Genomic DNA, 57,671 nt, shown 5'->3' with positions numbered 1-57,671 from the left:
CCTTACAAACCAGGAACTAGAAGAGAGTCGCAGCCGTATCGAGGCGATTAATGTGGAGCTAGAGCAACGGGTGCAGGAACGCACTGCCCAACTGGAAGCGTCTAATCGCACTAAAGACGAATTATTGATGCGTGAACAAATAATTCGGGCAGACGCAGAAGCAGCAAACCGTGCCAAGGATGAGTTTCTCTCGATTCTTTCTCATGAACTCAGAACTCCTCTCAACGCGATCTTAGGGTGGTCAACGATGTTACGGCAGAAAAACCTGAGTGAGGATAAGGTGGCGCGGGCTTTGGAGACGATCGAGCGAAACGCCAAATCTCAAGCCCAGCTCATCGAAGACATCCTCGATGTTTCTCGCATCATCACCGGTAAACTGCGCCTCCGAGTCCGTCCTGTCAACCTCGTGCCGGTGATTGAATCGGCGATTGAGTCTGTACACTTAGCTGCTGAGGCAAAGTCAATTCGCCTGCACAGCGTGCTCGATTCTGAAGCTGGCCCGCTCTTGGGTGATGCCGATAGGTTGCAGCAAGTTGTGTGGAATCTACTTTCTAACGCCCTCAAATTTACGCCTAAAGACGGGCGAGTCCAGATCAGTTTGCAGCGGGTTAATTCCCATGTTGAAATTACTGTCAGCGACACTGGATCAGGCATCAGCTCGGACTTTCTACCGTATGTCTTCGATCGCTTCAGCCAGCACGACAGCACAACCACTCGCAGTTATGGGGGGTTGGGTTTAGGGTTAGCCATTGTGCGTCAATTAGTTGAATTACATGGCGGGACTGTAACGGTAGTGAGTCCAGGGATAGGACAGGGGACGACCTTTATAGTTCAACTGCCCGTGATGATTATCCATCTACCACCGAGCGATCCAGAGCCATTAAACTCGCTCGTCGAGGCGAATGGGAGGGTTGAGGGGTCGCCGACCCTTGAAGGCTTACAAATCTTAGTGGTAGAGGACGAGGCTGACGCGCTAGAGTTGCTGAGCACAATTCTGGAAAAGTATGGTGCTGATGTCATGGCTGTGGCTTCGGTCAAGGAGGCCTTGACCATTATCGAAACCGCAACCGATCACAGCCCCGATGTTTTAGTGAGCGATATTGGGATGCCGGATGAAGATGGCTACTCCCTGATCCGCAAGTTGCGTCAACTTGAAGCGCAGCGGGGCGGTAGGCTACCCGCGATCGCCCTGACGGCTTATGCCCGGAATGACGATCGTCAGCAGGCACTATTAGCAGGTTTTCAGATGCATTTGACCAAACCCGTAGATGCTGCCGAGTTAGTGGCGGTGGTGGCCAGCCTCACTGGACGTACAAGCACGTGCTAAGGAATGAAAAATAAATAACTTAAAGAATTACTCAGGTTGGGGTACGGCTCGATAATTCCATTTGGGCAAATATTCGTCAAAAACCTGGGGGGGTAACAACCAGCCCCAAACCCATACTTTGTAATGATTGAGCCAATGTGTGCTAAAAAAAGAGGATCTCCTGAAGTTATGGTTATAAGTTTATATAATCAGAAAAGCAAGCTAATACGCGATTCCTAAAATTATTAAAATTAGAAAAACCATACCCTAGCCGCATTATCAACTTAATCCGATTGTTGATTCCTGACATGACTCCACTTGTGGTGCGAGCAAGAAAGTAGTTGCAAATACCCTCACAATGATTTTCAATTGTTGATGCAGATTATCTAAAAAATACTTGTGCATGATTTAGCCATTATTTGATTTTGGGCGTTGCTTAATCAGGGTATGAAAAAAAATAAGTTAAAAATCCCCAAGCTTTGTCAATACTGGTTTCTATGACTGGCATATTTAGCCTTTCATACCGTAAATCAGCAACGCCTGATTTTGTTCTGCTTTTTGGCCATTAAATTAGTCTCATATATTTCTATAAATTTTTCTTTCATCTCATACGCCATTCTCAAAAATTCTGATTTCCCTAGTGTCAATTATAATTGATCAATCTGCTCTGGATTCAAATTTACTCGATTACTTAATAATAAAATTGACTTTGCTTATCTGTTATTCCGGCTGCTCTACGTAACTTATTTAAGCCTTTATTAACTACTTTTATTACATAAAAACGATCCATAATAACTTTGGCATTTGGGAATACTTTTTTGATGACTTTAGGGAATCCTACCCACATATCAACACTCACTTAATAGACCTCTTGCAAAATAATTTTATGATATAATGAAAAGTTTTGCTGAGAGTTGATTGAATCCCAACTCCTAACTTATTTTCACTCTGGTCTTGCTATAAACAGGATAAAATGCTAGAAAGTTCTGTGGTCGTTACACAATAAGTAAATCATGAAAAATCAATCTTATCTAAATTTGAAACCCGAGCAATTTCAACGTAGATTTGGTATCAATATTCAAACCCTAAAAGCAATGGTTAACGCCTTAGAACACTTCCGGCTAGAAAATCCTAAAGACAGAAGAGGACGTCGCACCATTCTAACTCTCGAAGAACAGGTCTTAGTCGCCTTGGAATATTGGCGAGAATATCGAACATATTTTCATATTGGGACAAGTTGGGGAGTATCTGAATCAACCCGAAGCCGAATTGTAACTGATATCGAATCAACTTTAATGAAAACGGGAAAGTTCCGTATTCCGGGAAAAAAGGCATTACTCAAAGACTCTGATTATCCAGAAGTCGTGGTGATGGATGTCACAGAAACAGCTATTGAACGACCTAAAAAAAAACAGAAGAGATATTACTCAGGCAAGAAGAAATGTCATACTCTCAAAACTCAATTGGTAATTAATCAAGAGACAAGAGAAATTATTTGCACTGCTTTTGGACCAGGGCATTGCCACGATTTTAACTTGTTTAAAAAAAGTAAAATACATTTTCATCCCGAAACAAATAGCTTACAAGATAGTGGCTATCAAGGGATAAAGGATTATCACCCCAATAGTTATATCCCTAGAAAAAAACCTAAAAATGGGAAACTTTCTCGAATAGAAAAAGACTACAATCGAGTTCTAGCACAGGAGCGAATTGTGGTTGAACACGTTAATCGGAGTCTCAAAATTTTTAAAATATTGTCGAGTCGTTATCGGAATCGCCGTCGCCGTTATGGTCTGCGTTGTAATTTGTTGTCAGCAATTTACAATTATGAGTTAGCTTTAGGGGATTAAATTTAAAACCTCTAATTATAACATATATCTTTTTTGCAAGAGGTCTAATATAGGAGATAGCTCTAGTTTGTATGATAAAGACCGGATAATCACCTCTCTTGTTTATTCAAAAGTCAGTTTTGTTTAGAAGCCGTGAGCAATTGTGTTCCCCAATATCAACATTTAATTTTTTTGATCCAGGTAAGTGCGATCATTTTTTACATTTTCACAATGTACTGAGAGTCGTAAATGGGATTTTTCATAAGCTCAAAGTGAATCTATTTTGAATAAAAATTACAAGTAATTTCCTCCGTTTGGAGGAAGAACCGCAATTCAGGAGGGCAATTCTGGCAAAGTCGCTCTATCTGGGGTGAAATTTGATGTCTATATGTATAAAATGCGCGTAGATATGGTTAATAACTCTTTTGATAATTATTTGGGAACCGCGATTATCGGGGGCTAAATCGGATGCGATGAGAGACGGGAGATGGAAGAGGGGAGATTGACTCGGAAGATTAATCCTGGGCTAAAAACATTTATCTCTGGTGGAACGGGCAGGAGGCTTGCCCAGGGATAACAGTGCCTGATATCAGTTATAACTGAATCTCAGGTACTGTTATCAATCAGACCCAATCAACCTGGTAACAGCGACGAAAAATCTCAGATATCAGGTCGATCGCGCAGCAAGAAACCAAGTGGATGACGCCAAGAGTGTAAGATGTCAGTCATCATGAATACTTTCTGTTGGCGATTGCCCGACGGCACCCAAAATTAAAAATTATGCCAGCCAATTGCTGATTCTGCTGGCTTCATGTTATAGTGGTTTTCCAAGAATTAAATTCGGTGGCGTAGTTTGTTGGTGTTTATTTACAAGCGTCTCTCCGAATCTAAATCTCTGCACCCTAATGATTCTGGAGATTTTATGTCGATTTACGTGGGTAATCTTTCATATGAGGTAACATCAGATGACCTCAGCGAAGTATTTGCCGAGTACGGTACTGTAAGCCGCGTCCAAGTGCCAATGGATCGGGAAACAGGCAGGATGCGGGGTTTTGCTTTTGTGGAAATGGCAAGCGAGGCAGAAGAAGCAGCAGCCATCGCAGCTCTAGACGGTGCTGAGTGGATGGGCCGCGACTTGAAAGTCAACAAAGCCAAACCTCGCGAAAACAACAACAACAGACGCTCCTCGGGCGGCGGCGGTGGCTGGGGCGACAACGATCGCTCTTCACGACGCTACTAAGCTTTGACACTGAAAATTTGAGTTTTGGTAGTTGACGGCAGGTGCGGATGCTGCTTTTTTTTCGGGTTGTTCGATCAACCCCTCAAATAAAACTCCCAAACCTCTAAATCAGTTTTGCCCCCTCCAAGGAGGGGGCTTTGTTTTTGGCGAAAAATCCCGCGAGATACGTCTGCGGTGCCGTTCCCACTCTAGTTCGTGATTCAGTCCCTCTTAACTGCTTTTTTTAAGAGGCTGTCGGGATTTCCCGGCTCGACTCCTGTAAACTATCAAACTAGAATTAAGCAGCAAGAAAAGTTAGAATAACGGCAAAACTGAATATTGCCCAGAACAGCCAAACTATCTTTACCGAAGATTAGTCGAGAAAACCAGCCGAATATCAGCCAATATCTTGATTTTGCCTCAATAAAGATGTCCAAGGTCTACAGCACGGCGGAACTCATTAAAATCCTCGAAGAAGAGCGCCAAGCCTGCTTGCATGGGCGGCGTCTCAATTTGACTGAAACTCCTGCTACAGGCAACCCCGTGATTGACCGCTTTCTCAAATCTGAGGGAGTTCAGAAGTTTACTGCTTATCAAAATTTTAAGGCAGCCGTGCACGAATACCAGCGGGAACATCAAGTTTCTGGGATTGTCTGGCGGGAAATGGCGGTTAAAGGCAATACTCTACGGTATCCGGCAGTGGATGACGAATTAATAGCTCTACCGGTTGATTTGATTACGTTGAAGGCAGCTAAGATTGCTATGTTGGAATTCTGGCAGCAGGTAACTGCCGGGATGGATTTGTATTTAAGCATTAACAGCGGGAAGGATTTTCGCTCGATCGAGCCGGTTGATGTAGAGGCTATAGCCCAGCGCACAGAATGGGCCAGTCTCTCGAAGTGGGAAAAGTTGGATTTCCTAGAAATTTTGTTGCAGTTGGGCTGGGGGAAGCCGGAGGAAGCTTATTATAAGCGGGGATGGCCGACATCGGGCAGCGAGTACATTCACGCCGTAAAACCCGGACAGCGGCCAATTTGTTAATTAGTCAGTAGTCAGTAGTCATAGTGCTGTCCCCGCTCGCGAACGTTATTAGTCAGTAGTCAGCAGTCAGTAGTCAGTAGTTACTGATTATTGGGAGATATTCAAAACAAATAACAATTGGCAATTGGCAATTGGCAATTGGCAACTGCCAACTGTCAACTGTCAACTGTCAACTGACATCTGACAAAGCATCAAGCCAAACCACTGATTTGGATCAGTCCAAACCTGCAAAGGCATTAAACCACGCTGCGAAAGTTCTTTTTTTACAGTATTGAGATTAAACTTGCGCGATATTTCGCTGCGGATAGTTTCTCCCGCTGCAAATTCAACCGTTAAATTGAGAGAACGCAACTGCACTGTTTGCGTTTTTTTACTTTTTAAGTGCATTTCAATTTGACATTGCTCTTGATTGTAAAAAGCCCAATGCTCGAACTGTGCTAAATCAAAATTTCCCTCAAATTTTCGATTTAAATGCCGCAGCATATTCAAGTTAAATGCTGCCGTTACTCCTTGACTGTCATCGTATGCAGGCTCTAAAATATCCTTAGATTTGTCCAAGTCAATTCCCAGCAAAAAATACTCTCCCGGCTGCAATGCACCGACAATTTGCGAGAAGAACAAATCACATTCTTGAGCGTTGAGATTGCCGAGGGTACTGCCGAGAAAACAAATCATTCGGGTTGGCAACGGCGACGGTGCAATTTTAGCTAAGGCTAATTCGTATGTGCTGACAAGTCCGTGAATCTGGAGCGACGGATAATCGGCCAACAGTTGACAAGCGCTGCTTTCTAAGATAGTAGGACTGATGTCGATCGGCAAATAATGCAGGGGATATTCCAGTTGACTGTAAGCATCAAGGAGAATCCGAGTTTTAGTGGAACTGCCGCTGCCGAGTTCGACGATTTCGCAGGGGCCCGTTAAATTGGCGATCGCCCCCGCGCACCCCTGCAAAATGGCCGTCTCAGTGCGCGTCAAGTAGTATTCCGGCAACTGGCAAATCAACTCAAACAGCTTCGAGCCGCGATCGTCGTAGAAATACTTTGGAGGCAGGGATTTGGGGGTTTGAGTCAACCCGCTAACTACATCGCTGCCAGCATTGATTTCTGCGGGTGTCAGTGCTGCAGCGCTCACCAGTCGCTCTAAGTGCAGCCGGTTTTCCTTCGTTAAGGCTGAGTTTGTCGTGTCGGACAGTCTTGGGGATTTCATCATAAAAATGGGTAGAAACCCCGTGCTTTTAGCACGGCTTTACATTTAATTTGAATCCCCTCGCGGGGTGGAGGGGTATGGTTGCCCCTCCCGTGAGGTATGGTTGCCTCAAACTCCCATTTCTGGGGTAAAGTTAGCTTCGCTAATGTTTAGTGAGCTTGTTAAGCTAGCAACACTGTCTCAGTGGCCTTAAGACTGTTTAGTTGCAAGCGATAGAGCGGAAAACTAGCTTCGCATTCTCCGGTATCGTGACCCAAAAAACGTAGTCAGTAAAGACTTAAGCTGGTCAGGATGGCTTGTTAGATTTCTCTTTCAAGCCTCATGCCTTTAGGCTGAGGTTCCTGACAAAGTAATTTTTAGATGCACATACGGGTATAGCACGAAGCCGCGCTGCCAAATATCGAGCTCAAGTCAGATTTTTCATGCCACTCTCCGTTCTGTATTGTCTCACCCGATGGCGATCGCATCCACAATTAAAACTTAAAATTTATCCACAAAATTTATTTAATACTTAACCAAACTTGTTTTCTTTGAGCTTGTTACATGGAAAAAAGTTGGGCATTTCACAAACAAATTTTGTCCCCAATTCTCTCTCCAGTCATTTATCTGATGTTCGTCAAATAAGCTTTATAATGCGAGTATTAAGGAATTTGTTCATCTGAAAAGTCTAATGAATAAATTCCTCACTCTGAACAAATTTGATGGTAATTATAATTACCTAGCAAACTACTTAGCGCAGCGAAAACCAGCAATAATTTGCCGCACGCCCGGATAGTACCAATTCCGAAAACTTGATCGCAGTGCCTGCGGAAAAGTCGCCCAACTCCCGCCTTTCAAAACCCGGTGTTCTCCATCAAAATAAACTTGAGAATATCCCCTGTAAGGATAACTTTCAAATCCCGGATAGGCGTCAAAGGTTGAAGCAGTCCACTCCCAAACATTGCCTAACATATCGCAGCAGCCGATCGCGCTTGCTCCTTTGGGAAAGGCATCAACTGGCGAGGTATTGGCAATATTATTGCCGTGATTGCACAGGCTGCCGTTTGGCTGTTCCTCTCCCCAAGGATAGATGCGATATGTTTGATTTGTGGTATCCCAACTCGCAGCTTTTTCCCATTCGGCTTCCGATGGCAAACGCTTGCCGATAAAGTTGCAGTAAGCTTCGGCTTCGTACCAACTGACACCGCAAACAGGATGGTTGTTGAAAGCTGGATTTTCTGACCAGTACAGCGGTCGATCGACTTTAGCAGATTGCAGCCATTTCCAGCCGTCCGCTGACCACCAATCAGGGTTTTGATAGCCGCCGGATTCCATGAAATCTCGGTATTGACCGCAAGTGACCGGATAGCGATCGATCGAGTATGCTTCTAAATAACATAGGTGGCGCGATCGCTCGTTATCCAAAGCCTCAGCAGCATCGCTTCCCAGGTAAAATTCCCCGCCCGGAATTTCAATCGCCTGGGAATCGGTAATTTGTAATTGGTAATCGGTAATTGGTAATCGGTAATTGGTAATTAATCTTCCTTCCTCATTCCCTCTTCCTTCTTCCTTCTTCCCTCTTCCTTCTTCCTTCTTCCTTTGCATTTGCAACACGAAAGCAACAGTTTCGCAGTGCTGGCTTTCGTGCTGAATAATAAACCGCCAGAGACGTTCTTGCTCGTCGATCGGCGCGACTTCCAAATAATCTAACACCTTTTTTCTCACCGCGTCCAGATATAATTCAACTTCAGGTAACGCGGGCAGAAAAACCCGTTGTTTTTTCGGCAAAATATCAGCAGCAAACAGTTGGTGATACTGAGGAAAGACAGGTTCCAACCCAGCACATCGCTGCAACAGCCACAAATCTTCAGTATAAGCAATGTGACCTAAGTGCCAGCCAACCGGACTGAAATCAGGATGAGCTTGGCGACAAAAAGTATCATAATCGATGTCTGCAAATAGCTTGAAAGTGCCGCGGCGACACTGCTGCAAATCGCGATAAATTGCCTCTCTACAAGATTGGATAGATTTCGATATCACGCTCTACTCCGGTACTGATAATGCTCTGGACTGGACACTCGTGCCAATTGCCAGCAAATAAAGGTTCAGAAGCAATGATGACAGAATTGGGGAAATTTAAATCGTCTCGTAGCCAATAGAGGGAAGGAGGGGTTTTTTGGGAAGCAAAGCGAGAGGCAACGAGCTGGTGTCCGTCGCTGACAATGATATTAGCTGAAAATTCTACTTGGTGAAAGTTTGCTAGCTCTGCCACAGTTTTCAGCGAGTTTTGCAAAGCAGCTTCTAGAGTCATATTGGCGGCTGTCAATTCATTGACAAACAAGCCGAAAATATGTTCTGAATCTGTAGTGCCGTTAATTGATTGATAAACGGTATCGCTGAGTCGATCGCGAATTGGTCTGTAAAGAGTTTGCCGAAAATTCTTCACGAAGCCGTTGTGTACGAACAGCAGGCGATCGTTCTGAAACGGCTGACAGTTGCTCAAATCTACAGCTTGTCCAGAAGTTGCACTGCGAACGTATCCGATCGCGCATCCAGATTCAACGTATCGACTGATACTCGGAAGGTTAATGTCGCTCCAAATTGGCTGTACATTTTTATAAGTAAACGGGTCAGTATCTAGGTGCGGGTGATACCAACCAATACCAAAACCGTCAGCATTGAGTACGCCAGAAGTCATTTCGCGGGGCTCGTAACTCTGCACAATTAGGGAATGTTCCGGCTTGTACAGAATAGCATCGAGTAAAATCGGCTCCCCGAGGTAGCCAAGCAAACGGCACATAAAATTTTTGCAGCAAATTGATTAGCATTGTAGGCCATTAACCAAAAAATTGCCCGATCGCCCATCTTCAGCGCTGGGAACAAGGTTTTTTGTAGCGCGCTGCCAGCATCGCAGTACAAACGATACAGTTAAGGTAGAACCCCTACAGCACAAGGAGACTCTTGAATGTTCCTCGACGAACTCATCCCAATGGCGAAAGAATTGATCGAACAGCCCATCGCCTTCGCGGGCGGATTTTTATCTGGCCTGCTTCGACTCAACCTTCACGAAGATCCCGTTAAAAGCTGGATCGACGAGCAAGCTGGTTCAACTTCCTACACTACTCCCCCAGCCGAACCCACCAACGGTAAAAGCACGGGGCCTCAGTCAATCTCGATCGACTAAGGAAAAGCAGTAACATCCTCCCAACGCCAAACTGATTACAGTTATGGCGTGGGCTTCCAAACTTCACAGTTTGGCTTTTCGCGTTTTTCCCTTACGGGATTTCCACACTTGGCTAGACTGAATTTCTCAGTCCCCGCTACTAAGTCTGCACAGACACTTTCGATTCCCGTATAGCCTTTCTCAGATAGATAAAGTACAATAACAGCAGTGTGTAAACCAGTTACAAGTATTTTTCTGAGAAAGTTGACAAAATGCAAAGTCGATCCCATTTCCTAATTATTGATAATTTGTTGTGTTGATAAAACTGAAATTATTTTTAAGTTTTGACCCTAATTTTTTAAGCTTATGGTAGATTAGGCAAAGGGGGCGACAAGTATATTACTTTCGCCCTTTTTCTTGATTACTTATTTTGCCCCTTTGTATGACCATTGTCTATCACTACCAAAGCATTTTTCCATAATTTAGGTAGTTGCCATAGCCTAAAAGTATCAAGCTTAATTGTATCATGTTCCTTGTCAAATGAACTTATATTAGAACTTTATTAAAAAAAGTTACATATAGTGTTTATGAAAACTTATCAAACACGTTCGTTAGTTTTTTTTCTCGCTATTGAACCTTTTAATGATAGAGTTAATAAGGAAGTTATTCAAGAGTGGGAGCATTTTTATTTTAAAGGGGTTTATGAAAACGAATTCAGCATGATGACAACCAAAAAGCTACCGTAACTGCGTCGTCACTCAGAATCGATAGCCACTTTCAGGCTCAGGAGTTAATCATCAATTAATTACTAATTTAAAACTGTAAAAGCTCCACCGTAAAATCCTAATAGGTACTTCATCTACCTAATAAAAGCTATAATATACAAGATATGTTCATGATTGCAGCGAGGATAACTGTAGTAGAAGGAAGCAGAAATAGTATGTTGAGAAAAATGAATTTACAAACTAGACTGATCAGCGCCTTTCTGATGATGGGAATTTTAGTATTTTTAGTGGCTTGGGTAGGATGGATCTCAACATCTAATCTGAGTCAACACATAGAGACTATCGGTAAAAACAACTTACCGAGTATTGAAGCATTATTGAAAATTAACGAGGGACAAACCCAAATTGAGTCATCCGAGAGAGCGTTAATTAATCCGGCACTCAGTCAAGCAGAAAGGCAAGATGCCTTAAACAGAATGGACAAGGCTTGGCAGCAGATTAAAGAGGGGTTTAAAGCATACGAACTCCTTCCTCGTACCTCAGAGGAAGACGCACTATATCAACAAATGCTGAAGTATTGGGAGGAATGGCAGCAGGAAGATCAAGAACTCCTGCGAATTAATCAAGAATTTGAGAAAGTGGGAATTTTGAATCCTTTGGGCTTGCAGCTAAGCCTAATTAATCAAGGTAAAAGTAATTCGCCCGAAATGGCAAGAGCCAAGACAGCGAGTAACCTTTTGAATAAACTTAGTCAGCAAGCTAAGGTGATTCGCATTAAATTTATAAATTCAGAAAAAGCAACTTTAGTAGTAGTTGAATCCAATCGAGAGCAAGCGGATGACGCTTATCAAACCGCCCAAAATGATAGTAGGAAGACTCAAGTAGCTGTATTCTTGGGGATGACAGTTGGACCGCTAGTAGCGATTATTTTAGGAATAGCTTTAAGCATAGCGATCGCCAAACCTTTAGATAAAGCGCTGAAAGGTATTATTAATATGATTGTCAGTTCTTCTACCGAGATCGCTGCTACCATTGAGCAACAGGAACGTATTGCTGTACAACAAGCTGCTTCTGTTAATCAAACAACTACCACAATGGATGAATTGGGCGCATCATCAAGGCAATCAGCTATGCAAGCCGAATCAGCTCTTGAAAATGCCAGTAATGTCTTAAATATGGCGGCAGAAGGCAGTAAAGGAGTGCATAAAACCCAGCAGGGAATGTTGAGTTTGACGGAAAAAGTCGGAGCGATCGCCGATCAAGTTTTAAATTTGAGCCAGCAAACCAATCAGATTGCTAATATTACCAATTTAGTCAGCGATTTGGCTAATCAAACTAATATGCTGGCGATTAACGCTACAGTGGAAGCAGTACGCACCGGAGAACAAGGAAAGGGGTTTGGGGTGGTGGCGACGGAAATTCGCAGACTGGCAGATCAAAGCAAAAAATCGTCGGATCAGATTAGTGATTTGATAAACGGTATTAAAAATTCCATTAATAAAACAGTGATGGTAACAGATGAGGGCAAGAAAACTTTAGATAATAGCCTGAAATTGACTGAAGGTACGGCGGACAATTTTAACAAGGTTGCTAATGCAATTAACAGTGTTGTTGTCAGCAGTCAGCAAATTTATCTGAATACCAAACAGCAGGCGATCGCTATTGAGCAAGTGGTAGATGCGATGAATGTTCTGAATAAAGGAGCAGCGGAAACAGCCAGCGGTATTACCCAAGGTCGAATTGGCACTCAAACACTTAACAAAGCGGCTTTAAATCTCAAATCCTTAGTTTAATTGAGAAAAGAAAGTAAGATCCTAAACTGGGGATGAAGGAGATGGGGAGAAAATTTTCCCAATTCCCCATTTCCCATTTCCCATTCTCAATTTTGCCAAAGGATTGAAGGCGAGATTTCCCCGTCTATGAAAGGGCTGGGGAGATGTGAAGTAAGTTTCCTCAAAGGGCTGTCTAGATGTGTATAACAATTCTCAAGTGAGTGAGGTAGAGATTTAGATTTTAAATTAAAGAATTGAAGTAGTGGGGAATTGGTAATTAACTGGCAAGTATCTCACGAAAGTTGAGAACCGCTATATCAACGCTCGTGGCCCAGAGCAACCTAATATATTATACCTTGTTAGTCGCTATGTTTCCGAAGATGCTTGGTGATTCGTCGCCCACCCATAAGTGATCTGATTAAAATCAAGTATTGTTCTGGGGTGGGGTTCCTCGCGACGCCAAAACTCATCTCCTCACTCGCCCTGCGGATGAGTGAGGAGATGAGTGTTGATTAAGCTAACTATTGCAACCAGTACCAAGGGTTGGTCAATCGATTTTAGATTTTAGATTTTAGATTTTAGAATTGAAGCATTGACCCCACGGATAAATTCGGGGGGCAAGTTTCTCGGATACAGGTTTTTTATTTATCCACGCATAAATCAGGGGGCTTGTATCCTGGATGCTTTCGGTGAGTGCGGCAAACCCTTTTAGTCAGAGTCGATCGCCCAGTTGTATGCTAGATAGCACTTGACAGTTAAATTAAAAGGTTATTATGTATAGCACAACAAGTTCAGTTCGATCGACATGACTATCTACATTGGAAATCTGTCTTACCGCGCCACCGAAGAAGACCTGAAAGCAGTATTTGCAGAATACGGCACAGTCAAGCGAGTTGTCTTGCCTACCGACAGGGAAACCGGTCGGATGCGCGGTTTTGCATTTGTTGAGATGATGGAGGATGCCCAAGAAGACGCTGCAATTGCCGAATTAGACGGTGCAGAGTGGATGGGGCGCCCCTTGCGAGTGAACAAAGCTAAACCGAAAGAAGAGGGAAATCGAGGCGCAGGTATCAATAGAAACGACGGATATTAGTCCGCGATGCGGCGGTTGACATCCTCTCGGAACCCACCTGATGCACCAGTGCGCCACTAGCGCCGAATTGCAAGCAACAGTTGATTTTGGGGATGAAATGTCAAATCCGCTGCACAAAAACGTCGATTCTTTAGGGGCTACACTTGATTCATAACTTTTTGAGAAAGACAGAATTTATGCACGCTAGTCTAGAAAGCCGATTTCTTCCCGGATACCTCGCTGCTCAAGCCAAGATTTATTAGAATAAACCGGGTTGATGAGCGTTAATCTTAGAAAGAGTAAACTCGCCCTTTTTCATCAATATAAACTGACCGGTCTTGCCTAGTGCGGGGGTCTGATCTGGTGATGCGAATCGTCAAAATGTTTGTCTGCGAGTCAACGTTATAGTCGTATTTCAAAGTTGTGGTTCCTCCGGTGGCATTAATTGGAATATTGGCAATGTCGCCGGTGCGATTGCTGATGCGAACACTGATGTTTCTGCTGGCTCCGACTGGCAAGGATGACAAGCTGCCACCTGATTCACCGTATTCTAGGTTTAATCCAGTTTCATTTAACAGTCTTAGGGTAATGTTGCGAGTATTGTCAACCTGCGCTTGAGGTTGCCAGAATCCTGGTTTTTTGCCACCGTCAGTTGCAGGTTGAGATAATGCTGGGTGAGGATGCAGAAATGCTAGGGCGGCAAGTATTGCTGCGGTTGCAATAATTTTTGATTTCACGGTTTTTACCTCCGGGTCAAGAATTGGTGATATTTCTATCCTAGCTTTAAAATCGGATGTTAGTGGAAGGAAGAAGGAAGTTCGGCAACGGATTATTTAACGGATGTAACGGATGTAACGGATGTCAGTCCGATGTCCGTCGGAAGAAGGAAGAAGGAAGAAGGAAGAAGGAAGAAGCAATAAAAGGAATAAAAGCAAGGGTTTGAGAAATTAAGAATTTCCTAACCGTCAGGGCGGTTGCTATATAATTAGAAACCGGGCTTCTGTAGTTGTTAATATTCCTGGACGCACGGGTTGTCTAGAAACCCGATTTCTGAGCGGGTGGATGCTTGCCAAAGCTATGATTTAGAGTAGAAACCGGATTTCTGAGGTATAGTGCATCCGGGATTGGTTAATTGTTAATTATCGATCGAGCGGCTTCTAGCAACAGGCGCTGTTCGGCGCGGACGATCGCCCTGCTAGTTTGTTCTGCAGCATCGACATTGACCGAAATAGACGAAATTCCCCACCGCACGAAGGATTCAACTGTATCGGGATACAATGCGGGAGCGTCGCCGCAGATTGAGCAAGGAATGCCCGCGGCCCGGGCCTGTTTGATTAATTGTTCGATCGCCCTCATCACGGCTCGATCTCGCCCGTTGAAAGCACCTGCTACCTGGTCGGAGTGGCGGTGAATTCCTAACAGCAATTGGGTTAAATCGTTAGTGCCGATAGAAACTCCTTGAACTCCGGCTTTTACATAATCTGGCAATAAAAATAAGACCGAAGGAACTTCCGCCATAATCCACATTTGAAATTCAGTTGAGCGGTTTTTCCAAACTGTTTCTAATCGCTGGCGGCAGTATATAAACTCGTCAACCGAGCGCACGAAAGGCAAAATTAAATTAACATTGGTATGGCCTGACTCGCAGACTTTTTGAAGTACGCAGAGTTCCCAATCAAATAATTCCGGTTCAAAGGTATAACTGAAAGTGCCATGGGCGCCTGACTCCCGTAAATCGAGAGAGCGATAAAATATTGGCCGCGGCGAAACGGCAGCAGCAAATAAGCTGAGACAATCCGCCATGCGATCGACAAATTCCGATTGGCGGCCGTCTTGTAGCCAAACTTTGGGGTTTTGACAGTCCAAAGCTTCTAATGCCATTAATTCCGATCGCAGCAATCCGATGCCGTCTATTGGCAGATTTTTGAGGCGGTCAATCGAACTTGTTTGGCTGACATTAACTAGCAGTTGAGTCGCCGTTGGTGGGCCCCAAACATATTGAGTAGACTCAAATTGTCGAGATTTAAGCCCGGAATTGGACGATCGATCAGAGGTAGAAGATTGGTGCTTGGCTATTGACATTTTGGCTGCTGTACTGTATATGTCTGCATTTTTTGCTGTGTCCCGAAGTCGGCCGCTGTCTCCTGTCTCGATCGCATCGGGTTGGGCGAGGGCAAAAACTTCTCCGCTATCGCCGTCTACCAAGACGGAATCGCCCGAGGCGATCACCCGCGTGGCCCCGGTCACTCCCACAACGGCGGGAATCCCCAATTCTCTCGCTAAAATGGCGCCGTGGCCTGTCATACCTCCTTGTTCCGCAACCACCCCAGCAGCAACCTTCAGCCAAGGCAGCCAATTCGGATCGATTGTCGGGGCTACCAAAATGCCTCCGGCTAAGAATTCCGCGTTTTCTGGGTGGGAATTAGTCATAACTTGAGCAATTGCTTCGGCTTTTCCTGATGCTGCTCCCACACCTCTGAGTATCGCAGGAGTTCGGGCTGGGGCGATCGAGTTGGGCTGCGGGAGGGCGATCGAAGTTTCCTCTACCGGCACGACTTTTTCCCCTTTCACAAGACGAACTTGAGTGAAATAAAACTGCGGTTCGCCGCTGTTTGCTGTCTGGTTTAGCGTCCACTCCAAAATTAAATCTGAGTCAAATTCTGCGATCGCTTTTTTACTCAATTCAATGATTTCTTGGAGTTGCGATTCCTCTAAAACGTATTCTGTTTGTGCTTCCTCTCCCAGCGCTAAAACTTGCACGCAACAGTCAGCAAAATCAGGAATTATAAATGGAGAATCGGGAATTGGGAAAGCAGCAAACTTGCCCAGCAGCAGTTTTTTTTCCGGTTCACCATCACCGGCTTTGAGATTGTAGGCTAATGTTTTGTAACCGATCCGCTGCAATTTAACCGCGCTTGTTTCCGGCTGCACTTGATAGTAATCGGGGATGGTTTCTCCCTTAGCGAGGGACAATCCCAAACCGCTGGTGGCTTGGATTTCCCACTGTGCACCAGTCTTTGTTTTCACCTCGCCTGCGGCGATCGCTTCTTGAAGTGGCTGCACCAAAACTGCGGGATTGATTTGCTGTACCCGCAGGCCGCACCGCTGCCAGTAAAATAGACTTCGGGCTCTGAACATTTCTGCCCAAGCTCGTTTGAGTCCGGCCCCAATGGCTTCGGGTTCTGCCCGTACTGCCTGAGATTCCAGAATGCCGACTGTTTTCGGGTTCCAGGAAGTCAGGGAAGGGCGAAAAATTAAGGCTGTGGAGTTTAAGTTTGACTGTGAGTTGAGTTGAGAAACAGCAGACTCTAGGGTGGAGAGCAGTGAATCTGACAGTTTGCCGGCGAGGATTTGGTGGCGGATGCTACGGGCGATCGATTGCAGTTGTCTGGGTTCATCGACATTCAAGTGCAGGGAAGAGTGTGGCCAGTCAGCAAACAGCGGTTCTAGCCAGTCGATCGACTCTAAAAACTGCCAGAATGTAGTAGCCGGCACGACAAAACCCGGTACAACAGGATGATTTTTCTGGAGCAAACAGCTCAAGTAAAATGCTTTTTCTCCCACTGCATCTCGGTCTGAAGGTTGAATTTTGTCTAACCAGTAGAGGTTTTTCACGCTGCGAGCCTGTCGGTGGAAACTGATTGAAGTTGAAAGTTTTTCCCATTAATCACTTACGACAATTTTAGGATGAACAAGCGAAAATGGACGGGATTAGTCAAATCTTTTCTCAATCTATTTCTTAAGTCTAACTGTCCTCTTTGTCAGCGACCGGCCGCCGGAGAGTTTTGTGCGTACTGTCACAAGCAACTTCAGCGATGTCAGTTAAGCGATCCCGGTCGATTTTGGCATTCAGAGCAGCGTGTTTTTGTGTGGGGTGAGTATGGCGGGGCTCTCAAACGGGCGATCGCAGCTTTGAAATATGACGGCAATCCGCAATTAGCCAAACCTCTAGGCGGCTGGCTGGCAGAAGCTTGGCTGAGTTTTCCCGAATTAGCTATAGACAATTTAATAGTTGTACCGATTCCCCTGCATCAAGAAAAGCTCAAGGAGCGCGGTTTTAACCAGGCCGAACTTTTGGCTGAAAGTTTTTGCGAGCTGACTGGTTTGCCTTTGCAGCGGCACGGTTTGGAGCGGGTGAAAAATACTCAGGCTTTATTCGCTCTGACGCCACAGCAGCGACAAGCGGAAATGAAAAATGCTTTAAGTTTGGGGAAAGATTTTCGTCGTCGCCTCCCGCGCGATCGAGTGCTGTTAGTTGATGATATTTACACTAGCGGTACTACGGTTAAGTCGGCAATTAAAATATTGGAAGATTCGGGGATTTCGGTTTATGGAACTGTGGCACTTGCAACTCCGAATAAGAGCGATCGGTAAGCTGTGACACTCTTTAATTTTAAACAGGTTTGTAGTGAGGAGTAAATTGCTCACTACAAACCTGTAATAGTTGTTTTACCAGATCTGATATTAATCACGGTTTGCTAACAATATTTTTTGGGGAAAACGCACCGCGAAGACGCGAAGGACGCGAAGAAAGAGAAGAAAGAGAATGGAGAGTGTTTAGGATGGATTTATGATTGTTGGAGGCTCGGCTGCAAGCGGGAATTTCTTGCTGATGTTCCATCGGCTACCGTCGTGAAGCAGTAAATTTAACGCCGAAGCGGTAAACTCAAAGTGGAGCGATCGCCCTGCAAATTCCAACCAAGCCGTTTGAAAATTCTCCTTAGTTAAATCGCGAAAGGCTACTGTCATGTGCGGTACAAATGAGCGACTTTGAGAAACTCGATCGACAATTCCCAAATTGGCCTCCAAATAACTCATCAAATCTTTGTGAATTTCCAGCAATTCGAGTGATTTGACAACATCAGCGTAAATGACGCGGGGCGCGAAAGCAGCAAAACCGGATAGAGTAACGGGAATTGGCAGCCGATTTGCAGAAAACTGGTTCAAACTTTCCTCTAATTTTGGAACATCCTCCGCTAACGAGTGAAAAGGAGGTTGCAGCGTGATGTGCGGGGGCGAATTCAAAGCACCGCGGCTGTTGTAGTGTTCCGCAAAATACCGTTGAATCTCAGTAATCTGGTGTTCAATATCGGGAGGCGGCACTAGGGCAATAAAAAATCGCTGTTTTGACTGGTTCATGAGATAACATCGCAGTTAAGAAAGGATGGTGCAAGATGGAATATAGAGCATTTTCCCTAGATCCCATTGCTGATCGCCCATTCCCAATCTAAAATATAAAATCTCAAATCCCAAATAAAAATGCCTTGGTTTGTCAAAATTGAGCAAGGAATTGTCGAAAAGCCTGTCTTTGACCAATTCGTGCCAGCTCACAGAGCTTATGTCCGAGAGTTGATTTCTAAAGGACACCGAGCGAAAACTGGCTACTGGGGGCGGCGGGGCGGCGGTATGTTGCTGTTTGAGGCGGGTTCGATGGATGAGGCGAAGGCGATCGTCGCTGAAGACCCGCTGGTGAAGAATGGTTGCGTTATTTATGAAATTTATCACTGGTGTGTGGTTGAAGAATAAATAACTGTGTTATACTCATTTATGAACTGGACCCACGCGATTCCAACGCCCAAATCTTGTCAGGACCGGAAGGTAGCAGCAACACGGGATGCTTGTAATAGGCGTGGTCTCCGGTTCACCCAGTTTTTTGAGGTGTAGCTCCTATGCCTGGTTTCGGAGATATTTTACAAAAAGCAGTTTACCTTGGTGTCGGGCTAGCTTCCTACGCTGGTGAAAAAGCTGGCAGCAAGTTAACTGAATTACGCACTGAAGCCCAAAAGCTGGCAGACGAATTGGTGAAGCGGGGCGAGATGTCCACGGAAGAAGCTCGTCGCTTTGTTGATGATATGGTGCAACAGGCTCAGCAGCAGCCCCCCGTAGCCTCGGCTGGGAACGAAAAACCCGCTGAACCTCGGCGGATTGAAATTGTTTCTGAGGAAGAAGATGTCTCGGCAAAAGATGCTAAAGAGACAGGCGGCGTAGACAAGCTCCGCGAACAAGTGCAGAATTTACAAGAGGAATTGCGGCGGCTGAAGCGGGATTAAGCAGCAAAAAGCTCGCTCAGCAAAGCATGAAGGGAACTCAGGAGAATAATCTTGAGTTCCCTTTTTGAATATTTCCCCTGTCAGATGTGGACGGATATCAGGCAATAGGTAATAGAATTGAAAGTAGGTGCGATCGCTTCGCATGAGGCTGGCTGCACGTATCTGTAAAATATTTTGTAATAGCAAGCTGTCAAATTCATGGAAGATTGGTCTAAAGATTTTTTTGGAGTAATGGAAAATGCTGTTTCTGAAGTAGAGCATTTTTTCAGCGAAATGGGCGAAGAGTTTGTCGAAATGCTGGACGTTTTGGCAAAAATGTCGGAAGAGTTTACAGAACAAGTACAAAATAATCTGATTAATGACATTGACGGTTATTTCAATGAATTTGACGGTTTATTTAATGAGTTTATCGAACCGATAATTGAAATTTACCGCGACTTCGACCCTGAGTTTGATGAGATAGATTTGTCGATGGTGACTTATGTAGACCCTTCGCCGACGCAGCAGCCGGCTTGTCGCGGTTGTCGCAACTATCACGGTCAAGTTTACGGGGGAAATTTGTTGGTTTGTGCGATGCACCCTACTGGCGTGGAATCGGAGAGTTGTGCTGATTGGGAAACAGACAGCGATATTAATTTTTAAGACGGGAGTTGAGTTGTTGAGGGGTTAATGGCTTATGGTAACGTCAATTCAGTCTCCGTCAAAGATTTCTCTGGAAGAGTTTCTGCTATTGCCAGAGACTAAGCCGGCTAGCGAGTATGTTGACGGTCAAATTTCTCAAAAAGCTATGCCACAAGGAAAACACAGCACGTTACAAATCAAATTTTCATCCGCTATTAATCAGGTTGGCAAACCGCAAAAGTTAGCTTTTGCTTTTCCCCAATTGCGCTGCACTTTTGGGGGAGGTGCTGTTGTTCCAGATTTAGCAGTATTTGAGTGGTCGCGCATTCCTCTGAATTCTCAGGGAGAAATTGAAAATAGGTTTGAAATTGCTCCCGATTGGATAATTGAGATTTTATCGCCGGATCAAAGTTCAACTCGCGTGATTAAGAAGATTCTGTTTTGCCTCAAAAATAAAACTAAATTGGGTTGGCTGATTGACCCGGAAGAAGAATTGGTAATTGTTTTTAAACCGCAGCAAGAACCTGAGATTAAGGATAATGAAGATATTTTACCAGTTCTGGATGTGCTTTCGGGTTGGCAACTGTCGGCGGATGATTTGTTTGGGCTGTTAAGTTTCGATCGCCCGTGAGTTACAGTTGAGTATAGGGAATATTGCATCTAACGGCATTTAAAGGTGAATCGCTCAACGGCTAATAATTCGCAATTTGGATTTCCGAAAATGCCGCCATCGCTGCAATTGCGACAGTATCAGCGAGTGGCGGTTGCTAATTGGTTTGCGAATCAGGGACGCGGTACGCTGAAAATGGCGACGGGTAGCGGCAAGACGATTACTGCACTGGCGATCGCCACTGAATTATACAATAAAATTAACCTGCAAGTCCTGCTCGTAATTTGCCCTTACTGCCACCTGGTGAATCAGTGGGCGCGCGAATCCGAGAAATTTGGTTTAAAACCTATTTTGGCTTTTGATAGCGCCCGCAGTTGGCAAAATAAGCTGGCTGCGGGTTTGTATGAAGTGCGATCTGGCGATCGGGCATTTCTCACAATCATCACTACTAATGCTACCTTAATGGGAGATAGTTTGCGATCGCAACTGCGCTATTTCCCAGAAAAAACCCTGATTATTGGAGACGAAGTTCACAACTTAGGCGCGCCCCGTTTAGGAGAAAGTTTGCCGCGCAATATTGGACTGCGGCTCGCCCTTTCCGCCACCCCAGAAAGGCATTTCGACGAACAAGGAACCGAAGCTATTTTAGATTATTTCGGCCCTGTTTTGCAGCCGGAACTCACCTTAGCCGACGCCATCCGCCAAAAAGCATTAGTACATTATTTATACTATCCAATTTTAGTAGAATTGACAGAAGCCGAAACCCGCAAATATTCCCGCTTAACTCAAAAGATTGGCTGGGCGCTTTGGGGCGATGAAAAAGTAGAAGAAAACGATGCTTTAACGACTTTATTAATGCAGCGAGCCCGGTTGATTGGGGCGGCGGCTAATAAATTAGTAGCTTTGCGAGAATTAATGATTCACCGTCTCGACACAGCCCATACTTTATTTTACTGCGGCGACGGTGCGATCGAAGGAGGTGCGCGCCGAAATAACAACCGCCAACTAACAGAAACTGCGAAGTTATTGGGTTCAGAATTAGGCTACCGAGTTAACACTTATACTGCGGCAACTCCTTTAGCAGAAAGAGAACGATTGCGCCAGCAATTTGAGAGTGGAGAATTGCAAGGTTTAGTCGCGATTCGCTGTTTGGATGAAGGCGTGGATATTCCAGCAATTCGCAATGCTGTAATTTTAGCAAGCAGCAGCAATCCGCGCCAGTTTATTCAGCGTCGGGGACGCATTTTGCGGCCGCATCCGGGGAAGGAAAGGGCAACTTTATTTGACATGATAGTTTTGCCTCCAGATTTGGGCAGAGAAACCTTAGAAGTCGAGCGCAATTTGCTGCGAAAAGAGTTGAAGCGGTTCTTGGAATTTGCCGATTTAGCCGACAATGCTGGGGAAGCTAGAGTGAAATTGCTGCAACTTCAGAAGCGTTACGGGCTATTAGACATTTGACATTTATTAAGGTTCGGTTTATGTTTGAGAATAGAGAATTATTTGATCGCAGTTTTAGTTGCTACTTTTAATATTTGCACAAAAAATATGACTGAAAATATGAATGAAAATCTGATGATAGCATTTAGATATGAAGATAGCGCGATCGCAGCCATACCGACAAGCATTGTAGCAGAAAAGCGTTCTGCTTATCAAACTCATCAGGAATTCAGCGACGTACAGCAACCAATTACTAGCGCGCCACCGGAAGTACGTCAAATTATCGAGCGGGTATTGGAAATTGAAAAAGATAAGTTGTACATGAGAGCTCCCCGCCACATTAACGATGACATTTTAAAAATCATTAAGGAAGCAATTGTATGAAGTTAATCTCAATTACTCTATGCAACTTTCGTCAATTTTACGGCAAAAGCCCCGAAATTAGACTAGCTTGGGGCGGGCAAAATATTACAGTAATTCACGGGAATAATGGCGCTGGAAAAACTGCCTTAATGAATGCCTTTACGTGGGTACTTTACGGAAAATTTAGCGCAGCTTTTGCGGCAGAAGAACAATTAGTAAACAAGCGCGCTCTGGCTGAGGCGGAAATGGGAAAAGCCGTAGGTTGTTGGGCGGAAATTGTGTTTGAACACGACAGCACGCGCTACCAAGCAAGACGCATTTGTCGTGCTTATAAAAGTGGAAACACTGTAGAACATGGCAAGAGTGAATTGTTTCTTAATGTAGCAAAAGATAACGGTCTCTGGCTGAAGCCGGATCAGCATCCTGATGATATTATCGGGCGGATTTTGCCGGAAAGTTTACATAAATATTTCTTTTTTGACGGGGAGCGAATCGAGCAAATTGTCCGCTATGACAAGAAGGCAGAAATTGCGGAAGCTACTAAGGAGTTGCTGGGGGTGGAAGTCTTGAATAGATCGATCCGGCATTTAGGAGAAGCAAAAAAATCTCTAGAGACAGATTTAAATATAATTGGGAATGCTGAAACGAAGAAACTTTTAAAAGATAAGCAAAAAATTGAGCAAGAAGCTGAGCAACTTTCCAGCAGACAAGTAGAAATAGAGCGGGAATTGGCGAACCAAGGGGAGTTAAAGAAAGCAGTTAATGGTAATTTGTTGGAACTTAGCGGTGCTGCGGATTTACAAAAGTTGCGAGACGAATTGCAAAAGCAACGAGATTTATTGAAGCAACAAATTGTACAGGCTACAGATGCTCTAAAACGAGCAATTTCTGTGCGCGGTTACGCAGTATTTCTGTCGGAGGCGGCGGCGGAATTTGAAGTAATTGTTGAAGGTTTGCGGGAATGTGGCTCGTTGCTTTCGGGGATTCAGCGGCCGTTTTTGGAAGAGTTATTAGCGCAGCAGCGGTGTATCTGCGGTGCGGAATTAGTGGAGGGTTCTGAATCTCGCCAACAGGTTAGCGGTTGGATGGATAAGGCGGGTGTTGGCGATGTGGAAGAAACAACTATTCGGATTAGCGATCGGGTAAATGAAATTGATAAACAAGTGGCTGATTTTTGGGAGGAAATTGACCGACAGCAAGGCAATATCAGCCACGACAGAACCGAACTTTCTCGGGTAGAAAATCAGTTAGATGATATTCACAACAAGCTGCGAAATTTTCCTGACGAAGATGTCAGCCGCTTGCAAAAACGCTTGGATGAAATTGAGGCAAAAATTGGCGATTTGCACCGAGAAACAGGCTCTAATCAGCAGCAGATTGAGAGTTTGAATGTACAGGTGTCGGCTTTGGAAAAGCAAATCGATAAGCAGCAACTGAATGAGCAAAGGCAAGTATTAGCCCAGCGCCGGATTGCTGCAGCTCAGGATGCGATCGATCGCCTAACTGAAGTGCGATCGCGCTTAGAAAAACAGTTTTGTTCTCAGTTGGAAAAGCGAGTGCAAGATATTTTTAGTCAAATTTCTTTTACTCCTTACATCCCCAAGTTGAGCGATAAATACGAACTGACTCTAGTAGAAAATACGTCGGGACAAGAATCTTTGGTTGCCGCTTCTACGGGAGAAAATCAAATTCTCAGTTTGTCATTTATCGGGGGAATTATTGACGGCGTGCGGGAGTGGAGTCAAAAGAATACTTTGATGGGCCCGGATAGCAGTACATTTCCAATTGTGATGGATTCTCCCTTTGGCAGTTTGGACGAGATTTATCGCAAGCAAATCGCGAATAAGCTGCCGAAGTTGGCGAATCAATTGGTAGTTTTGGTAACTAAAACTCAGTGGCGCGGAGAAGTTGCTCAAGAGATGGAAAGTTGCACTGGTAGGGAATACGTGCTGGTGTACAATTCTCCGAAAGCTGATTGTGAAGAAGATGCGATCGAACTTGGCGGGACGCGCTATCCTTTAGTTAAGCGCAGTCCAAATGAATTTGAATATACGGAAATTGTAGAGGTGGAGTATGACTTCTAATTCGGCAATTACGCAGGCTTTGGAAACGGATATTTGGGTGAAGGCGACGTGGGAAGAGTTTCTAGCTTTCGCTGACGATTCAGCATGGGAGAAGGGTAAGTTTTATTACTATCAAGAACACATGAGGGTAGAAATGTCACCAGTAGGGCCATTGCACGGGCGTCAAAATTCAATTATGGCCTGTGTAGTTATTCTGTTTGCAACATTGAGAAATATCCGAGTAGTTCAGTTTACTAACACCAGTTTTCGCAAAGCCGGTATCGGCGAGTTTCAACCTGATTTAGCTTACTACATTGGTTCAGATTTAAGAGTGCCTCCTGATGATAGCAATTCTGCTGTTGATTTAAATCAATACGATCCGCCTAATTTGATAGTGGAAATTGGGGCGTCTTCTTTTAATGATGATTTAGGCGGCAAGCGGTTGCTTTACGAAGATGCAGGAATAAGTGAATATTGGGTTGAACGTGCAAACACGCGGGAGGTTTTTGCGTTTGCGATTAATGGCGGAGGTAGCGGGAGAATTCAAGAGTCGCGGGTTTTACCGGGGCTGGAAATTCGGTTAGTTGAGGAAGCTTTGAACCGGAGTCAAACCCAAGATGATGGGGAAATTAATCGCTGGTTGATTCAAAATTTTAGTCAAGGTTGAAAAGAGTTTGACGTGGAAAAAGAGTATCATAAGTTGGTGCGCGATCGCATTCCTGAAATTATTCGCCAAAGCGGGAATGAATGCGAGTTTGTAATTTTGTCGGAGGCAGAATACCGTCAAGCTTTGCTGCAGAAATTGATTGAAGAAGCGGGGGAAGCGGCGGAGGCTGATGAGGAAGATTTGGTGGCGGAATTGGCGGATTTGTATGAGGTGATAGATGCGGTGATGGCGAGTTTTGGCATTTCGGGCGATCGACTTTTGGACGAACAAATCAAGCGCCGGGAAGCAAGAGGAGGTTTTGCCCAAAAAATTATGTTGTTGCGGACATTCTGAAAATTATCTGCGTTAATCTGTGTTTATCTGCCTCTAATCTGCGGTTACTTTATCAATCAAATTACTCAGTTAAAAATTACATATTAATCCCAATGGCTGCTAACAAAATTAGAATTGCTAAAGATAAAGCGGAGTTAGTCAAATCATTAACTTTATCGGATAACAACACTGGCCCTTTCCAGACTTACGCCGATGTCATCGCCTTCGCCGCCTCCTTGGGAAAGCAGCGGAAAAAACGATCGCCTTTGGGGGAAATTTCTAAACGAGAACCGGGTGCGATCGATGTTGATATTTTTGTATCCAGGGGCTACGATATGGCGATTAAATTAATTGCGATCGCCGAAACCAAAAATCCTCAAATTCTCTCCCATCTCGACGAACAATTGGAAGCAGAACGCTTGCAAATTTTTGAAGAATATGCTAATGGTGGACTGGAAATCTTGCGCGAAGAGTTGCGGGGTGCGGCGGATTATACCGATCGCCTGTTGTTGGTTTTGATTTCTGAAAGAGACAACCAACATCGGTCAAATGAAGAATTCGATTTAAGCAAGTTCTTATTTTAATAGGTTCCCAATGAAGCACATCCCAAAAGATATAATCCAGAGATGCTTAAAGCAAGCTGCAAAATTTCTCGCTTACAGTTACTCAGCATTTATTATCTGCTATTTCATTCTCAAACTAATTTTTTGGGATAGACTGTGGATTATTGCCTTAATTACCACTTTTATACCATTAATTTTATTCCCAATTTTCCTGCTTCCTATCATCGGGGTGTCAATTATTAAAAAAAGATGGTTCGCTATTATTTCGGCGATCGCCTGCTTTCTCCTAATAAGTTGGCTGCACGTCAAATACTTTTCTCCCGCACCCATCAAAATTACAGATTCGCAGCCCAGAATCAAAATTCTATCCCATAACATCAGTTGGCATAAAACTCAGTCACCTACTTTATTTAAACTGATTAACCAGCAAAAACCCGATATTATATTTTTACAAGAAATGGTTCAAGCACCTACCCAAAGAGCTTTTCCCGGGTTAAAAGCAGACTACCCCTATCAAATTGGCACTCACTCTGTAGGAATTTTCAGTAAATATCCAATTGTATCTAGCGAAATACTGCACTTAGCCGGCCATCGAGAAACGCAGCAGCGGGCAATTATTAAATTTAACGAACAAGAAGTAGCGATTTATAATATGCAAGCTACCGGGCCGTGGTTGAAACTCTCTAAAAAATGGCGTTTTTTCAAAGTTCCAGTTTACAAATATGACAAACGATCGCCTGAAATTCAAGACTTAGTGCAGCGAGTTGAGCGAGAAACTCTGCCAGTAATTGTCGCGGGCGATTTTAATATGACAGACGAAACTCAAGACTATAACAGGGTGCAGAAAGTCATGCAAGATGCTTTCCGAAAATCGGGATGGGGGTTTGGTTTTACCTGGCCTCACGGTTGGGAACTTAAATTATTGGTAAAAAGGTCGAATTGGAGATTAAATTATCCGGTTTTTCGGATTGATTATATTTGGTATTCAAAGCATTGGGGTGCTAAATCGAGTTCGGTTTTGGAGGCAACCGAGTCCGATCATTTGCCTGTAGGAGCCGAACTTGTTTTGTTAAATGAAGCGGTATAAGGTATATAAATTGAGAGGTAAACTTTGGTACCATATCGAGCGGTAGTAGTGTTTTATAGACCGAAATTACTAAAAGTGATAATATAAATATACAATTTTCCTTGAGCTATATGTTAAAATAACTATTAGGTTGAGTGATTGACAAATGCCTACTGCTGCCCAGCTAGAGAGTTTATATCGCATCAGTTATCAACTGACCTACACGATGCTTCAGCCTATACATCTGATTTGTGTTGACGATCGCACTCGTAACGTATACATATTGGCTGGGTACGATGAAGAGCTTGAGTTCCAAATTTTACCCAATGGGGAGTTTGCTGATGAGCCAAGTTAACTATAACGCCATGTCGAATACTGAATTGAAACAGTATTTTCTTAAACATCGTGGAAATCGATCCGCTTTTCAGGCGTACTTAGACAGAATCAATCAGCATCCGCTGAGGATTATTGCAAGTCCCGGCGATCCAGATTTTGATGAGAAAGTTCAAGCCGCAATTCGCCGCAAGTTAGAAGTGGCCAGAAATCGCAGCACTTGAATGAAGCTAGGGATACGGCACTGCCGTATCCTGTATTTCATCATACTTCATCCAATAGAAACTTAGCTAAGCACTGGCGGCAATCCTACCTCTTGCGGCTGCACAAACCTGCCATTAAAACTAATAGCTTTATCCTCAAAAGTCCTCGCTTCCGCTACCGCTTGCCGCAAATGAGCTCGATCCATATCGTCCTGAATTCCCCCTACCAAATATACAATTAACTTCGTCGCTAAATCCTTTCCAGAAACTAGCATTCGCTTTTTGTTCGGATCGTACAAAATCCCGTACCACGCAGACTCTGGATTGTCCATGTGGCTAAATCCTTCATCGACATCGTACCTGCGGAGTTTGTCGAAAATAGATTTCAGGGAAAGTTTCTTTCTAAATACTAGAATTCCCAAAGCATTAGCTAAAGCAACTTGACCGACGGGACGGAACAAAATATTTCCCTCGCCCCCTGGCTTTTCAAAACTAAATCGGCGCAATTCTGTCGTTTCTTCGCCGCTTTCAATTCTTTGATAGCTGGGTAAAGTTGCTAAATGATCGAACAATTTTTTAAACTCTTCAATTCCCTCTTTTAGTTCTTCATCTTCGGGACGCATGGGAATTAAACCTTTTCGTTCCGGCTTCCAATGGGGGAATTTGTATTCTAAATACCGTTCGGACATATCTTGCAGCGCTTGCAATGTGGTTAACACAGTTGATTTTGCTGCGACTGTGGCGCTGTCCCAATTGACGCGGGGGTTTCTGTCATCTTGTTCTTTTAATAAGGGATGGGTGACGGCAATTTTGCGGGCGCAAATCGCAAATCCGTTGTCCTCGTTTAATAATGCTAGCTGGCCCTGACTCAGCGTTACGGCCATTAGGTTAACGTGCACAAAGATCGATCGCACGCGCCGTTGTGCTTGCTGTCGCGTTTCCCCCGCTACCGCCGCCGGGATAAACTCAATTCCGATTTTTTCGTGAGCTAATTTATACACTGTTTCGGGGTCGATTTGATACTCTTCTGCTAAATCTTCCAGAGTAATTGCAGCGCCGACAGGTTTTTTATTTTTGTTGTATCTTTGCAGGATTCCGGTTTTAATTAAACTCATTAAACCTTGAACTCCCATCAGCCGATGCTGGCCGTCTAAGGCAAAAATAGAGACTTTTTGAGAGACATTCAAAAGCCCTAAGTTCTCGTTTTTATCAAAGGATGTAAATTCAGTCGCGGATTTGGTTGCTACGCCATTTTTATCCCATTCCTCGGCTAGAGGATTATCTACCCACGGGGGACTGACGACTACTAAAACTGCGGGGAATTTGTGCGATTTTCGGGCTGCTAAATATTGAGTTAGGGTGGCTTGGCGCGACCAATCTAAGGGACGCTGGATAATTTCGTCAATGGTTTCGTCGTCGCGGACGATGTTGTTGGTTTGGAGGTCGAATTTTTGGCGGAAAAGCGGCATTTGCGAGGCGAAACGGACGCGAGAGTCTAACCATTCTAGGGTGACTGAACCGATGTATGCTTCGCTGTTTCCCATCTGGGTTTTTTGTACGAAAATGCGATCGTCCTTTCCTAAATAATTATCTAATAAAAGTGCGATTTCCTGTCTGTCGCTATTTTCTTTTTCTAATATTTTAGTAGCGAGGTCATCCGCTGGGTTGGTGTTCATCGGCGGTTTTTATATAATTAAGCTATTTTTTCAAAAAATATCATATATTAAAGTTTATGTCAACACTTGTTTTTAAAAAAACATTGTGAAATACTTAAGTTATGCCCTGCTAGACCAGCGACATACCATAGAATTTGCCAAAAGTCAATAGCTATTAATGCCCAATGCCCCATTCCCAATGCCCAATGCCCAATGCCCAATGCCCCATTCCCCATTCCCAATGCCCCATTCTAAAATATGTCTACTCCTTCTTTTGAATACATTTTGCCGGTAATTCGGGGCATTCAAGCGGGCCGCGAATATTACGTGTCGATGTGTCCGGTGCGTTTTTTGCCGAAATTGTTTCCCTTTGAATCTGAAGATTTGCCGCCGTCTATGCGGGCGAAACGCGCGCTTAACAAAGCTAGGATTCCCGAAATTGCTGAGTATTTTGTTAAGAATCCTACAAATTATACTTGTGGGGCTATTGCTGCTTCGATTGATGCGGATATTACTTTTGAAGCAGTGGGAAATGAGGCCGAAGAACGGAAAATCGGTCGCTTGCGAGTGCCGATGGATGCTAAGTTTACTATTAATGACGGACAGCATCGCCGGGCGGCTTTTGAGATGGCTTTGAGGGAAAATCCGCAGTTGGGATATGAGACGGTGGCGCTGATTTTGTTTCTCGATATTGGGTTGGAAAAATCGCAGCAGATGTTTGCTGATTTGAACGGTTTTCAAGTTCCTTTGGAGGCGTCACTCAGTCTACTTTACAACCACCGGGACGATCGCGCTTTTGTGGTGAAGGCTGTTGTTAAGCAGGTTGAGGTTTTCCGGTGTTTGACTGAGATGGAAAAGGGGAGTCTGAACGGGCGATCGCACAAATTGTTTGCCCTGAGTGCGATCGATCGTGCTATCATGGCTTTGCTGTCTAATATTGAGGGCAGCGAACAGGCAAAACCCTCTGGTTCTCGCACCAAAAAAGAACAGAAAGAGGAAGAACTTGCTCAAAAAATACAACTGGCGGTTAGTTATTGGAATGCGGTTTGCAGTTTTATTCCCGATTGGCAATTAGTTCTGCACAAGCAAGTTGCGGCGGGGGAAATGCGCCGGGATTGCGTACACTGTCACAGTGTTGTGCTTGAGAGTTTGGGGGAAGTTGGGGCGGCTTTGCTGTCGGTTTTTCCTGAGAGTTGGGAGGAACGTTTGAGCCTTTTGCAGCAGGTTGATTGGTCGATTTCTAATCCTGATTGGGAGGGAGGGATTTTGTTGAAAGGGGGGATTTCGCGATCGAGGGCGAGTGTTAGTTGGATGACTGATTATTTGAAGGTGAGGTTGGGTTTGGAAACCGCAGATGCACGCCGACAGTGATATAATTATCACCTGTTTAGGCTATAAAATTACTTTTTAGTCTGCTGACACTGCTTAAATTGTCGAGTTTCTGCGTTATGGTTGTGCCTTGCGGTGCTTAACTTTTTGTTGAAAAAAGTGTTAAATTTTAGGTCGGATTGTATTTAATCATAGCGGGATGAGGAAATGACTACAGGAGAAGAGTCCGAAAATAAGAATCTAGCATACTATCGCAATTGTTTTTCTCAGATTAAGGTAGGCAAGAATAAACAAGGAGGTAACGCTCTAAATCAGCCAATACTGCTACTGTCTGTAATTGATTTAATTACACAAGGCTTACTTAATGAGAACAATATTACTGTTTCCGATCAATTAATTAACACCTTCAAAAGATACTGGTCTGTATTGAGTTCTGACCGTTTTGAGGAGATTGATTTTGCTATTCCGTTTTTTCATTTAAAAAACAAGAAACCTAACTTTTGGCACGTTGAATTTAGCGAACAATACACGGGAGGACGCCCTCAAACCATCAACTCTTTAAGAAGAGATATTGAAAGAGCAAAAATAGATGATGAATTATTTAATTTATTGCGAGACTATAATGCAAAAAAAGAATTAATAGATATATTGATATCTGCCTGGTTTTCCTCAAGCCAAAAACAGATAGAAGATGTTTTAATAATAAATCAGTCTCTCCAAGATTCTACCTTGAATGAATTAGAAAATAGTGAATCTAGTGATACAGAGGCACAACCAAAGGTATATTTACGAAAATCTTTATTTAGAGAGGCTATTTTCCGTAAATCCGTCGTGCATTTGTATGATTACCGATGTGCTTTTTGTCGATTGAAAGTTACACGTTCGCTTAGTCAAAGTATTGTAGATGGCGCACATATCAAGCCGTTCTCCGAGTTTTATGATAATAGACCAGATAATGGACTCTCATTGTGTAAAAATCATCATTGGGCATTCGACCGAGGATGGTTTGCTGTTGACGATCGTTATCAAATTATAGTTGCTAGTGATCTACAAGAGGACTCCCCATACCCTAGATTAATGAGAGATTTTCACGGAGAACAGATTCTTTTGCCAAGTTTAGAGCAATATTATCCGAGAAAAGATGCGCTTCAGTGGCATCGCAAAAATGTATTTACTTTTCAATCAAAAGGAGTCTCTAGAAAATGAATGATTTACAACAAATGTCACTATTTCCGCCCCGCAGTATTAGCGATTTAATGGCAGATATAGAAATTTTAAAAAAGGAAATTCAAGAGCTTTATTGTCAAGATGAACTCCCACTTGTAATCGGTTGGAGTGGCGGCAAAGATAGTTCGGCCGTCCTACAGCTTGTCTGGTATGCGATTGCAGAGTTGCCAATTGAGAAACGCCACAAAAAAATTCATGTTTTAACAAATGATACACTGGTAGAAAACCCTATAGTAGCTGCTGGAGTACATAATTCTCTAAAACGGATGAAAGTTGCAGCCCAAGAACAGGGAATGCCAATAGAGACTCATTTAACTTATCCAGCCGTTCAAGATACCTTTTGGGCGTGCTTAATAGGTAAAGGATACCCAGCACCTAGAAACCGATTTAGATGGTGTACGGAACGATTAAAAATACAACCAACCGGTTCTTTTATTCGTGAAATAATTAGAACTAGCGGCGAGGTAATTCTTGTTCTAGGTACTCGCAAGGCTGAAAGTGCTAAACGCGCCGCAAATATGGCTAAACATAGGGAGTGGCGGGTAAGCGAACGCCTTAATGCTAATCCCACTCGCCCTAACTCTTACATTTACCTTCCCATTGAAGACTGGCGAACAGATGAAGTGTGGCTTTACTTGATGCAGTGGGATAATCCGTGGGGAAATAACAACAAAGATTTGCTAACTATGTATCGAGGTGCGACAGCAGATAATGAATGTCCTCTAGTGGTTGATACTTCCACCCCTAGTTGTGGAAATTCTCGCTTTGGCTGCTGGGTTTGCACAATGGTAAGCCAAGATAAATCTATGGAGGCAATGATTCAAAACGATGAGGAAAAAGAATGGATGCAGCCTCTACTCGATATTCGCAACGAATTAGACATTCCAGACGATCACCCAAAAAGAGACTTCCGCCGCATCTACGGTAGAGTAGAACTGTTTGAACGCAACATGGGCGACGACACAACCTCCGTCGAACCCATCCCAGGGCCCTACACCAAATTCTGGCGAGAACACTGGCTGAGACGAGTCCTGGAAGCACAAACCCACGTCCGCAAAACCGCCCCCCTAGAAATGCGCGATATCACCTTAATTACCCCAGAAGAACTTAGCGAAATCCGCCGCATTTGGCTGGAAGAAAAGCACGAATTCGACGACTCTTTACCCCGGATTTACGAAGAAGTTACGGGCGAACCTTTTGAAGATTCCCGTCCCGCCGCTGAAAGAAAACTCCTCGGTAGCGATGAATGGACTGCGATCGAAGAGATTTGCAGCGAGGACAAAATGCACCTCGAATTGATGGCAAAACTCCTTGATACAGAACGCCAATACTACACTAAACCCCGCCGTACAGGCATTTACGGCGATTTGGACAAATGCTTTGAAACCAGTTCGCGATCGAAGGAAGAAGCAATTGGCAACGCCCACTATCAACGCAATTTAAAAAAAGCGGTGGAAGATATCAAAGCAAATCCGACGGAAAACATTCAGCAATTCAAAGATGCGATCGCCCAAACCAACAGTTCCGCCAAAAACGATACCGTTGATATTGCCAAACTTAAAGAAGAACTCGAAAGCAACAGCAATCAAAGCAGACAACTATCTTGGGCGGATATCAAATTTTCACCGCCAAATTCAGGAGAGGAAAAACCTAGCGATTAGCACGCGCTAGCCTGCGGTTAAACCCAAACTTGTTGACAGCCACCCCGCCTAGCGATCGGATACAATAGGCTGTCAACTAACCTCATTATTACCCAACCCTCATCGTTTAAATTACAAAATTTTTACGACCATGATTAATCCTAATATTCCCCATCAGGATATTACATACAGCATCATCGGCTGTGCAATGAGAGTACACCGGAGGACGCAAAAAGGTTTAAGAGAAAAACATTACCAAAGAGCCTTTGATGCTGAAATGATAGAATCCGGTTTAACAACAGAAATGGAGTATCCCAGACAAATTTACGACGGTGAAGTTTGGATGGGAATCCTTTATCTAGACCATTGGGTGAATGAAGGTATTGTAGTAGAGGATAAAGCCGTAAATTATCCAATGACCGATAAAGATAAAGCTCAAATAATAGCTTACGTAGCAGCTACAGGAGCGCAAGTAGGTTTATTTATAAACTTTGGACGCAGCAAATTAGAATATCACCGCATCCTCCCACCAAAATCTGTACAAGGTTGGCAGAAACACATTCAACCATACTTGTGGACGCCCAAAACAAGTGGCAGGGGTTGGACAAGAGGAAGTTCAGGAACCTATGAAGAAACAGATGCGGAACTCCCCTTACCTCCCAGCATTAGACCCCGGAACCAAGAGGAAGATTCAACCGATGTGATTGATTGGTAGCAAGGGGGGGACGGTTAGCAACGGATTTTGTAACGGATGTAACGGATGATTAGTGGGTGATTACCAAATCCGCTGCTAATCGCCGCCCACCAACCACCCATCCGTTACATCCGCTGCTAACCACCACCCCACCAACCACCCATCCGTTACATCCGCTACCAAATCCCTTGCCAATAACCGCCGCCCACCAACCACCCATCCGTTAAATCCGCTACAAAATCCGCTGCTAACCGCCCCCCCACCAACCAACAACATCTACATCTACAATGCAATTCCTCGAACTCGTCCTCAAAAACTTCGGCCCCTATGCAGGCACCCAAACCATCAATCTCCGCCCCGAAAAAGACGGAAATCCCTGCCCAGTCATTTTATTTGGCGGCATGAATGGCGGCGGCAAAACCACCCTCATGGACGCCATTCGCCTCGCCCTCTACGGTGGCCGCGCCCAATGTTCCACCAGAGGCAATTTAAGCTACAGCGACTTTCTCAATCAATGCGTCAACCGCCACACACCCCCATTAGAAGATACCCGCGTCGAACTAACATTTGAACAAGTTCAAGACGACAAATTAACTCAATTCAAAATAGTTAGATACTGGAAAAAATTAGATATCAAAGACACCTTAAGCATTCTCATATACAGCGAGATTGTCAGCGATTGGTGGTCGGACAAAGCAATTACTAACACTTGGGACGAATACATCGAAACCCTTTTGCCCGTCGGAATATCCAACCTATTTCTGTTTGACGGCGAACAAGTAAAAGAACTCGCCGAACTCGAAACACCGCCAGAGTTCGTTGTCGGGGCGATTAAATCTCTTTTAGGTTTAGAATTAGCAGAACGCCTCGCCGTCGATTTAGAAATATTAGCCGGCCGCAAGCGGAAAGAAATTGCTGGTAAAAAAGACTTGGCTGCTTTAGAGAAAATCGAACAAACTTTTAAGAAAATTACTGATGAAATAGAGTTAGCTAAGCAAGAACAAGCCAGCTTTAAAAACGAATTAGATAAAGCTCAAAAAAATCAGAAACAAGCCTCAGAAAAGTTTATTTATGAAGGCGGAAAGATTGCCGCCGATCGCAGTCAGCTAGACAGCAAGCTAAACGACTACAGAAATCAGGCAGACAAAACCCGGCAAGCCATGATGGAATTGGCATCAAATACGCTACCACTCGCCCTAATTTCGCCCTTGCTAAGTGAAGCAAAAATTCAAGCAGAAACAGAAGCCAGCCAGCAGCAAGCAAAGATTGCCCAAAATGTTATCAAACAAAGAAGCGATCGCCTCCTCAACTATATCGCGGAAATCTCATTAAATCCCCAACAGCTAGATAAAATTCAAGACTTCATCCGCCAAGAAAACCAAGAACTCGAACAGCAAGCGGGAACAGACGTTCCGCCCTGGATGAACGCCGATAACAACAGCATCCAGCAACTAGAAAACCTCCTTAGCTACCAAATCAAAGCCCAGCAAATTCTAGCCCGCGAACAAATAGAAGAAATCAAAAGCATCGAAGCAGAAATCGACTTTACAGACAGACAACTCGCAGCCGCAGCTTCCCCCGAAGCCTACGAAAAACTAGAAGAAGAAGTCAGGAAAGCCCAAAAAGCAGTCGCTATCGCAGCCGCCGCCTGCGAATCAACCAACCGCCGCGTCGATGAATTAGAGAGAGAATTAGCCAAAAACCAAAAAGAACTAGAAAACTACAGCAGCGAATACATCACGATCAGAAACAGCCAACACGTCATCGCCTCCATCGCCAAAGCCCAAGCTACCCTGAAACTCTTTAAAGAAAAACTAACTCTCAAAAAACTCAACAAACTCGAAATAGAAATTACCGACTGTTTCCGCTACCTATTGCACAAAACCGACCTCGTGCACAGAGTTGCGATCGACACTCAAACATTTAGCCTCTCCATTTACGATCCAGAAGGCAAACCGGTACCCAAACACCGACTTTCAGCCGGGGAAAAACAATTGCTGGCGATCGCCTTTTTGTGGGGATTGGCTAGAGTATCCGGGAGACAATTGCCAGTGGCGATCGACACTCCCTTGGGCCGCCTCGACTCCTCCCACAGAAACAACCTAGTGGAACGCTATTTCCCCTCAGCCAGCCACCAAGTCATCCTGCTTTCTACCGACACGGAAATTCGCCAAGTAGAATACGAAAAACTCCAAGAATTAGAGGCGATCGCCCACAGCTACCTCCTCAAATACGACTCGGCCAAACACCAAACCACCGTCGAAAAAGGTTACTTCTGGGAATGAACCGCAGATGAGGGCAGATGAACACGGATGAACGCAGATTGGATTGGATGGCATGGGGATTTTTGGTAGAGTTTTGGATGTGGGATGTTTTTAACCGCAGATGAGGGCAGATGAACACGGATGAACGCAGATTGGAATTGAATGGCATGGGGATTTTTGGTAGAGTTTTGGATGTGGGATGTTTTAAACCGCAGATGAGGGCAGATGAACACGGATGAACGCAGATTGGAATTGAATGGGATTACGGAAAAAATTATTGGTTGTGCTTTTAAGGTAGGAAATACTTTAGGTTGTGGATTTTTGGAGCAAGTTTATCAGAATTCTTTGGTTTATGAACTTCGCAAAACAGGGATGTTGGTTGAACCTCAGTTTGTCATTTATGTCCATTATGAAGATATAATCGTTGGGAAATTCGTACCAGATGTGTTGGTGGAAAGATCCGTGCTTGTAGAACTCAAAGCTATCAAATCACTGGGGGAAAGAGAAATGGCACAGTGTCTAAATGTCATAAAAGCTACCAAACTAACCGTCTGCTTGCTCATCAACTTCGGCAACCCTAAAGTAGAAATTCAACGAATAGTCAATAATTTCTAAACCGCAGATACAATCTCATGCTATTATCTGCGTTCATCCGTGTTCATCTGCCCTCATCTGCGGTTAAAAAATTATCAACCTATGGAACCACCAGTCGATCGCATCCGCCTCTCCCAAACAGGAAAAGACCAACTATCAAAACTGAAACGATCGACCAAAATCGATCAGTGGAATATTCTATGCAGGTGGGGATTTTGCCGATCGCTCGCCGAACCCAGCATCCCATCGCCAGTACCAATTCCCAGCGACAGCAACGTCGAATTAAGCTGGGATGTCTTCGGCGGCGACATGGCTGATATCCTGATAATTGCCCTCAAGCAGCGCTGTCACCAAGATAATTTAGGCACAGAAAAAGAAACTCTAGCCAAACAGTTTCGCCTGCACTTGCACCGAGGGATTGGTTATTTGGCCGGCGATCCGAATATTAAGAAAATCGAAGACTTGGTGGCGATCGCTTTATCGCCTGAAAAATTAAGAAATTAACGGTTTGTTGACTGTTGACTTTTGGCTGTTGACTGTTAAGCAGCCCCAAACAAATAACAAGTAACAAATAACTTCCTACTTGAGTAACAGGGGAAAAAAATGCCCTACTGGGCCTTGACCTTCCCCAATATCCAAAGCATATTTTAGAGCAGTAGTCACATAATCCTTAGCCAATGTCACCGCTGTAAATAAATCCTTACCTAATGCTAAATTAGCGGCGATCGCAGCACTCAAAGTACAACCAGTCCCGTGAGTATTCCCAGTATCAACAGTCTCAGTCTTCAACACATCCAACCGCGTACCATCAAACCAAACATCAATTCCCCGCAAATCCCCCTTCATCCCGCCGCCCTTCACCAAAACAGCTTTTGCGCCCAAACGGTAAATCTGCTGCGCCGCCGATCGCATATCGTCTAGAGAAACAATCTCCAAACCGCTCAAAATCTGAGCCTCAAACCGATTCGGAGTCACGACAGCAGCCATTGGAATCAAAACATCCCGCAAAAATGCGATCGCCCCCTCATCAATCAATCGATCGCCCGATCGTGAAACCATCACCGGATCGACAACCAAATTCCCTATTCCCAAAGCTTCCACCTGTGAAGCCACCGCCACCATAATTTCCCGATTCAGCAGCATCCCAGTTTTCACAGCCTGCACCCCAATATCCCCAACCACCGCCTCAATTTGAGCCGCCACAGCCTCCGCAGACAAAGCATCAACTCGCATCACCCCCAAAGTATTTTGAGCCGTCACGCAAGTCAAAGCACTCGTACCGTGCACGCAGTGAAACGCAAAAGTCCGCAAATCCGCCTGAATTCCGGCCCCGCCACCGCTATCAGAACCAGCCACAGTCAAAGCCACAGGAATCTTCGATTTAATCATCTTATTTCAACCGCAGATAAACGCCAATTTTCTCCAGACAAATCCCATCTTATCCGCGTTCATCAGCGCTCATCCGCCCTCATCTGCGGTTAAAATTCCCAAACAAAATTAGCTATGATTAAAACAAATGTAAAGAATTATTGCAAACAACTGTGAAAATCACCCGAATCGACCTCAACTCTTGGATCTTCCACATCGCCGGCCAAACCATCCTCGTCGATCCCTGGCTGGTCGATCCCCTCGTATTTTACGGTCAACCCTGGCTGTTCACCGCCTACCACAACACCCCCGTCACCTTCACTCCCAGCACCTTACCGCCGATCGACCTCATCCTGATTTCCCAAGGATTAGACGACCACTGTCACAGACCAACACTCGAACAGCTCGATCGCACAATTCCCGCGATCGCCTCACCCACCGCTGCCAAAGTCCTCAGCAGTTTAGGCTACACCCATATCACATCTTTAGCAAATTGGCAAGAGTTAAATTTTAAAGAAAAGTTACAAATTACCGCCGTACCCGGAGCCGAAATCCAGCCGGGACAGGAAGAAAACGGCTATTTGCTCAAAGATTTAAGCAGTGGCGAGACACTTTATTACGAACCGCACCTGCCACCATTAGACAAAGTTAAACAGAAAATAGACACAGTAGACGTAGCGATCGCCCCAGTCATCGGTCAAATCTTCCCATTCCTCGGACAAGTCATCATAGGCCCTTCGGAAGCCCTCCGCCTCGCCCAAACACTGAAACCTCGGTTTTTTCTGCCTACAGCGACGGGAGACATCCGAGCCACAGGCATTTTACCAATGTTAGTGCGATCGATCGGCAGCATTCCCGAATTTCGCGATTTACTAGCAAAATCCGGCCTCTCCACCCAACTCCTCGAACCCGAACCAGGCCAAACCCTGGAAATTTTAGATTTTAGATTTTAGATTTTTTAGATTTTAGATTTTAGATTTTAGATTTTTTAGATTTTAGATTTTAGATGCTCGATATTTTCGATTTTTTAGATGGGAGATTGGAGATTCAATGCCAAATCCCCAATCTAAAATCCAAAATCCCCAATCTAAAATCCCAAAATCCCCAATCTAAAATCTAAAATCTAAAATCATCTTGGTGGGCGACGGTTACGCAAAAACTCAGGAATATCCAATCCCAAATCCTGCGGCGGTTTCGCTTTCGGATCAGGCGTCTGTTGAGCAGGAGTTGTCGGCGCAGTTGCAGCCCGCCAAGGAGCATTAACATTTTGCGTCCGCCCCGGAGTCGGAGGCGCCGGAATTTCTCCCGAAAAACCAGTAGCGATCACAGTAATCTTAATTTCGCCCTGAAGCCGCTCGTCAATCACCGCTCCAAAAATAATATTGGCATTCGGATCGACAACCTCGTAAATCGTCTCAGCCGCCGCATTCACCTCGTGCAGCGTCATGTCAGTACCGCCAGTGATGTTAAACACCACACCTCTAGCGCCCTCAATAGACGAAGCTTCCAGCAGAGGCGAAGAAATAGCCTGCATCGCAGCCTCCCTAGCCCGCGACTTGCCAGAACCCACACCGATGCCCATCAAAGCCGAACCCGCATCAGCCATTACTGCCCGCACGTCAGCAAAGTCAACATTCACCAAACCGGGAATAGTAATAATGTCAGAAATACCCTGAACCCCTTGGCGCAGGATATCATCAGCAACTCGAAAAGCCTCTTGTACCGGCATTTGTTCCGAAATCACAGACAGCAGCTTGTCGTTAGGAATTACGATCAGCGTATCCACGCGCGTTTGCAAAGCCGCGATTCCTTCCTCAGCTTGGCTGGTGCGTCGCCGTCCCTCAAACGTAAAAGGCCGCGTCACTATGCCGACAGTCAAGGCGCCCATTTCCTTAGCCACCTCAGCCACAATCGGAGCCGCGCCCGTACCCGTACCGCCGCCCATGCCGGCTGTGATAAATACCAAATCCGCATGATTCAGAGCATTAGCAACCTCGTCGCGAGATTCCTCCGCAGCCTTTTGACCAATCGCCGGATTGCCCCCTGCCCCCAAACCGCGCGTCAACTTCTGTCCGACTTGCAAGCGTTTCGGAGCATTTGAGAGAACCAGAGCTTGGGAATCTGTATTCACACACCAAAACTCGACACCAGAAACCTCGCTGGCAATCATCCGGTTAACGGCGTTGCCCCCACCGCCGCCGACGCCAATTACTTTGATTTTGGCAGCACTGCTGGGCATTATGTCTTTGGGATTGACCATAGGATCGATATCAATACTATCTACATTTACATAACCAGACTTGCGTCTAAAGGGATTGGCGGAATCTGCAGCCACCGGAAAATTTTTTACTTCTTCCGAAGGGGGACTGTCTTGGTCAGACCCCTGTCTATTATTAAGCTTCATTAGAGTCGGGGATAGTAGATTACAGCTTTTTAACTAAACGCCAATTCACAATCAACTATAGGCTAAGTTGCGTGAAAAACTAACACTGATCGATGCTTAATGTTAGCAATCTCGGATTTTGCCGGCCTCGCTAGCCCAGACCTCGCTTGACGCCCTCCAGGTACTTGACCGGATTAAGGCAATTGTAAGCAAGGCAGAAGGAAAAAAAATGGATACTAGCCCCAGACGCGGAGCGCTATCCAAAAACTGTGCTGATTTGAAGCCCTGCGTATCGATCCTGGTGGGCAACAATTCTGCCTATCGATCGATACCTTCTAGCTTCTGTTGACAGAAAATCAATTCTGGGCGCGAGTGGGTGCGGGAGTGGAACTCTCCAAACTGGGGGGGAGTTCTGGCAAATGGACGATCGGCGAAGCAGGATTTTTCAAGTCAATGTAGGCTATTTTGCTTGAATCTAGCTGTTTTGGCAATTGTCGCATTCGGTCTAAAACCTTAAGTTGCTCCGCAGTCTTGGAACTGTAGGGCCCTAAGTGTACGGTACCGATCTCTGTTTTCAAGATCAAGTTGTTCGGGTTTTGCCAATTAATCTCAAACACTTTCACCGTCAAGCCGCTGAGTCCTTGGTAAAACTTCTGCCAAGAGGCGCGATACTGTTCCAAAGGCCCGATGACTTTTAAAGTGGGCAAAGAACGCTGAGGCTGCGTTCCCGGAATGCTGCCGGGCCTGATCGAACTATTCTGCGATCGTACAGCAGTATAACTATCCGACGGCATCCAACCTCCGCGAGCATCCAGCCACCCCACTTTTTCCTTCTCACTGTTCGATCTCAACACCGCCGTCGGCTGCGCCACGGCCACCGGCAGGCGTTCTGCCACTTCTATAGTCAAACTCGGCGGAAACAAGTTACGAGTCACCTTCGCTTTGGCGATGGGCCCCGTTGACTCCAGCTTTTCGGCCAGGGCCTGCGGTTGAATCCCCCACAATGACTGCGGGTAAGACAGCGGCACCAAAGACCGCACCGCCTTATCCGATAGCCACTGATTGCCCTCCACCTTCACTTGTTCCGATCGGGCAATTAACCAAGCCGGCTGAGCAATCCACCACAGCAAACCCCCAGCCATTGCGCTAGCTGCCAGCATTTGCCACACAACAGCCGCCAATCGAGCGCGTCTCTGCTGCCGCAACTTTTGGCGCCTGCGCCCTAACTCTGTTTGAGAAACCGCTCCAAAACTAGCCATCTACGTCTTGACAATATAGTAATTAAGGATTAGCACAAATTCAAAACTGTTTAATCTCTGTCTCTTGATCCCTGTTTTCCCCTACCATTTAACCAGATCCCCGCAAATTTACCCAGACTCCGGTCAAGATCAGTAATATCACTGAGTCCGCTAGGTAATTAAAAAATTTTAATTAAGAATTCCCAATTCCCGCGCCGGGAAAACCCCTTACCAGCTCAAGGTTCTTTGGGTATTTAGGGCATTACCCCACAGTGCAAAAGGTTACAAATCAAACTAAACTCAGGCAAAGAAAGTTTAGACTTTCGATTAACTTTTTTAACTTTTATTCGGCTTCAATTGTGATCGCACTCGAATTAGACAGATTCTATAAAGCCTGCAACCCCAGCAAGACCCTTGTTGCGGGAGACCCAGGGGATTATCAATACTACATTGATTTTGGTTCCGTGCGTGGCGGTAAAATCATTGAATCTTTACAGCGAACCATTACCCGCATCTCCCCCAACGAGCCAACCTGTCAACTATTTACAGGACATATCGGCTGTGGCAAATCTACGGAATTGTTTCGACTGAAAGCTGAGTTAGAGCAAGAGGGTTTTTGCGTCGTCTACTTCGAGTCTTCCCAAGACTTAGACATGGGTGATGTAGATATCAGCGATATTTTGCTGAGCATTGCGCGCCAAGTCAGCGAAACTATGGAATCCGCTAGAATCAAACTCAGACCGAGCTATTTTACAAATCTGTTTGCAGAAGTGGCAGAGTTTTTGCAGACTCCCATAGATTTGTCAGCGGAAGCCGAGTTATCTATAGGCATTGCTAGAGTTACTGCTAAAACTAAAGACTCTCCCAAACTGCGATCGCAACTTAGGCAATATCTCGAACCCCGCACCAACAGCATCTTGCAGTCCATCAACGAAGAACTCCTCAACAAAGCTAACGCTGAACTAAAGCACCAAGGCAAAAAAGGACTCGCAGTCATCGTTGACAACCTCGATCGCCTCGATGCCTCCCTCAAACCCAGCGGACGCACCCAGCCAGAATACTTGTTTTTAGACCGCGGCGAACAGTTGAAAAAACTCAGTTGCCATGTCGTCTACACGATTCCCCTGACTTTGATTTTTTCCAACGACTTCGGCCGCCTCGCCAGTCGATTTGGAGTCAAGCCCAAGGTGATGCCGATGGTACCAGTGCAAGTGCGATCGGGCGACGACCACATTGAAGGAATGGCACTGCTGCGCCAGCTAGTATTAGCTAGAGCTTTCCCCGCAGTTTCTCCCCATCAACGCATTGATTTGATTTCCCAGGTGTTTGACTCTCCCGAAACTTTAGACCGGCTTTGTCGGATTAGTGGCGGTCACGTTCGCAATCTACTGATGCTTTTGTATAGCTGTTTGCAGCACGAAGACCCTCCCTTCTCTCGCGAATGCCTCGAAAGCGTCATTCAAGAATATCGCGATGACCTTTTGGGAGCCATCAATGACATGGAATGGGAATTGCTGTTTCAAGTCGTCAACCGACAAAGTGTAACCGGCGAAGAAGAGTCTCAAATCTTGTTGCGAAGTATGTTTGTCTTTGAATACCGCGATCAAGAAGGTCGTTGGTTTGGGATTAATCCAGCCCTAGCCGAAACCAGAAAATATAAGGAGTGGCTGCAGCGCACTGAAGCAAAATAGTTGGGATTTTTGAGATAGCTTCGCGACTCTAATAACCCTTAACCACGAGGGACTTAGAAAGTATTTAACTGAAAATTCCTCGCTCACAACTCCGAAATTTTACCATCCAATACATAAATCAGTCAGTGGTTTTTGCCACTGGCTAATTTCTGTTGAATGCTGGCTATAGGCGGTGAATGTTATTGTCGTGTAAAACTTTGCCGCCACTAAGGACGTTGGTCACTCTCAACTCTCATATCTGCAATGTCAGACCCCCTATGTCTGTTTTTACCTGTTGCTCTTAATTTCACATAATCCCATCCCGGACGACATTTTTTGTTGCTGTTGTGCTAAATGCCTGCTACAGATATATCGAAGTTGTTTACTAATAGCTAGTAGTCGCGATGAGCATAGATTTAGCGGTTGGCTATTTATGATCTGTAGTCCTTTATATATAGCTGAATCAAAAAATCTAAGACAACCTTAAATTTTTATTCGCAAGTCTAGCATTCTCTGAGATTGAGAGGTATGATATCTTTACATTGGCTCTAATAACTATGTAAGTATTGATAGGACAAGTACGGAAAACTACGTATTTATACAGAGATAAAGCGCCCGACAGAGACGGTGATGTCTAAGTAGAGACGCTTTCACTCACGATTGGCGAGCGTTCGGTAATTGATTAATGCAAAAGAGGTGCACGCATGACCGATCTAATTAAGGTACAAGAAACTGCCAACTACAACGAGCGATCGCTCAAAACTCTGGTCAGATCCATCACAATGTCTCAACACCAATTCTCGCTAATTTTGGTGCGCTGCAACTACGAGCAGTTGCGACAGCAAATAGCGCAGCGGTTGCGAGAAGTGTCCCCAGTTCCAATTCAAGATATCGTCCTGCCAGCTTCAGTCAAAACCCTTTATACTACTCTGCAGGCAAGCACTTTCCAGGAGGGGTACTCGCTTGTCGGTGCCACCTCGGCTTTGATGGTATTCGGTTTAGAAACAGTAGTAGCGATCGACGAACTGATGGCTTCTACCAATCAAGTACGAGACGAATTTCGCAAAAATTTTTCTTGCCCAGTCATTTTGTGGGTAACAGATGACATCGTGACCAAAATGATTCGTCTGGCCCCGGATTTCAAAAGTTGGGCTGCCGCCACAATTAAATTTGAAATGGGCGTTGACGAATTAATTAATTTCCTCGCTAAGCGGGCAGATACTATATTTAAAATAGGCGAACTCAATCAAGAACTCGCCAGCAGCAACGTCAGCACCCTCGCTAATTGTGAGACCTGCGAAACCCCCTGCGAAAAACGCGGCCTGGAGCGCGAAATTATCCCGGGAGAACGCTTTCTAACTTTTAAATCTCAACCCCAAAACCGAGGACAATCAGATGTCCACTCGTATTCGCCGTTGAGTCCGGGCAATACCTTCGATTTGGCGATCGGCTCTTTGCCACGCCGAGAACTAGAATTAGCTTTAAGAGATTTACAAAATCGCGGTGAAGAATTAGAACCCGCCCTCAAAGCCAGCCTGCAATTCGTTCTCGGTCGAGATTACTATGTCAGCGACCAAACCGAAACTGCCTTAATTCACTACCAAGAAAGTTTAGTATTTTGGCAGCAGAAAACTGGCAACTGGGAACTGGCAAACTTGGAACATTCCGAAAACCCAGAAACCTTCTCCTCCTTGTCGAAGCCTGTCCCCAAAATTTTATTTTTAGAGAGAGAAGGCATAGTGCTGTTTCACATAGCCCTGTGTCACCGCTTGCAAGCAGCCAGAAACCCGGTAGCCAACCGCCAGCACTGGGAAGAAGCTTGGATTAGCCTGGAACAATCTAGAAATGCTTTCTCCCTTGCCTCACGCCCGGAATTGGTAGCTGAGGTGACAGCACACCTCGGAGAAGTGCTGCAGCGCCTGAAAGCTTGGGGAGAGTTGCAAGCATTAGCTGAAAATTCTTTGCAGTTGCACTTCACTTACGGTACTCCCAGCCAACTAGCTCAAGATTACGGCTTTTTGGCTGAAGTTGCCCTGCAACAGTCGAGGTGGAGTCAAGCCCGCCAGCTAGCCGAGTTGGCTTTGGCGATTTTGGATCAAACGCCTAATGATTTGAGATTGCTGATTGAAGATTTGAGATTGGGGTTTGAGGGAAATTATCCAGAATTTCTGGGTACTAACGAGTCAAGTAACGAACCCAAATCTAAAATCCAACATCCTAAATCCGACAGGAGTTCGTATCTTTTACTTTTAGCGCGAAGTTTGCGACAGCTAGGGCAGTGGGAAGCGGCGGTTCATTCTTTGGAGTTGGCTCAATCTCAAAGCGAGCCGAAGTACGACCCCCGACTTTACATCGATATTTTGACGGAACTGCAAGCGGTTTATTTCGAGCAGGGAGAGTATCTTAAAGCGTTTCGGATTAAAAAAACCCAGCGGTCGATCGAATATCAATACGGATTTAGAGCTTTTATCGGAGCCAGCCAATTGCAGCAGCAGCGCCAAGCGGTCAATCCTTCAGGCCCCTCAGCTCAAAATCAAGCTGCCATCGCAGCGTCCATGACAGCTTACTCGCGCCAAACAGATATCAATAGCTTGCTAGAAAGAATTAGCAGGGACGACCATAAATTAACTATTATTCACGGGCCCAGCGGAGTCGGGAAAAGTTCTCTAGTCAATGCCGGCTTAGTACCAGCTTTGAAAAATATTACTCCGGGCGCGCGGGATACATTGCCCGTAGTAGTCAAAGTTTACACCGACTGGCTGGTGGAGTTAGAAAATGCTTTGAACAGCGCACTGTACGACAAACAAGCCGAAGAGGAAAGTAAATTAATCTCGAAAGGAGTACAGGAAATCCACAAAAGAAGTTGCTCGGTTATTCCTGCTCGCAGCTCGGAAGTCTCTTCTTTTATTATAGAGCAGTTGCGCGAGAATGCCACAAATAATTTGTTGACTGTGCTGATTTTCGATCAATTTGAAGAGTTTTTCTTTGTTTCGACTTCTGTGGCACAAAGACAACTTTTTTATAATTTTTTACGGTTGTTTTTGAACTTGCCTTATGTCAAGATAATTCTGTGCTTGCGCGAAGATTATTTGCACTACTTACTAGATTGCGATCGCTTCCCAAATCTTGATGCTATTAATAATAATATTCTCGACAAAAGTATCCGCTACCAACTGCGGAGTTTTTCTATCAAAGACGCGCGGGCTGTCATCGGACACTTAACCGAACGGGCGGAATTTTATTTAGAGCCAGCACTGATCGATGCTTTCGTAGAAGATTTAGCAGACGAACTGCAAGAAGTGCGACCAATCGAATTGCAGGTAGTAGGAGCGCAACTGCAAGAAGAAGGTATTACCAGTCTAGCACAATACCAGCAATTGGGGGACAATCCTAAAGCGGAATTAGTGAAACGATCGCTCGAAAGAGTTATCTCTGACTGTGGCCTGGTTAACGAAGACGCAGCTTGGAAAATCTTGTTTTCCTTGACAGATGAAAGAGGCGTTCGCCTGATAAAAACCAAACACGAACTCTCGTTAGTTACAGGCCCGCAGCCAGCCGATGCCCGGGAAACTGAATTATCGGCCAGCAGAAACAGAATTTCCCTACAGCGACAGTTCGCAAAAGACCCTGAAAGCCGACAAAAGAAAACCGACAACCTCGACTTAATTTTAGACATTTTAGTTGGTCACGGTTTGCTATTTCTGCTACGGGAAGCGCCCGAAGACCGCTATCAATTGGTACACGACTATTTAGTGCGACCAATCCGCCAAAGATTCGGCTTAGAAGCCAGACTCCACAAAGCAGAAGCAGACAAAAAAATGAGTCAAGCACAGCTCTACCGAGCCAATACTTTTCTCAAACAACTGCTGGGAGTAGCAGTGATCGGCGTCATGCTGCTAACCAGTTCCACCATCGCCGCCGTAAATTTTTGGTGGCGGGCAGTTGGTCAAAAACAGCTAGCTGTCGCTCAAACTCAGCGAGCTGAAATCAGTACCCTGACAGCAGCTTCTGAAGCACTTTATTTCTCAAACAACAAATTTGACGCCATGATGGAAAGTTTGAGAGCTGGTAAAAAGTGGAAACAGATCGAACACTCCCAACAAATGTATACTCTCAAAGATACCGAAATTCTGATTTCTGCCGCGCTCCAGCAGGCAGTTTATGGAGTCAAAGAACGCAACCGCTTGGAAGGACACGGCGATGTAGTTTGGGGCCTTAGCTTCAGTCCAGACGGCGAAACAATAGCTTCTTCCAGTGTAGATAAAACCGTCAAACTTTGGCGGCGCGACGGCAGTTTGTTGGCAACTTTCAAAGACCACACTAACAGCGTCTCCTGTGTCGCGTTCAGTCCCGACAACAAAACCATAGCCTCGGCAAGTTTAGATAAAACTGTCAAAATTTGGCAAACTGACGGCAGTTTGTTAGCTACTTTCAAAGGTCATACTAATAGCGTTACCAGCGTTGCTTTTAGTTCTGACGGTCAAACGATCGCCAGTGGATCTACAGATAAAACTATCAAACTTTGGAAAACCGACGGCACGCTGCTGCGAACGATCGAACAATTTGCTCCCGTAAATTGGCTAAGCTTCAGCCGCGACGGCAAAATAATTGCTGTGGCGAGCGATGACGGTACTGTGAAACTGTGGAGTTCTGACGGCCGGTTAATCGCTAATTTATGGCACAGCGAAAACAGACAACCCTCGAAAATTTACACCGTCAGTTTTTCCCCCGATGGTGAAATGATCGCCAGTGCGGGTGAAGATAAAACGGTGAAAATCTGGAGCATCGCTGCACTCAAACGCCCACCAACAGAAAATTCCACACAAGCCAAAAAAGGTGAACTGCTAACAACTTTGCGGGGACACAGCAAGTGGGTATTTGGTGTCAGTTTCTCTCCCGACGGTCAAACACTTGCTTCTGGAAGTGCAGACGGGACTGTCAAACTCTGGAGTCTTGCTGGTGTTGGCGACAAACGCCCAACCGATGCTAGCAACATTAAACCAGAGAGTCGCCTACTGAGAACTTTTGAGGGACACGCCGATCGAGTTACTCAGGTGAGTTTTAGCCCGGAAGGCAAAACCTTGGCTTCGGCAAGTTTTGACAAAACTATCAGGCTGTGGCGACTCGATGACGTGCCGCTCAAAACTCTCGACGGACACCAAAACCGGGTGCAAGGCGTTACTTTTAGCCCCGACGGCCAAAGGCTGGCTTCTGCTTCTACGGACAACACTATCAAACTCTGGAGCCGCACGGGGGTTTTGCTGGAAACCTTGGAAGGACACACTCAGAGAGTCGCCAGCGTCAGTTTCAGCCCCGACGGCCAGCTACTTGCTTCTGGGAGTTACGACAAAACGGTGAAGGTATGGAGTTTGAGAGAAGATGGCATGAATAATATTCTCCCTTGTCCTTCGGCTCCGCTATTCCCGTGTTCGCCTTCTGTGCTGTTCACTCTCGACGGCCACGCCGACAGCGTGATGAGCGTGAGTTTTAGCCCCGACAGCGAGGTTCTGGCTTCGGCTAGCAAGGATAAGACTGTGAAACTCTGGACTAGAAACGGCAGGTTGATTAAGACTTTGACGGGACACACAGGCTGGGTGACTGGGGTGACTTTCAGTCCCGACGGCTCGATGCTGGCTTCTGCAAGCGATGATGGTACTCTCAAACTCTGGAATCGCGACGGTCGTTTGCTAAGAACTTTTGAAGGAGCTCACAACAGTTTTGTGTTGGGGGTTGCTTTTAGCCCTGATGGCAAAATGCTGGCTTCGGCTGGTTACGACAATTCGGTGAAATTGTGGAAGGTAGATGGGACTTTGGTGGCGACGCTGCTGAAGGGTTCTAGCGACAGCGTGACTAGCGTTGCTTTTAGCCCGGATGGTTTGTTGGTTGCTTCGGGCAGTTACGATCATAAGGTGAAACTGTGGAGCCGCAGCGGGACTTTGCTGAAAACTTTGACGGGTCACAAGGATAGCGTGATGAGTGTGAATTTTAGCCCGGATGGGAAGGTTCTCGCTTCTGCGGGCCGGGATAATCGGGTGATTTTGTGGAATTTGGATCTTGACGATTTGCTGGTGAGGGGCTGTGACTGGGTGGGGGATTATCTGAGAACTAATCCTAATGTGAGCGATCGCGATCGGCGTCTCTGTGAGGGGGTTGGGGCAAAACCAAATCGATTTTAGACTTTCGATTTTAGATTTTAGATTGGGGGATTCAGTCGATTTTAGATGTTACTCACCCCCTTGAGGAGCTTGATCGCTAATTCCTCCCCCCTTCCCCCTCTCTCCCTCCACCCCCTCCGCCTCCCCCTTTCTCAAAAACTATTTTTTCTTTCCCCTTGCTCTCGGCTTCCTGTAAAGTAAATAATTGTAAAGAAAAATGAGTTTTCTCTTATCCTTTGGTTAAGACCGCCAGCTAGCATTCACAATTAAGACCCGGATTATAAGTTCCTATGTCACAGCTTTTCCCGCGAAAATTTCTAGCCTCTGTTGCCGCATTTTTTCTGGCTTTGTCCGTGTGGACGATCGCACCTGCGGCCCACGCTTTCAATAATCCCGATTTGTTGCCGTCAACTCAGACGCCGATCATTGACTTAGCTAAAGCGCTTACGGATATTGAAGAAGAAAATTTGGCAAAAAATTTAAAGGCATTTGAAGCCGAAACCGGCTGGAAATTGCGAGTGCTGACTCAGTACGATCGCACGCCCGGTTTGGCTGTCAAAAGCTATTGGGGGCTAGATGACAAGAGTGTGTTATTAGTTGCTGACCCCCGAGGGGGCAATTTGCTCAATTTTAATGTGGGCGACTCGCTGTATCCCCTGCTGCCACGCACTTTTTGGGTGGAACTGCAAACCCGCTACGGTAATCAATTTTTTGTGCGGGACAATGGCGAAGATCGAGCGATTATTGAATCTTTGGAGTCTATAGAAGGCTGTTTGCGTCAAGGCGGATGCCGCGTGGTTCCCGGTTTGCCGAGGGAACAGTGGGTTCTGACGTTAATTACGTCGGTGGTTGGCGGCGTCATCTGCGGGTTTGCGGCTCAGCCTCGGAAGCCGGGACAGGTTGTGGCTTGGCAGTGGGCTCTGATTTTTTCGCCGCTGTGGGGCATTCTGTTTTTCGCTTTCGGACTTGGGCCGGTGGTGACTCGGACTTCTGACTGGTTGCCTGTGGTTCGGAATGTGTCCGGTTTTGCGATCGGAGTTTTGGTGGCATTCCTGACTCCGGTGTTGGGCAAATCTTCGTCGTCGTCGGAAACTTAGTCATTTGTTGGCAGTTGTCAGTTGGCAGTTGCCAGTTGGCAGTTGCCAGTCAACAGTCAACAGTCAACAGTCAACAGTCAACAAATGACTAAAAGCTGGTAAGCTGATACCTGACAACTCACAGGCGACAGCTATCCAACAAATGGAATGGCACGTAAGCGATGCCCAGAGTCTGGGATTAATCGATAACGAAATTGGCGACCACGGTTTTTCAGCGGCGGAGTACGAAATAGTCCGCCGCGTGATTTATGCGACTGCTGATTTTGAGTACAAGTCTTTAATTAGTTTTTCCGATCAGGCTTTGCAGGCTGGGGCGGCTGCTTTGGCTGCCCGGACTACGATCGTGGTAGATGTGCCAATGGTGCAGGTGGGCATTACGCCCTTGATCCAAAGTACGTTTGCGAATCCGGTTTACTGTTCGATGGAGGCTTTGACGCGCCCCCAAAAGGAAAGGACGCGGGCGGCTTGGGGGATTGAAACTTTGGCAAGACGCTATCCTGAAGGGATTTTTGTGGTGGGCCAGGCTCAAACTGCTTTGTCGGCGATCGTAGATTTGATTGAATCTGAGGAAATTCGACCGGCTTTGGTAATTGGGACGCCTTCTGGGTTTGTGGGGGTTGACGTGGCTAAGTCGCGGCTGCATGATTCGATGATTCCTCACATTCGGATTGAGGGCCGCAAGGGTTCTGCGGTGGTAGCTGTGGCTATTGTTAACGGGCTGGTGGATTTGGCTTGGCAAGCTTACGGCCAGGAGGGGAACAGTTGATCGAGAAGTCAGCAGTCATTAGTCATTAGTTATTAGTCAGTAGTCATTCTATCTGTGAGATCATTTCCGGTTGCATCGGAATTATTAGCCAAAATTAGGAGACGGCAGTGCCGTTTCCCTACAATATTATTTTCGATAGGGAAACGGCACTGCCGTCTCCTCGCTTCTCATTCCGTTATTATCGGAATTGATATGAGCTCCGAGAAACCGGGTTTTTCACCTTAATTTGCGACTACAACCAAGTATCTCCCAAAAACCCGGTTTCTGCCCACGCACCCGTGCATAAGTCCCAGATTAATAATCAGCGGACGATCGCCTTTTTGTGCTTCTATTGTCATTATCTCGCTCTCGGTCTTTTTTCCTACCTTTTTTAATTTGCTGGCTCATCTCGACAAACAAATCCCTACGCAGATAAGGATAGTCGCTCACCCACACGTCACGGCTGGGAATATAAATATCTGAAACTTTGGCAATTCTGCCTAAATCTTCTTGATTTGACATGATTAACATTAAAGCAGCTTGGCCGGGGACAATTCCTTGGTGTTCTTTCCGCAAGGGAACTCGAAGTGTAGTGGTAAATCCGGTTTTGTCGCCAACTTCTAAGTTGATGCGCGGTTCTAGGTTGTCAATTATTACGAGTTGTCCTTTTTGATTGACTGTTTCTTCTTGACTTGTGACTTCATCTGTGATGTAAATATCCAAAACTCGTCCTTGCCAAAAACCGCAGTATTGATATTTGCGGCATTCTGCATTCCGCAAACTCGCCCACAAAATCGGCCCCCACAGCCAGTACAAACCAGCTATCAATCCGGTGATTAAAACTAGCGGCCCGATATCGGAACCGACGAAGCTGTAGACAACCAGCACGAGAATTACGATAACCGCAGAGATTAACATTCTCCTCAAGAAATCGGGCGGTTTCCCCCAGCAATATTTGTATTGGACTCCCGTGGCGACGGCGGGAATTAGTTCTTGAAAGGTTTGGCGGGTTAAGGGAATTAGCATAGGAAGTTGGGCAACAGATTTTGTAACTGATACAACGGATGTCTGTTTGGCAGCGGATTATATAAGGGTTTTAACGGATTGATGTTGAAGTCATAAATCAGAAGTTAGAAGTCAGAAGTTAGATTAATTCCATATTACCAATGACTGTTGACTGTTGACTGTTGACTGTTGACTAATGACTAATGACTAATGACTAATGGCTAATGACTACAATATCTTTTCCAGGCCGTAAACGAGCGATCGCAGTTCAATGACTTTGCGTATAGACAGCAAGACTCCTGGCATATAACAAGCTCGATCGCTCGTATCGTGTCGTAAAGTATAAACTTGACCGGCGCCGCCAAAAATTACCTCTTGGTGGGCAATTAAACCGGGTAAACGGATGCTGTGAATGCGAATCCCTTCATCCGCCACAGAACCTCGAGCTCCGGCTAATTTTTCGGTTTCCTCAACTTCTGGCGGATTGAAAGTTTTTCCCATTTCTGCTAACATTTGGGCAGTTTGAATTGCCGTACCGCTGGGGGCGTCGGCTTTTTGATTGTGGTGCAGCTCGATAATTTCTACGTGTTCAAAATACTGAGATGCCGTGACGGCGGCTTGTTGGAGCAAAACCATGCCGATCGAGAAATTGGGTATTATCAAACACCCAGTGCTAGCTTTATCAGCGAATTCAGCTAATTTTTCAATTTGCTTGCTGCTCAATCCCGTAGTGCCGACTACCGGGCGAATGCCGTAAGCTATCGCCGATCGCACGTTTTCATAAACTGACGAAGGGTGCGTAAAATCTACCATCACCCCTAACTGCTTTTCCTGAGCTGCTAATACCAGCATTCCTTGCAAGTCGTCAGTGATGGGAACTTCTAACGGGCCGCATCCGGCTAATTCGCCGGCATCGGCGTTGAGGCACTCAGGAGAGCGGTCTACAGCCCCAAATAAGGTCAGGTCACTAGCATGGGCGATCGCCTTAATTACTTCGCGGCCCATTTTGCCTGCAGCACCGTTAACAATCACCGGAATCGGAAGTTGATTCGCCATAATCTCAAAAATATCCTGAAAGTTCGATCGACTAAATTTTAACGCTTGTGCGAATTTGGGGAAACAAGGAATGAAAGACAGGATTTGTCGGCAAATCTTCAAAAACCCGGTTCCCATTCGAGAAATACTTGGCCAAATCGAGTAATTAGCTTAAAGAAACTCGGTTGTGGCACAAGTTCTGAAAAAATTACAATCAATCTCATATTAAGCTCAATTCTGTAAGAACAGACTTGTGCAAAGCTAATTTGCACCGACATATTTTTTCTGTGACTGCCAAATTTTCTCGAAATCTTCGATATGTCATGTCTGTGGCAACTAGCCTCAACCTGAGTTCTCAAAACCGACGGGTCAGGATTTTGCCTGCAATGCTTGCGGGCGCGACTGTAACGCTGCTGAATATGGGAGTTCGGGAGTTGGGAGGCCTGCAAAGCTTGGAATTGGCGAGTTTTGATTCGTTAGTGCGCTTGCAGCCAGATTCGGGGCCCGATCCGCGACTGCTGGTAGTGGGAATTTCGGAGGCCGATATTCAAGCTTTGGGGAGATTTCCGATTTCCGACGGTGCGATCGCTCAAACCTTGGCAAAATTGCAAAAGTATCAGCCAAAAGTCATCGGTTTGGATTTGTACCGGGATTTGCCTCAAGCGCCGGGACACGAAAAATTGCTGGCCGGGCTGAAAGCACCGAATGTGGTGGCGATCAACCAATTGAGCGATTCAGAAAGTCCGGGAGTGCCTGCGCCTCCGGGGATACCGCCCGATCGAGTTGGTTTTAACGACTTCGTGCTCGATCCTGATGGCGTTGTACGCCGCAATTTGCTCTCAGTCTCGCAACCAGACAAAAAGATTGCATTATCGTTTTCTTTGCAAGTGGCTTTGCTGTATCTCAAAGACAGAGTACAGCAGAAAAATAGCGCTGTTCATCCCCACCAAATCAACTGGGGAAAGGCAGAATTTGTGCCTTTAACTTCTGACAGTGGCGGCTATGCAAATCTCGACGCCAAAGGCTACCAAATTCTGCTCAAATACCGTTCTGGTAAGGAGGTGGCGCGACAAGTCAGTATCAGGCAGGTATTGAAGGGAGAAATTGACCCAAGCTGGGTTAAGGACAAGATTGTGTTGATCGGGACGACGGCACCGAGTACCAGAGATTTGTTTTTGACGCCTTACAGCCCGGTTAAAAAGCAAAGTCCGAAAATGCCGGGGGTGTTGCTGCACGCGCAAATGCTCAGCCAAATATTGAGTGCGGTTTTGGATGGACGATCGCTGTTTTGGGTGTGGCCGGAATGGGCGGAAATTTTGTGGAACGGTTCTTGGGCGATGGTTGGCGGGGTTTTGGCTTGGCGGATTCAGCATCCTGCGAGGGCGGGATTGGCTGGGGGTGCGGGATTGATGGGTTTGTTGGGGATTACTTATGGGATTTTTATTGGGGGTGGGTGGGTACCGTTAGTGTCGCCGACTTTGGGTTTGGTGGTGACTGGTTTGGGTGTCAGTGCTTACAGGAAGCTTTACGATGCTTTTCACGATTCTCTAACGGGTTTGCCCAACAGGGATTTGTTCGTGGATTGCTTGGGGCAGGCGATCGCCAATACTAGGGGCCGGCGCAGCTATCAGTTTGCGGTACTGTTTCTAGATTTAGACAGGTTTAAGGTGATTAATGATTCTTTGGGTCATTTGGTGGGGGATGAACTGCTGATGGCGGTGGTGCTGCGGTTGAGGGCGATTATTGGCTCCGGGGATACTGTGGCGCGGGTGGGGGGTGATGATTTTGCGATTTTGGTGAGGAATGTTGATGTTGAAAGTGCCGTGGATTTGGCCACTCGAATTCACCAAGCTTTAATTGTACCTTTTGAGTTGAAGGGGCAGGAGGTGTTTGTGACTGCGAGCATCGGGATTGCCCTGGGGGGCGAACCCGCTGCTACTGTCAGGGAACAGCCGGAACACTTGCTGCGGGACGCCCACACGGCGATGTACCGGGCGAAGGCTTTGGGAACGGGAAGGTATCAGGTGTTTAATGCTTCGATGCACGCTTTGGCGGTGGAGAGGTTGCAGTTGGAGACGGATTTGCGGATGGCCCTCAAGCGTCGGGAGTTTTTACTGCACTACCAGCCGTTTGTATCTTTGGCAAGCGGGAGGATTATTGGGTTTGAGGCTTTGGTACGCTGGCAACACCCGCTGCGGGGTTTGATTCCACCGGTGAAGTTTATTCCGGTGGCTGAGGAAACGGGGGCAATTGTGCCGCTGGGTGAGTGGGTGCTGGAGGAGGCTTGCCGGCAGTTGCGGCTGTGGGAGGAAATGTTTGGTTTCGATCGAGCTTTGATTATGAGTGTAAATTTATCTGGGAAGCAGTTTGCTCAGCCGGATTTGGTCGATCGCATTCAGGTGATTTTGCAAACAACGGGTTTGAGTGCCGAGAGTTTGAAGTTGGAGATTACTGAGAGTGTGGTGATGGATGATGTGGAGTCGGCGATCGCGGTTTTGAAGCAGATGAAAGGGTTAAATGTCAAGTTGGGAATTGATGATTTTGGCACTGGTTATTCGTCGTTGAGTTATTTGAGTCGGTTTCCTACGGATACTTTGAAGGTTGATAAGTCGTTTGTGGGGCGAATGGAGATCGAAAGCGAGGGGGAGAATGTGGCGATCGTGCGGACGATTGTGGCGCTGGCTCACGCTTTGGGTATGGATGTGATTGCTGAGGGTGTGGAGACGGCGGCACAATTAGCTAGGTTGAGGGCGATCGGCTGCGAATACGGTCAGGGTTATTTTTTTGCTAAGCCGTTACCGAGTGAGGCTGCGACTGCTTTGATGGCTTCTGAGCCGCAGTGGTAGTCATTAGTTATTTAAGGAGATGGTGGAGGAAGCGAATCCATATTAGACCTCTTGCAAAAAAAATCTATGCTATAATAGAAAGTTTTCAATTTAATCCCCCTAGAGCTAACTCATAATTATAAATTGCTGATAACAAATTACAACGCAGACCATAACGGCGGCGACGATTCCGATAACGACTCGACAAGATTTTAAAAATTTTCAGACTCCGGTTAACGTGTTCAATAACAATTCTTTCTTGTGCTAGAGCTCGATTGTAGTCTTTTTCTAAGAGAGAAAGTTCCCCATTTTTAGGTTTCTTTCTAGGAATATAACTATTGGAATGATAATCTTTTATGCCTTGATACCCACTATCTTGTAAGCTATCTGTTTCGGGATGAAAATGGATTTTACTTTTTTTAAACAAGCTAAAATCGTGGCAATGTCCTTGTCCAAAAGCAGTGCAAATAATTGCTCCTGTCTCTTGATTAATGACCAATTGAGTTTTGAGGGTATGACATTTCTTCTTGCCTGAATAATATTTCTTCTGTTTTTTTTTGGGTCGTTCAATAGCTGTTTCTGTGACATCGATCGCCACGACTGCTGGATAATCAGAGTTTTTGAGTAATGCTTTTTTCCCAGGAAGACGGAATTTTCCAGTTTTCATTAAAGTTGATTCGATGTCAATTACAATTCGGCTTCGGGTTGATTCAGATACTCCCCAATTTGTCGCAATATGAAAATATGTTCGATATTCTCGCCAATATTCCAATGCAACTAAGATCTGTTCTTCAAGAGTTAGGATAGTCCCACGCCCTCTTCTGTCTTTATGATTTTCTGACCTGAATTCTTCCAAGGCTTTAACCATTACTTTTAAAGTTTCAATTTTGACACCAAATCTACGTTTAAATTGATGAGATGTCAAATTTAGATAAGATTGATTTTTCATGATTTATTGATTGTGCAACAACCAATATAAGTTTCTAGTATCTTATCCTGTTTCTAGCAAGGCAAGAGTAAAAATAAGTTAAGAGTTGGGATTCAATCCAGTAAAGCAAAACTTTCCATTATACTCCCTTCCCGCTAGAAGACTATAGAATGAGATTATAGATATGTTGAATCGTGTTGGCAATTTGGATGGGAGTCT

Annotated in this window: 51 protein-coding genes and 1 other RNA gene (1 of these 52 running past the window's edge); 36 read left to right on the top strand and 16 right to left on the bottom strand. The window is 45.4% G+C overall.

Annotated elements, in window-relative coordinates:
- A protein-coding gene (locus QUA36_RS20800) for an ATP-binding protein (protein ID WP_333458938.1) crosses the window boundary here: on the top strand, positions 1-1,327 show its 3' portion. The gene continues 392 nt to the left of window position 1, outside the view; the window shows 1,327 of its 1,719 coding nt (coding positions 393-1,719); its start codon lies off the left edge, out of view; the stop codon is at positions 1,325-1,327.
- A gap of 172 nt (positions 1,328-1,499) precedes the next feature.
- Here the strand turns inward: QUA36_RS20800 and QUA36_RS20795 are convergent, their stop codons facing one another.
- On the bottom strand, positions 1,500-1,676 hold the full coding sequence (locus tag QUA36_RS20795) for a transposase (protein WP_445301448.1): 177 nt from the start codon (positions 1,674-1,676) through the stop codon (positions 1,500-1,502).
- 321 nt (positions 1,677-1,997) lie between these two features.
- Entirely contained in the window at positions 1,998-2,165 is a 168-nt protein-coding gene (locus tag QUA36_RS20790) for a transposase (protein WP_333458937.1), read from the bottom strand.
- A gap of 154 nt (positions 2,166-2,319) precedes the next feature.
- Between QUA36_RS20790 and QUA36_RS20785 the strand changes: the two genes are divergently transcribed.
- The 3 genes from QUA36_RS20785 to QUA36_RS20775 all read left to right on the top strand — a co-directional run bounded on the left by QUA36_RS20785 (position 2,320) and on the right by QUA36_RS20775 (position 5,395).
- Positions 2,320-3,156 carry an IS5 family transposase gene (locus tag QUA36_RS20785; RefSeq protein ID WP_445301447.1) on the top strand — a complete coding sequence of 279 codons (837 nt, stop codon included), beginning with the start codon at positions 2,320-2,322 and terminating at the stop codon, positions 3,154-3,156.
- Between the two features lie 901 nt (positions 3,157-4,057).
- A complete protein-coding gene (locus tag QUA36_RS20780; protein WP_333167176.1) occupies positions 4,058-4,375 on the top strand; it encodes an RNA-binding protein in 318 nt (105 codons plus the stop codon).
- 408 nt (positions 4,376-4,783) lie between these two features.
- A complete protein-coding gene (locus QUA36_RS20775; RefSeq protein ID WP_172191765.1) occupies positions 4,784-5,395 on the top strand; it encodes a hypothetical protein in 612 nt (203 codons plus the stop codon).
- A gap of 162 nt (positions 5,396-5,557) precedes the next feature.
- On the opposite strand, the gene egtD is transcribed toward QUA36_RS20775, so the two are convergent.
- The 3 genes from egtD to egtC all read right to left on the bottom strand — a co-directional run bounded on the left by egtD (position 5,558) and on the right by egtC (position 9,380).
- On the bottom strand, positions 5,558-6,604 hold the full coding sequence (gene egtD, locus QUA36_RS20770; protein WP_445300057.1) for an L-histidine N(alpha)-methyltransferase: 1,047 nt from the start codon (positions 6,602-6,604) through the stop codon (positions 5,558-5,560).
- Positions 6,605-7,327: 723 nt separating this feature from the next.
- Positions 7,328-8,620 carry an ergothioneine biosynthesis protein EgtB gene (gene egtB / locus QUA36_RS20765; RefSeq protein WP_333167178.1) on the bottom strand — a complete coding sequence of 431 codons (1,293 nt, stop codon included), beginning with the start codon at positions 8,618-8,620 and terminating at the stop codon, positions 7,328-7,330.
- Complete coding sequence (gene egtC, locus QUA36_RS20760) at positions 8,592-9,380, bottom strand: ergothioneine biosynthesis protein EgtC (protein ID WP_333167181.1); 789 nt, start codon at positions 9,378-9,380, stop codon at positions 8,592-8,594. The genes egtB and egtC overlap by 29 nt, the downstream gene beginning before the upstream one ends.
- Before the next feature lie 165 nt (positions 9,381-9,545).
- Here egtC and QUA36_RS20755 point away from each other — a divergent pair, with 165 nt between their 5' ends.
- From QUA36_RS20755 to QUA36_RS20745, 3 genes are all read left to right on the top strand, one after another.
- Positions 9,546-9,764, top strand: a complete 219-nt coding sequence (locus QUA36_RS20755) for a hypothetical protein (RefSeq protein ID WP_190736419.1) — start codon at positions 9,546-9,548, stop codon at positions 9,762-9,764.
- 931 nt (positions 9,765-10,695) lie between these two features.
- A complete protein-coding gene (locus QUA36_RS20750) occupies positions 10,696-12,261 on the top strand; it encodes a methyl-accepting chemotaxis protein (protein ID WP_333458936.1) in 1,566 nt (521 codons plus the stop codon).
- Positions 12,262-13,045: 784 nt separating this feature from the next.
- Complete coding sequence (locus tag QUA36_RS20745) at positions 13,046-13,333, top strand: RNA-binding protein (RefSeq protein ID WP_333056152.1); 288 nt, start codon at positions 13,046-13,048, stop codon at positions 13,331-13,333.
- Positions 13,334-13,602: 269 nt separating this feature from the next.
- Here QUA36_RS20745 and QUA36_RS20740 read toward each other — a convergent pair whose 3' ends face one another.
- On the bottom strand, positions 13,603-14,049 hold the full coding sequence (locus QUA36_RS20740; protein ID WP_333452147.1) for a hypothetical protein: 447 nt from the start codon (positions 14,047-14,049) through the stop codon (positions 13,603-13,605).
- Between the two features lie 56 nt (positions 14,050-14,105).
- Between QUA36_RS20740 and QUA36_RS20735 the strand changes: the two genes are divergently transcribed.
- Complete coding sequence (locus QUA36_RS20735) at positions 14,106-14,255, top strand: hypothetical protein (RefSeq protein ID WP_333452149.1); 150 nt, start codon at positions 14,106-14,108, stop codon at positions 14,253-14,255.
- Positions 14,256-14,440: 185 nt separating this feature from the next.
- On the opposite strand, the gene QUA36_RS20730 is transcribed toward QUA36_RS20735, so the two are convergent.
- Positions 14,441-16,927 carry a putative PEP-binding protein gene (locus QUA36_RS20730; RefSeq protein ID WP_333458935.1) on the bottom strand — a complete coding sequence of 829 codons (2,487 nt, stop codon included), beginning with the start codon at positions 16,925-16,927 and terminating at the stop codon, positions 14,441-14,443.
- A gap of 72 nt (positions 16,928-16,999) precedes the next feature.
- On the opposite strand from QUA36_RS20730, the gene QUA36_RS20725 reads away from it, so the two are divergent.
- Positions 17,000-17,686, top strand: coding sequence for a ComF family protein (locus QUA36_RS20725; RefSeq protein WP_333458934.1), 687 nt, complete (start codon positions 17,000-17,002; stop codon positions 17,684-17,686).
- 183 nt (positions 17,687-17,869) lie between these two features.
- Here QUA36_RS20725 and QUA36_RS20720 read toward each other — a convergent pair whose 3' ends face one another.
- Positions 17,870-18,451, bottom strand: coding sequence for a 2'-5' RNA ligase family protein (locus QUA36_RS20720; RefSeq protein ID WP_333458933.1), 582 nt, complete (start codon positions 18,449-18,451; stop codon positions 17,870-17,872).
- Positions 18,452-18,571: 120 nt separating this feature from the next.
- Here QUA36_RS20720 and QUA36_RS20715 point away from each other — a divergent pair, with 120 nt between their 5' ends.
- From QUA36_RS20715 to QUA36_RS20650, 14 genes are all read left to right on the top strand, one after another.
- Positions 18,572-18,838 carry a YciI family protein gene (locus tag QUA36_RS20715; protein WP_333319350.1) on the top strand — a complete coding sequence of 89 codons (267 nt, stop codon included), beginning with the start codon at positions 18,572-18,574 and terminating at the stop codon, positions 18,836-18,838.
- Between the two features lie 23 nt (positions 18,839-18,861).
- Positions 18,862-18,958, top strand: an RNA gene (ffs, locus tag QUA36_RS20710) — signal recognition particle sRNA small type.
- Between the two features lie 23 nt (positions 18,959-18,981).
- Positions 18,982-19,362 (top strand): phasin-related domain-containing protein, encoded by a 381-nt coding sequence (locus tag QUA36_RS20705; protein ID WP_333056143.1) that lies wholly within the window; start codon positions 18,982-18,984, stop codon positions 19,360-19,362.
- Between the two features lie 198 nt (positions 19,363-19,560).
- Complete coding sequence (locus QUA36_RS20700) at positions 19,561-20,004, top strand: hypothetical protein (RefSeq protein WP_333458932.1); 444 nt, start codon at positions 19,561-19,563, stop codon at positions 20,002-20,004.
- A gap of 34 nt (positions 20,005-20,038) precedes the next feature.
- Positions 20,039-20,614: a Uma2 family endonuclease gene (locus QUA36_RS20695; RefSeq protein WP_333458931.1), complete on the top strand. Its 576-nt coding sequence runs from the start codon at positions 20,039-20,041 to the stop codon at positions 20,612-20,614.
- Positions 20,615-20,704: 90 nt separating this feature from the next.
- The gene (locus tag QUA36_RS20690; protein ID WP_333458942.1) at positions 20,705-22,051 is read left to right on the top strand and encodes a DNA phosphorothioation system restriction enzyme; all 1,347 of its coding nucleotides are present in this window, start codon (positions 20,705-20,707) and stop codon (positions 22,049-22,051) included.
- Positions 22,052-22,138: 87 nt separating this feature from the next.
- The gene (locus QUA36_RS20685) at positions 22,139-22,414 is read left to right on the top strand and encodes a hypothetical protein (protein WP_333163323.1); all 276 of its coding nucleotides are present in this window, start codon (positions 22,139-22,141) and stop codon (positions 22,412-22,414) included.
- Complete coding sequence (locus QUA36_RS20680; RefSeq protein ID WP_333458930.1) at positions 22,411-24,477, top strand: AAA family ATPase; 2,067 nt, start codon at positions 22,411-22,413, stop codon at positions 24,475-24,477. Before QUA36_RS20685 ends, QUA36_RS20680 begins: the two co-directional genes overlap by 4 nt.
- Positions 24,467-25,123, top strand: coding sequence for a Uma2 family endonuclease (locus QUA36_RS20675; RefSeq protein WP_333458929.1), 657 nt, complete (start codon positions 24,467-24,469; stop codon positions 25,121-25,123). Before QUA36_RS20680 ends, QUA36_RS20675 begins: the two co-directional genes overlap by 11 nt.
- Before the next feature lie 12 nt (positions 25,124-25,135).
- Positions 25,136-25,456 (top strand): nucleoside triphosphate pyrophosphohydrolase, encoded by a 321-nt coding sequence (locus tag QUA36_RS20670; RefSeq protein ID WP_333163317.1) that lies wholly within the window; start codon positions 25,136-25,138, stop codon positions 25,454-25,456.
- A 92-nt stretch (positions 25,457-25,548) separates the two neighbouring features.
- Entirely contained in the window at positions 25,549-26,019 is a 471-nt protein-coding gene (locus QUA36_RS20665; RefSeq protein ID WP_190742092.1) for a DNA phosphorothioation-associated protein 4, read from the top strand.
- Between the two features lie 10 nt (positions 26,020-26,029).
- Entirely contained in the window at positions 26,030-27,085 is a 1,056-nt protein-coding gene (locus QUA36_RS20660) for an endonuclease/exonuclease/phosphatase family protein (RefSeq protein WP_333458928.1), read from the top strand.
- 145 nt (positions 27,086-27,230) lie between these two features.
- Positions 27,231-27,419 carry a DUF6888 family protein gene (locus QUA36_RS20655; protein WP_333077086.1) on the top strand — a complete coding sequence of 63 codons (189 nt, stop codon included), beginning with the start codon at positions 27,231-27,233 and terminating at the stop codon, positions 27,417-27,419.
- Positions 27,406-27,621, top strand: a complete 216-nt coding sequence (locus QUA36_RS20650; RefSeq protein WP_333458927.1) for a DUF6887 family protein — start codon at positions 27,406-27,408, stop codon at positions 27,619-27,621. Before QUA36_RS20655 ends, QUA36_RS20650 begins: the two co-directional genes overlap by 14 nt.
- Before the next feature lie 62 nt (positions 27,622-27,683).
- Here the strand turns inward: QUA36_RS20650 and QUA36_RS20645 are convergent, their stop codons facing one another.
- Positions 27,684-29,276 carry a DGQHR domain-containing protein gene (locus QUA36_RS20645; protein ID WP_333458926.1) on the bottom strand — a complete coding sequence of 531 codons (1,593 nt, stop codon included), beginning with the start codon at positions 29,274-29,276 and terminating at the stop codon, positions 27,684-27,686.
- Between the two features lie 237 nt (positions 29,277-29,513).
- On the opposite strand from QUA36_RS20645, the gene dndB reads away from it, so the two are divergent.
- From dndB to QUA36_RS20625, 4 genes are all read left to right on the top strand, one after another.
- A complete protein-coding gene (dndB, locus tag QUA36_RS20640) occupies positions 29,514-30,626 on the top strand; it encodes a DNA sulfur modification protein DndB (protein ID WP_333458925.1) in 1,113 nt (370 codons plus the stop codon).
- Between the two features lie 165 nt (positions 30,627-30,791).
- Positions 30,792-31,790 carry an HNH endonuclease gene (locus QUA36_RS20635; protein WP_333458924.1) on the top strand — a complete coding sequence of 333 codons (999 nt, stop codon included), beginning with the start codon at positions 30,792-30,794 and terminating at the stop codon, positions 31,788-31,790.
- Entirely contained in the window at positions 31,787-33,472 is a 1,686-nt protein-coding gene (gene dndC / locus QUA36_RS20630) for a DNA phosphorothioation system sulfurtransferase DndC (protein WP_333458923.1), read from the top strand. The genes QUA36_RS20635 and dndC overlap by 4 nt, the downstream gene beginning before the upstream one ends.
- Positions 33,473-33,602: 130 nt before the next feature.
- Entirely contained in the window at positions 33,603-34,166 is a 564-nt protein-coding gene (locus QUA36_RS20625; RefSeq protein ID WP_333458922.1) for a GxxExxY protein, read from the top strand.
- Between the two features lie 75 nt (positions 34,167-34,241).
- Here QUA36_RS20625 and QUA36_RS20620 read toward each other — a convergent pair whose 3' ends face one another.
- Positions 34,242-34,421: a hypothetical protein gene (locus QUA36_RS20620; RefSeq protein ID WP_333369840.1), complete on the bottom strand. Its 180-nt coding sequence runs from the start codon at positions 34,419-34,421 to the stop codon at positions 34,242-34,244.
- Between the two features lie 11 nt (positions 34,422-34,432).
- On the opposite strand from QUA36_RS20620, the gene dndD reads away from it, so the two are divergent.
- From dndD to dndE, 3 genes are all read left to right on the top strand, one after another.
- Positions 34,433-36,430 (top strand): DNA sulfur modification protein DndD, encoded by a 1,998-nt coding sequence (gene dndD, locus QUA36_RS20615; RefSeq protein WP_333458921.1) that lies wholly within the window; start codon positions 34,433-34,435, stop codon positions 36,428-36,430.
- Positions 36,431-36,634: 204 nt separating this feature from the next.
- Complete coding sequence (locus QUA36_RS20610) at positions 36,635-37,024, top strand: GxxExxY protein (protein WP_333040677.1); 390 nt, start codon at positions 36,635-36,637, stop codon at positions 37,022-37,024.
- Between the two features lie 81 nt (positions 37,025-37,105).
- Positions 37,106-37,507 carry a DNA sulfur modification protein DndE gene (gene dndE / locus QUA36_RS20605; RefSeq protein ID WP_190660605.1) on the top strand — a complete coding sequence of 134 codons (402 nt, stop codon included), beginning with the start codon at positions 37,106-37,108 and terminating at the stop codon, positions 37,505-37,507.
- 75 nt (positions 37,508-37,582) lie between these two features.
- On the opposite strand, the gene thiD is transcribed toward dndE, so the two are convergent.
- Positions 37,583-38,392 (bottom strand): bifunctional hydroxymethylpyrimidine kinase/phosphomethylpyrimidine kinase, encoded by an 810-nt coding sequence (gene thiD / locus QUA36_RS20600; RefSeq protein WP_333458920.1) that lies wholly within the window; start codon positions 38,390-38,392, stop codon positions 37,583-37,585.
- A 152-nt stretch (positions 38,393-38,544) separates the two neighbouring features.
- Here thiD and QUA36_RS20595 point away from each other — a divergent pair, with 152 nt between their 5' ends.
- Complete coding sequence (locus tag QUA36_RS20595; RefSeq protein ID WP_333458919.1) at positions 38,545-39,324, top strand: MBL fold metallo-hydrolase; 780 nt, start codon at positions 38,545-38,547, stop codon at positions 39,322-39,324.
- Positions 39,325-39,500: 176 nt separating this feature from the next.
- Here QUA36_RS20595 and ftsZ read toward each other — a convergent pair whose 3' ends face one another.
- Together ftsZ and QUA36_RS20585 are read right to left on the bottom strand one after the other, a co-directional pair.
- Positions 39,501-40,775: a cell division protein FtsZ gene (gene ftsZ / locus QUA36_RS20590; protein WP_333163293.1), complete on the bottom strand. Its 1,275-nt coding sequence runs from the start codon at positions 40,773-40,775 to the stop codon at positions 39,501-39,503.
- 335 nt (positions 40,776-41,110) lie between these two features.
- Positions 41,111-42,013: an FtsQ-type POTRA domain-containing protein gene (locus tag QUA36_RS20585; protein ID WP_333458918.1), complete on the bottom strand. Its 903-nt coding sequence runs from the start codon at positions 42,011-42,013 to the stop codon at positions 41,111-41,113.
- 338 nt (positions 42,014-42,351) lie between these two features.
- Between QUA36_RS20585 and QUA36_RS20580 the strand changes: the two genes are divergently transcribed.
- The 4 genes from QUA36_RS20580 (at position 42,352) to QUA36_RS20565 (ending at position 51,680) form a co-directional block, all read left to right on the top strand.
- Positions 42,352-43,683, top strand: a complete 1,332-nt coding sequence (locus QUA36_RS20580) for an ATP-binding protein (protein ID WP_333163289.1) — start codon at positions 42,352-42,354, stop codon at positions 43,681-43,683.
- A gap of 683 nt (positions 43,684-44,366) precedes the next feature.
- The gene (locus QUA36_RS20575) at positions 44,367-49,838 is read left to right on the top strand and encodes a WD40 domain-containing protein (protein WP_333458917.1); all 5,472 of its coding nucleotides are present in this window, start codon (positions 44,367-44,369) and stop codon (positions 49,836-49,838) included.
- A 269-nt stretch (positions 49,839-50,107) separates the two neighbouring features.
- The gene (locus QUA36_RS20570) at positions 50,108-50,914 is read left to right on the top strand and encodes a TPM domain-containing protein (RefSeq protein ID WP_333163285.1); all 807 of its coding nucleotides are present in this window, start codon (positions 50,108-50,110) and stop codon (positions 50,912-50,914) included.
- A gap of 142 nt (positions 50,915-51,056) precedes the next feature.
- Positions 51,057-51,680 carry a precorrin-8X methylmutase gene (locus QUA36_RS20565; RefSeq protein ID WP_015179019.1) on the top strand — a complete coding sequence of 208 codons (624 nt, stop codon included), beginning with the start codon at positions 51,057-51,059 and terminating at the stop codon, positions 51,678-51,680.
- Between the two features lie 294 nt (positions 51,681-51,974).
- Here QUA36_RS20565 and QUA36_RS20560 read toward each other — a convergent pair whose 3' ends face one another.
- Positions 51,975-52,685 carry a phosphate ABC transporter permease gene (locus QUA36_RS20560; protein ID WP_333458916.1) on the bottom strand — a complete coding sequence of 237 codons (711 nt, stop codon included), beginning with the start codon at positions 52,683-52,685 and terminating at the stop codon, positions 51,975-51,977.
- Between the two features lie 207 nt (positions 52,686-52,892).
- Positions 52,893-53,720 (bottom strand): 4-hydroxy-tetrahydrodipicolinate reductase, encoded by an 828-nt coding sequence (gene dapB / locus QUA36_RS20555; RefSeq protein WP_333458915.1) that lies wholly within the window; start codon positions 53,718-53,720, stop codon positions 52,893-52,895.
- Positions 53,721-54,022: 302 nt separating this feature from the next.
- Here dapB and QUA36_RS20550 point away from each other — a divergent pair, with 302 nt between their 5' ends.
- Positions 54,023-56,545, top strand: coding sequence for an EAL domain-containing protein (locus QUA36_RS20550; RefSeq protein WP_333455802.1), 2,523 nt, complete (start codon positions 54,023-54,025; stop codon positions 56,543-56,545).
- Between the two features lie 85 nt (positions 56,546-56,630).
- On the opposite strand, the gene QUA36_RS20545 is transcribed toward QUA36_RS20550, so the two are convergent.
- Positions 56,631-57,473 (bottom strand): IS5 family transposase, encoded by an 843-nt coding sequence (locus tag QUA36_RS20545; RefSeq protein ID WP_333458914.1) that lies wholly within the window; start codon positions 57,471-57,473, stop codon positions 56,631-56,633.
- Positions 57,474-57,671: the final 198 nt, after the last annotated feature.

Source organism: Microcoleus sp. Pol10D4, assembly GCF_036701555.1.
Lineage (GTDB): Bacteria > Cyanobacteriota > Cyanobacteriia > Cyanobacteriales > Microcoleaceae > Microcoleus.
This window is presented reverse-complemented; position numbering and strand designations above follow the sequence as displayed.

Coding starts and splice junctions, on each gene's coding strand:
- QUA36_RS20585 (WP_333458918.1), bottom strand. CDS start 42,013: ATGGCTAGTTTTGGAGCGGTTTCTCAAACAGAGTTAGGGCGCAGGCGC.
- QUA36_RS20695 (WP_333458931.1), top strand. CDS start 20,039: ATGGTAACGTCAATTCAGTCTCCGTCAAAGATTTCTCTGGAAGAGTTT.
- QUA36_RS20705 (WP_333056143.1), top strand. CDS start 18,982: ATGCCTGGTTTCGGAGATATTTTACAAAAAGCAGTTTACCTTGGTGTC.
- dapB (WP_333458915.1), bottom strand. CDS start 53,720: ATGGCGAATCAACTTCCGATTCCGGTGATTGTTAACGGTGCTGCAGGC.
- QUA36_RS20685 (WP_333163323.1), top strand. CDS start 22,139: ATGACTGAAAATATGAATGAAAATCTGATGATAGCATTTAGATATGAA.
- QUA36_RS20645 (WP_333458926.1), bottom strand. CDS start 29,276: ATGAACACCAACCCAGCGGATGACCTCGCTACTAAAATATTAGAAAAA.
- QUA36_RS20720 (WP_333458933.1), bottom strand. CDS start 18,451: ATGAACCAGTCAAAACAGCGATTTTTTATTGCCCTAGTGCCGCCTCCC.
- QUA36_RS20780 (WP_333167176.1), top strand. CDS start 4,058: ATGTCGATTTACGTGGGTAATCTTTCATATGAGGTAACATCAGATGAC.
- egtC (WP_333167181.1), bottom strand. CDS start 9,380: ATGTGCCGTTTGCTTGGCTACCTCGGGGAGCCGATTTTACTCGATGCT.
- QUA36_RS20745 (WP_333056152.1), top strand. CDS start 13,046: ATGACTATCTACATTGGAAATCTGTCTTACCGCGCCACCGAAGAAGAC.
- QUA36_RS20675 (WP_333458929.1), top strand. CDS start 24,467: ATGACTTCTAATTCGGCAATTACGCAGGCTTTGGAAACGGATATTTGG.
- dndB (WP_333458925.1), top strand. CDS start 29,514: ATGTCTACTCCTTCTTTTGAATACATTTTGCCGGTAATTCGGGGCATT.
- QUA36_RS20755 (WP_190736419.1), top strand. CDS start 9,546: ATGTTCCTCGACGAACTCATCCCAATGGCGAAAGAATTGATCGAACAG.
- QUA36_RS20625 (WP_333458922.1), top strand. CDS start 33,603: ATGATTAATCCTAATATTCCCCATCAGGATATTACATACAGCATCATC.
- dndE (WP_190660605.1), top strand. CDS start 37,106: ATGGAACCACCAGTCGATCGCATCCGCCTCTCCCAAACAGGAAAAGAC.
- QUA36_RS20750 (WP_333458936.1), top strand. CDS start 10,696: ATGAATTTACAAACTAGACTGATCAGCGCCTTTCTGATGATGGGAATT.
- QUA36_RS20725 (WP_333458934.1), top strand. CDS start 17,000: ATGAACAAGCGAAAATGGACGGGATTAGTCAAATCTTTTCTCAATCTA.
- QUA36_RS20550 (WP_333455802.1), top strand. CDS start 54,023: ATGTCTGTGGCAACTAGCCTCAACCTGAGTTCTCAAAACCGACGGGTC.
- QUA36_RS20575 (WP_333458917.1), top strand. CDS start 44,367: ATGACCGATCTAATTAAGGTACAAGAAACTGCCAACTACAACGAGCGA.
- QUA36_RS20660 (WP_333458928.1), top strand. CDS start 26,030: ATGAAGCACATCCCAAAAGATATAATCCAGAGATGCTTAAAGCAAGCT.
- QUA36_RS20680 (WP_333458930.1), top strand. CDS start 22,411: ATGAAGTTAATCTCAATTACTCTATGCAACTTTCGTCAATTTTACGGC.
- QUA36_RS20655 (WP_333077086.1), top strand. CDS start 27,231: ATGCCTACTGCTGCCCAGCTAGAGAGTTTATATCGCATCAGTTATCAA.
- dndC (WP_333458923.1), top strand. CDS start 31,787: ATGAATGATTTACAACAAATGTCACTATTTCCGCCCCGCAGTATTAGC.
- QUA36_RS20665 (WP_190742092.1), top strand. CDS start 25,549: ATGGCTGCTAACAAAATTAGAATTGCTAAAGATAAAGCGGAGTTAGTC.
- ftsZ (WP_333163293.1), bottom strand. CDS start 40,775: ATGAAGCTTAATAATAGACAGGGGTCTGACCAAGACAGTCCCCCTTCG.
- QUA36_RS20635 (WP_333458924.1), top strand. CDS start 30,792: ATGACTACAGGAGAAGAGTCCGAAAATAAGAATCTAGCATACTATCGC.
- QUA36_RS20785 (WP_445301447.1), top strand. CDS start 2,320: ATGAAAAATCAATCTTATCTAAATTTGAAACCCGAGCAATTTCAACGT.
- QUA36_RS20620 (WP_333369840.1), bottom strand. CDS start 34,421: ATGTTGTTGGTTGGTGGGGGGGCGGTTAGCAGCGGATTTTGTAGCGGA.
- egtD (WP_445300057.1), bottom strand. CDS start 6,604: ATGATGAAATCCCCAAGACTGTCCGACACGACAAACTCAGCCTTAACG.
- QUA36_RS20560 (WP_333458916.1), bottom strand. CDS start 52,685: ATGCTAATTCCCTTAACCCGCCAAACCTTTCAAGAACTAATTCCCGCC.
- QUA36_RS20700 (WP_333458932.1), top strand. CDS start 19,561: ATGGAAGATTGGTCTAAAGATTTTTTTGGAGTAATGGAAAATGCTGTT.
- thiD (WP_333458920.1), bottom strand. CDS start 38,392: ATGATTAAATCGAAGATTCCTGTGGCTTTGACTGTGGCTGGTTCTGAT.
- dndD (WP_333458921.1), top strand. CDS start 34,433: ATGCAATTCCTCGAACTCGTCCTCAAAAACTTCGGCCCCTATGCAGGC.
- QUA36_RS20570 (WP_333163285.1), top strand. CDS start 50,108: ATGTCACAGCTTTTCCCGCGAAAATTTCTAGCCTCTGTTGCCGCATTT.
- QUA36_RS20735 (WP_333452149.1), top strand. CDS start 14,106: ATGTTAGTGGAAGGAAGAAGGAAGTTCGGCAACGGATTATTTAACGGA.
- QUA36_RS20775 (WP_172191765.1), top strand. CDS start 4,784: ATGTCCAAGGTCTACAGCACGGCGGAACTCATTAAAATCCTCGAAGAA.
- QUA36_RS20545 (WP_333458914.1), bottom strand. CDS start 57,473: ATGAAAAATCAATCTTATCTAAATTTGACATCTCATCAATTTAAACGT.
- QUA36_RS20715 (WP_333319350.1), top strand. CDS start 18,572: ATGCCTTGGTTTGTCAAAATTGAGCAAGGAATTGTCGAAAAGCCTGTC.
- QUA36_RS20690 (WP_333458942.1), top strand. CDS start 20,705: ATGCCGCCATCGCTGCAATTGCGACAGTATCAGCGAGTGGCGGTTGCT.
- QUA36_RS20650 (WP_333458927.1), top strand. CDS start 27,406: ATGAGCCAAGTTAACTATAACGCCATGTCGAATACTGAATTGAAACAG.
- QUA36_RS20610 (WP_333040677.1), top strand. CDS start 36,635: ATGAACACGGATGAACGCAGATTGGAATTGAATGGGATTACGGAAAAA.
- QUA36_RS20565 (WP_015179019.1), top strand. CDS start 51,057: ATGGAATGGCACGTAAGCGATGCCCAGAGTCTGGGATTAATCGATAAC.